The organism is Haloglycomyces albus DSM 45210 (assembly GCF_000527155.1).
Classification (GTDB): domain Bacteria; phylum Actinomycetota; class Actinomycetes; order Mycobacteriales; family Micromonosporaceae; genus Haloglycomyces; species Haloglycomyces albus.
Window position 1 is genome coordinate 2,125,783 of the sequence record NZ_AZUQ01000001.1, and the last position, 57,671, is coordinate 2,183,453.

Genomic DNA, 57,671 nt, shown 5'->3' on the forward strand with positions numbered 1-57,671 from the left:
ATCGTCACCGTCGTGGGCGGCCTGTTGGGAACCTTCGCGGGCGGAATCGAATTCACCTCCCCGGTAGAAGCCGCCCTCCCCGCTTCCGTGGCGCAGGACGGATTCGTACAGTCCCTGGTACATCCGTCACTGTCGCAGACGATGAACATTCTCGGCTATGAGAGCCACCGACCCGCTGCTCCCTGGGGGTACACGAACACCTGGGGAAATATGTGTGCCATGACAGTGGCCTGGTTGACGGTCGTTGCCATGACCCGAGGAACCAAGTCTGGCGGCCCCACCCCGACGTGGAGCCGCCTGCGTCCGTGGGCATGGGTAGCGCTCGCGCTGGCGATGATTCCCATCGTGTACTCGCTCAACAGGGGCCTCTGGCTGGGGCTTGCGGTCATGGCGCTGGTCGTGGCCGTGAAGTTGCTCTGGGCCGGCCGGGTCGTCGCGATTCTCTCGATCATGGCGATCGGGGTTTTGGCCGGGGCCGTGGTGCTGTTGAGCCCGATGCGGACCGTGATCTCCGACCGTATCGACAATCCGCATTCCGACGAGGGGCGTTCGTTCGCTTCGGAAACCGCCGTGGACTTGACGGTCGAACATTCTCCGTTGATCGGATTTGGTTCCACACGCAAGACCTTGGGGTCCGGTGACTCGATCGCCATTGGCCCCACTGCGGACTGCCCACGCTGTGGGGCGCGGACACTTGGAGGCAACGGTCAACTCTGGCAATTGATCTTCGCGCACGGTTTCCTCGGCCTGGCGGCGTATCTCGGTTTCATTCTGGCCGTTCTGTGGCGATTTCGGCACGACCACAGTCCGGTGGGAATTGCGGGTGCGGCCGTCATGGTCTTTTCAGTGGTATCCATGCTGTTCTATAACGCACTCGTCATGCCGTTGTTCGCCCTGCTACTGAGCTATGTCGTTCTCGCCGCTCGGGAACGCCTCGTCGCGGAGACGCGAACACGGTCCGATGCCACGCCGCAGCAACGCCCGCCACCACGCCCCACCAGGACGTCACTCCAGCACCATCGGCCCGAATTTCGCGATATTGGAGAGAAAAATGAGTGAGGCAATCAAAACGAGCGATGACATGGCCCGTCGAGCGAAGTACCTCGATGAGGTCCGTGACATGCTCTTCCCGCATCAGGGTGGGGCGACCCGGAGCTATATTGCCGTCCCCAACCTGCGCAAGCCGCGCGTATTGATTCCGGCGGAACGGTCGGCGGCCTCGGGAGCACTGCAACGCTATGCCTGGCCGGCAACCGCGTCGGCACGCCTCAAACGCAATGCGGCGTATTGGGCGGTCAACAGTCGCCTTGACCGTCTCCTCCTACGCCACCGCATCGACGTGCCTACCACCGACGGAATCGACGATTACCTGAGTTCGGCCATCGGACACCCGGTATTGAGCGCTATTCACATTGGGCCGGCGCGCGCCAATCGCAAGCCGGTTCTTCATTTGCTGGACCCGGAGGGAAACACCGTCGGTTTCGCCAAGATGGGCGTCAACGACCTGACTCGGGACTTGGTGCGAGCCGAACGCGACAATTTGGAAGTACTGCAGAAACGTTCGTGGCGGAATCAACTGGTGCTTCCCGAGGTAGCGCATTTCGGGCATTGGCGCGACTTCAATATACTGGTCACGACCCCCATACCCGCCTGGGAACCGCCTACCGACCACAACCATCGGCGTCGGATCGCGGCCATGGTCGAACTGACCAAGGCCTTCAGCGTCACCTCGGGGCCTCTGTGCCAGAGCGGTTACCGGCGTCGCCTGGACGAGCGCCTCGAACTATTGGCAACGTACCCCGAGGAAGACGCGCGGGTGCTGTATCAAACCGCTCAAACCACCCTGCCACGTTATGCGGAAGTGGAGCTGGAATACGGTTCCTGGCACGGTGACTGGACTCCGTGGAATTCCCGCCACAGCGGAGAGTTCATCTACCTGTGGGACTTGGAGCGTTACGAAAGCGACGTTCCTCTCGGCTTCGATGCCTTGCACTACCGACTGCAGGACGCGATAGTGACCGAACAACGAAACCCCAAGACGGCCTTGGAGGAGCTGCTACGTGCCGCCCCCGCCCTTCTGGAACCGTTCAACGTAACCGCGACTCAAGCCCGCGCCACGGCCGTGCTCTACATTATCGACCTGGCCGTGCGTTATGCGATCGACCGCGCCGCCGAAGCCGGTGCGGCGCTGGGAGCACTGGGCAGCTGGTTGCTACCCGCATTGATCGAATACACTCACGAAGGGCGACAGCATGACTAAGACTCTCCGCGATCGAATCCCCGCCCCAATCCGCACCGCCGTCTCCAACTCAGCCCGCACCTACGGGCGCTTGACCGTATCGGGACGACTCCTCCCCGGATTCCTTATCTGTGGCGGGCAGCGATGCGGTACCACCAGTCTCTATCGAGCTCTGCAACAACATCCCGCGATCCTGAAACCGAACCTGCACAAGGGAGTGCACTATTTCGACACCTCTTATCATAAGGGTCTCTCGTGGTATCGGGCTCATTTCGCCACGCGGGGAACCGCCCGCCGTATCCAGGATCAAACGGGGCTGGTTCCCATGGCCTACGAGTCCAGCCCCTACTATCTCTATCACCCCTTGGCTCGTGAGCGCTTCGCCCGCGATCTACCTGGAATCAAGGTCATCGTTCTCGTTCGCGACCCGGTAGAACGCGCGTGGTCCCAGCACGCCCACGAGGTGGCTCGCGGCTTTGAAGACATTACCGACTTCGAAGCGGCCTTGGCGGCCGAACCGGAACGACTGGCCGGGGAGGACGCTCGACTGGCCGCCGATCCCTCGTACTACAGTTTCAGCCATCAGCACCACGCGTATCGGGCCCGGGGACAGTACAGCCAGTACCTCACGAAGCTCGCCGAGCTGATCGGCGAGGAACGAATCCTCGTCCTCGACTCCGGTCAATTCTTCACTCGTCCAGAAGAATCCTTCGAGCGGGTCATGCGGTTTCTCAGCCTGCCCTGGATCGGTTGCGTCGACTTCAGAAAGCACAATGGGCGGGGGCGACCATCACCCATGTCACCGCAATTGCGACACCAGCTCACCGAATTCTACGAGCCGTTCGACGCCGAACTCGGCAAATGGTTGGGGCACACCCCGAGCTGGCGCATCTAGGCGGATTGATGTCCTGCCGCAGTCGTCATGCCGTGACTACGGCGCTCGCTCTCCCACACCGAGCGCCGTCACGTTACAGGGGCGTCGAGGTACCTCGATTCCCGACGTGGTCTCGCCGAACGGCGGTCGACGCCCCTGAACCGAAGCCAAGTTCGGCAAGCCCTTCCCCGGTGAGGCTCCCGCAAGGGCGGACGAACTCTCGATACCGGGCCTCTTCTTCCACTCGATAAACTCCCGGGCAAAAGAAATGGAAAAGCATTGGCCACCGTTACCGTAGATTCGGGAAAACACACCGTCCGACGTAGTGCGGGTTCCAGCCTGGTCAGCCTCCTGGGAGCCGCCGCTGCCGGCGGCGGAGGGATACTCGTCAGCTGGCTGGTGGCCCGGGCCTTGAGCCCGACCGCCGCCGGTGCGTTCTTCACTTCCACGTCCCTTTTTCTCCTCCTCGCTTCCATTGCCCGGCTGGGAACTCCCACGTCGGTGGTCTATTGGATCGCCTCGAAACGCAAGGCCGCACAACTGGGGGCATTGGGGGACATATACCGAAACGCCTTCCTCGCACCGTTGGTCGGGGCGGGGGCCTGTTCCCTCCTACTGTTGACGTTCGCGTCGTACCTGCCGAACCCAACGCTCGCCGCGATCTTGGCGGCCGTCTTGCCGTTGGCAGTGGTGAGCGAGATACTCCTGGCGGCCGGGCGCGGATTCAACCGAATGGGACCGACGGTGGCGATTGAAAAGATCGGACGCACTCTCAGCCAAGTCGTCCTGCTTGCCGTTGTCGCCGTGGCCTTCAGCGGAAATCTCACCGCCACCACCCTCGCCTGGTCGATGCCGTATCTACCGGCGGCGCTATTGGCGGCATGGACGGTGTGGCGGCTACCCCGAGCGCACGGCCAGAACGGATCGCTGCCCGCCCGTGATTTCTGGAGTTTCACCGGGCCGAGGGCGGCCGCTTCGGTCGTGCAACTGGCCCTACAGCGGCTCGACATCGTCCTGGTGGGGGCTCTGGCCGGGCTGGAGGCCGCCGCGGTGTACACCGTCGCGACCCGATTCATCGTGGTGGGGCAGATGGTTTCGGGTGCCATTGGACAGGCCCTGCAGCCACGCATTGCGGCCAACGTCGGCCAACCGGCGAAACTCAGTGAGCTCTACCAGACGTCGACCGCGTGGATCGTCGCGCTGACATGGCCCATCTATATATCGATAGCGATGTCGGCCGACATCTATTTGAGGCTGTTCGGCTCGGACTACATTCGCGGGGACGCGCGCACGGTGATCTGGATCCTCGCTCCCAGCATGATGGTGGCGGCGGCGTGCGGGATCGTGGACACCGTATTGGCGATGGCGGGGAAGACGTCGTGGCAGTTCTACAATGTGTCGATTGCGCTCGCCGTCAATATCGTTCTCAACGTCGTGCTGATACCCCGTATCGGCATCGTGGGGGCCGCCTTGGCCTGGGCGGTTTCCTTGATGTGTAAGAACCTGATTCCCCTGTATCAGGTGTATCGCGGATTCGGGTATAGGCCGTGGGGCACGCTCTGTCTGACCTGCATCGCTTGCAGCGGCCTGCATCTGATCCTCATCATCCTCTGCGCCCAGTTCGGTACGAGCGCGCAACTTATCGGCACTGGAATCGGATTGCTGGCCTGGGGCGTCATCGTGCTCGGATACGCACGCCGTCTTCTGTCCCTATGGGAGAAGTAATCAGCCGTTGAACGCGGGCCGATTTCACTGTCGAATTTACCGAATGTTTCCCCGTATGTTTCGTATTCTACGAGCGTAGGAAAAGCGCCCCCACGGAATGTCAAGTACACGAAGAAACGAAAGGACCCACGATACATGGTCGACAACTACAGCGACGTGTTCCAAGACCGATCTGCGGTCGACAAATACCAGGATCGTACTTACGCGCGGGGAACCTACTCGTCGATAGTATCGGCTCGTCAGGCGAGCTGGCTGCGAAGTTTCATTAGAGAGGCCTTTCCCGATCCGCCCGTACACTATGACTTCGCCTGCGGTACGGGACGCGCGGCCCGGATGGTGGACGGAACCGTCGCCGTCACCCACGGATACGACCCGTCGCACGCCATGCTCGCCAAGGCTCGCGATCTGGGCACTCCAGGGCATCTACATCATATCGATCCGGTGGGGCCCGTGCCGGAATTGGACATGGATCCACAGCGTCACAATCTGGTCACGGCGTTCCGTCTTCTTCTGAACGTGGAAGAGTCGGTGCGCGATCGATTCATGGAGTTCGCCTCCGCCGCATTGCCGAAGGCCGAATCGGGTCTTCTCGTGGTGGAAAACCACGGAAACGCCTCATCGATCCGGCGGTTGCGCCGAACGTTCGGGAGACTCGACACCAATAGTTGGTTCCAAGAGCTGTCACATCGTGAAGTGGAAGAACTGTTCGATCACCATGGCTTCGAGTTGGTGGGCATTCACGGTTTCACCCTCTTTACGCAGGGTTTCTATCGGCAGCCGTTGAAGTTTGTCGCGCGACCGACGGATGCCGTGCTCTGCTCCTTGATTGGGCGCTGGTGCACCAACGTGGTGTACGTGGGGCGTCGCAAATAACCACGAACAGGAGCCGCTGTCCCCGGTATAACCCCTTTCGGGGACAGCCTGCCTGAATCGGCGTGGCGTTAAATGCCTTTGCCGCGCTTGTGTAGAGAAGCCATCACCCCTGGAATGGTGACCACTCCGGTCGTGGCGGCCAGAGCTATCGCCGCACGCGGTTCCCTCGGGTAATAGCGAGTCGCCCGAGTCGCCCATTTGAGAGCGGTTTTACGGTCGCCGATGGCGGCGTGCCAACAGGCCAGCTGTCCGTAAACTCGAGCGGCTCCTTCGGGGCAGCCGTGAATTTCAGGGTGGCGATCCAGTATCCATTTCAACGACGAGATTTTGGTGTCCCATCGGGTTTCAAAGTGTGAACCCGCCCAGTTGACGAGAACATAGGCCGAGTCGACATGGCTGATCGTGCGGCGGCGAGCGGCGCGCAACAATATGTCCCAATCCTCGTTCTGACTTCCGGGAGCGTCTTCTGCGATCAGACCAAGGCCGTTGAGAAGGGACGAGCGGCGAAACAGGAATGTGGACGAATGCAGCATCATCATGCGTGAACGCAGCAGGTCGGCATGGCTGATCGCATTATGGCCCGCCAGCCGCACATTACGTTTTCCTTTATACGCCACTTCGATTGCGGTGGTACACATTTCCGCGCTGGTGCCCAAGGCCGCCACCTGTGCGGTCAACTTTCCGGGCAGCCATTCGTCATCGTCGTCGAGGAAGGCGACCACATCGGTATCGAGTGACATGATTCCGCTGTTGCGCGCTCCCGCCAGGCCGGGAGTCCGCTCGTTCTTGATGACCGTCACCGGTCGATCACCGTCACGGCCGAGGGAATGGTCCGGCTTGGCGCGGTCGTAGACCACGATCGTCTCCAACCGCCCGGGGTAGAACTGCTCCAGAACCGACTGCAGCGCTTCCCTAACCTGCTGAGGTCTATTGTGAGTGGGAATCACGACTCCCACCGATGGCCAGTTACTCCCCACTGGGGACCTCCTTCGTCGTCTGGGGTTCATTGGCATTGTCGTCAGGGCGCAGATAGCCGTAGCGGCCCAGCAAGGGTCGGGTCAGGGTGGACACGACTCGCTTGGTGCGGGGAGTCAGATCGGTAGCCCACATTTTGTCCGTCTGAATGGGGATGCGCCCCACCGTGAAACGCATCGGGTTTCCGGCGGCGGAATGACTTGGCCCCAGGTCGGCCCAGCCGTCGCCGATGAAATTAAGGTCGTCTTCGGATATGTCGAGCCCACAGAATCGAGCCAGCGAACGCATGACGTGCCGAGGGCGTTCGATGATGCGTTCGTAGCGCACCCGACGTACCGGGGTGCCACGACGCCGTAGAAGACTGAAGGCGGCGTTCTGCGCGTTCCACAACATGGCGGCCTTGGTGGGGGAGTAGGTGGTCATCGTCTCTCCCGAGGGAGATTCCGGACGGGTCACCCGTTTGGTCCACGAATAGGCCACCCCACGGGAATCGCGTACGACATGCAATACACGCAGATCGATGTTGGGGGACCAGCGCAGGCAATAGGCGAGGGAGGCGTGTTTCGACGAATCGACGATGACCTGAGAACCGGTGTCGGCCGCCGCCGCTTGATAGACGCGTTCGAAGTACGAGTTGTACTCCGACACCAAATCAAACTGGTCGGTCCCCAGTTTCTTTCCGGCCAACGCGGGAATGTGGCGGGTTCTATCGACAGTGGACTTCAGCGCCGTCAGCCGTTCGACGTCGACATTGTCCCAGCCCCCGAAGGCTTCGTGACCAATCCGTTGCCAGAACTCACAATGCGAAAACGTCGCCCCGCAAGCGCAGGTCTCGTCCGCGACGACGTCGCGCTCCCACAGGTGAGTGATTTCCCCCAGTGGCATGACGCCGGGAACTTGACCGAGCAGACGCTCGAGAAGAGTGGTCCCGCTTCGTCCCAGACCGCCGATGAATACGAGCTTGACCGCGTCCTCATTTGGCGAATTCGTTTCCGAGATCTTAACGCCCACTGCAGGAACCCTTCTGTCTGATATTCCACCGTCATAAAGCTGTCGGGTTTTGTCTGCCTGACTAACGAGTGAGTACCCCGGTTAGGACACGCCCTAGCGCAAAATTTCCCTGAAAACCACGATCGTGCCGATAGCGTGAACAGTTATGGCAAGAGCGTTGAGCACCACCGTATCCCTGGGTAGCCTCCAGATCGATCGAATCACCGTGGCACAAGCCGTCACGACGGTGGAAGAAAAACTACAGGCCGGTCAGGGCGGACATATCGCCACTCCCAACGTCGACATCGTCGCGCAATGCCGTCGCGACCCGGGCCTCGCCCGACTGATCAACGACTGTGAACTCGTCACCTGTGACGGCGCGCCCCTCCTGTGGGCGTCACGCCTCGCCGGTACCCCGCTCCCCGAACGCGTCGCCGGATCCGATCTGGTGTGGGAACTGGCCCAACGTGCCTCCGACCGCGGCTGGAAACTCGCACTTCTAGGCGGGACGCCCGATCCCACCGCGCTACCCACCCAACGCGCCGGTGACGTCCTCGAACGCCGCTACCCGGGCCTCAAAGTCGTGGGGCGATGGTGCCCGCCTCTCGGGTTCGACAAGGACCAGTCGCAATGGGAGGCACTCGTCCGCCGCTTGAGTGAAACACAGCCCGACGTCGTCTATGTCGGCTTGGGGTTTCCCAAACAGGAATCCGTGATTGCCAACCTCCGCGCCCACGCCCCGCGAACCTGGTTCCTGGGATGCGGAGCCAGTATCGACTTCATCGCCGGTTACCGGCAACGGGCTCCCCACTGGATGCGGCGGTACGGCCTGGAATGGTTGCACCGCATGATGTCGGAACCACGCCGACTGGCACGGCGCTACCTGATCAACGACGCACCGATCGCCTTGACCCTCATGGGACGTGCCGTGCGAACCCGGTGGACGAAATGACGCCGCGAGCAGAAACGGCGTTAAGCACGTGGCGGTTGTGTCACCGCGCTCGCGGATTGCGCCGATAGGAAGAGACGAAGGAGCTGCCGGTAATCCAGAATCGCCGCGGTACGTCGGCGGCGTGACGGACGCCGACCCGTGGCCCGCTGGAAATATCGGGGCGTGTGGCGTCCAGGTCGTGGAATACGCGTCCGATCATGTCGGTTCCGTCGTCACGTTTCGTCCAGCCCATGGTTTTCGCCAGGCGTGCCGGTCCTCGAGCCAGGTCGCGTTCGGTGGATTTGCCGCGTCGAGTGTGGGCGTGGGAGCTGCCGTGCAGCACTTCGGCGGCCCGCAGGAGCACCCCGGCGCCTTCGTTCACGTCATTGGTGACGAGGTTGCCGCAGTGGTGCATTCCGTAGGTGAAATAGACGTAGAGGTGGCCCGGAGGCCCGAACATGGTGGAGTTGGCGCGAGTCGGGCCGCGATGTGCGTGGGACGCCGGGTCGTTCCAGCGGTAGGCCTCTACCTCCACGATGCGGAGGGTGACGTCGTTGGCGACGACAACGCAGCCGAGGAGCTCGGGAGCCACTTCGACCGCGTCCCGTGCGAAAAAGTCGCGTCGTACCTCTACGCGGTGCATCCGGAGGGTGCTTCGTCGGCAGTCGGGACGTATTCGGCGATGGAGGGGGAGAGTTCGTTGAGTGCGTCGACGCCCTGCTCGTATTCCTCGGGGACGTCGACCGCGACGGTGATTTCTCGGTCGACGGAGATGAATTCGGTGCCGCCCTCGGCCTCTCGATCGATCCAGCACACGTCGTTGATCACGTACACCTCTTCGGTGTCGTCCACTTCGGGGTCGGCGTCGCCACACATCGCGGTAATGGCCGGGTCTCCGTAGGCGAGGGTGTACTCGTTGATGTTCTCACCGCCGGTGACCTGGCGTTTATCCAATTCAGCGAGGCTGTCGGGAACGCTGGCGGTCAATGCCAAACACAAGGTCAGGGTATCTTCGTCGAGGTCGCGCGGCTCCAGCTCGACCGGCTCCAGAGTCTGCTGCCCCGAATCGGAACCGCCGTCGTCCAGGGTGCTCTGCAAGAAGCTGTAGGCACCGAAACCGGCCAGAGCGGCCAGGGGCAAGGCCACTGCGGTAGCGATGATGCCGGGATTGTTGAACTTACCCATCTGTCCCCCAAAGAGCTAAACTGTGGCATAGACGTCATGCCTGGTCGATCGCGAAGGCCACCCTAGTATGGTCCCTCGTCGAACTGTACTGAAACCGATACTCGGGCGTTCCGGCGGTTGGTCGTCATTGACACTCAACTAACATGTCGGGCAGCTCGACCGGTGTACGGCACGATGGTGCGTGACGGGCACGGACGGGCCTACGACGGAATGGACGACATGACCGGGAATCGAGGACTGGCGAGTGGGCGATACAGCCGCAGAGTACGGAGAGTTTCGACTGATCGACAGGATTTCCCGGAGTCTGTCCACCAACAGGCGGGTCGTGCTCGGGCCCGGCGATGACGCGGCCGTGTTGGCCACCCGTGACCGTCAGGTGGTGGCCTGTACCGACATGTTGATCGAGGGGCGTCATTTCCGCTGTGACTGGTCATCGGGTGACGATGTCGGCCACCGCGCGGCGGCGGCGAACATGGCTGACATCGCCGCGATGGGAGGTCGTCCAACGGGTCTGTTGACCGCGGTGAGCGTACCTGCGGATACGGATGTGGATTGGCTGGTGGCCTTGGCAGAAGGATTGTCGTCCGAAGCCGAGGTGACCGGAGCGGCGGTCATCGGCGGAGATACGACTCGCGGCGAGCAGCTCACCATTGCGGTAACGGCGCTGGGAGACATGGAGGGATGTCGGCCGGTTCGGCGTTCCGGGGCACAGCCGGGTGACGTTCTCGCCTATGTTGGGCGTTTGGGTTGGGCTGCAGCGGGGTTGACGGTACTGGCCCGTGGATTTCGTTCTCCGGGAGCGCTGGTCGGGGCGTACCGACGTCCTCAGCCGCCGTATGCTTCCGGCCCCATTGCCGCGACCATGGGGGCAACGGCCATGATCGACGTATCGGACGGTCTGCTCGCCGATGTCGGACATATCGCAGAAGAGTCGGCGGTTGCCATCGATGTCGACGGTGATCGGCTGGACGTGCCCGAATCGATGTATCGAGCCGGTGAGGCCTTGGGAGTCGATCCACGGCAATGGGTCTTGAGTGGAGGCGACGATCATGCCTTGGTCGCCACGTTTCCACCCGATGTCATATTGCCGGCGGACTGGATTCCCTGTGGCCGAGTGGCGGAAGGACACGGGGTGACCGTCGATGGGCAGAGCCCGACCGGGGCGACCGGCTGGGATCACTTCGGGCCCAATTAGGGTCGTTGGCGTTCTCCCCGCGGAATCGGACATGAAAAAACCGGCAGTCGCGACTGCCGGTTTTTAAAGCTCGTGTTTTTACCTAGGTCCCTGTCACGGTAGCGCCAATCGGCCGCTGCAGAACGTCCCGGCCACGGCTCGGGCAATTCCCCTGACAGGCCCCGCATCGAGCGTTGCTCGATGCAAAACTAACGAGTGGCCTTGTTGGCCTTCAAGCATGAGGTGCAGACTTTGGCGCGCCGCTTGTTGTCACCGGAGCCGGTGGCGATACGCACTGTCTGCAGGTTCGGGTTCCAACGCCGCTTGGTCTTCTTGTGGGACCACGGGACGTTGTTGCCGAAGGCTGGGCTCTTGCCACAGACTTCACATACGCTCGACATAATCCAAACTCCTGCGTTGACTTGATCAATGTAATTCCACGGACGCGGCTGAAACGTTCCACGTTCACGAGGATGCCGACGCCTACGGTGAACGCAGGCAACCTGGCAATACTATCCGATGATACGGGCCGGGCCGAATCCCGGGGACGCCGTCTGTGTCACAAGCGACTAAGACCGCACCGCAAGTGGTGCGACCGTCGTGCCTCCGTTCGAGATTTCATACGTGACCGGCACGGCATTCAACCTGACTCCGCAAGTGTAGAACTTGCCTCGATACCGTATCCTAAGCACATATAGATTTTGTGCCGACTCCCATAATTTTGGTGAACGAACATGAGCAACCCCCAGCAGCCACCTGCTGACGGCTGGCAGCCGCCCAATGAAGTCAATCCCAGCCAGCCGGTGTACCGCCCTGAAGAGGAACCACCGGACTGGAACGGAGAGGGACAGAACGGCGCAGCCGACGCGGGTGCCACGATGAAGTATCAGCCGCAGAACCCGCACCAGCCACCGAACCCGGCCGACGGTGATGCCACGATGAAGTACCAGGTTCCGGGGCAGTTCGATCAGCAGGCTCCCGCCGCGCCCCCCGGCGTCCCCGTTTCACCGTTCGGCGCTAGCCCACAGCAAGCTCCTCAGCCCGGTATGCAGCAACAGCAGCCGTCTCCGCCTCCGCAGCAGCCTATGCCCGGGCAACAACAGATGCCCCCTGGTCAGGTGCCCCCTGGCCAGATGCCGCCGGATCAGAACGGTATGGGTCAGCAGGTTCCACAGCAACCGATGCCGGGGCAGACTCAACAGGGCATCGACCCGATGGGGCGTCCGGTATCCAGCGTTCCCGCTTCAGCTCCCCCTGGAATGATTCCGGTGTCGAGCGTGCCGACGTCGGCACCCGGAGGGCAGGCCAATCAACAATGGGCTCAGCAGCAGCAACAGCAGCAACAGCCCGGAAATCAACTGGCGCCGGTCTCATCGGCGCCCGGTAGCGGTGGAGGCGCCTGGGAAGCTCCTCAGATCGAACGGCGTGGGCGTAAGAAGAAGCCTAAGGTCAAGCCGCCTAAACAGAAGAACAAGCCGAGTTCTTCCAAAGAATCCAAGGCCTCGATGTGGATACTCCTCGTCGGTGTCGTCGTCGTAGTGGCCGGTTTGGCCGGGGGCGCCGTGCTCCTGTTCAATCCGGCTGCGACCGATGACACCGGGGGTGGAAGCATCGATGATTCTAAGAATAATGGCAGTGATGAAACCCCCGCCGAGCCGGCGCTGGAAGCGGTGTCGTCGGGTAGCACGGATCTGAAGTTCATCATCGATGCGAATCACGGGTGGCAAGAAACCGATGAGTTGCCGGAAGGCTTTGCCGACGGCACGGGAATTGAACATCCTGAATCCGAAGTTGGTGGATTCGTCGGCACTCTGGACGCCACTGGGGTCGATTACGACGATGACCTAAAAGATGTCGAGGGTGAATTCGCCGCCCTGGTTGCCGGTAGTCTGAGCGACGACTCCACCGGAGACGTGACCGGTGAAAGCTACCGTGTCGACGGCCGTTTGGCTCGCTTCTTGGAATACGAGGTCGGCGACATTGTCGTTTATGCGGCCCTTATAGAGACAAGCAGTGGTGACGTCGACGTGTTCGCCGCTTACGGTGACGAGGACAACGCTGACATTGCAGAGGCGATGCGGGGTTCCTTGCTGTACGGCGAGCTCTAACCCGATACCTCCCCGGCGGTCACGGCCGATACGGCCGCTTGGTTCGCCGGGGAGATTTCGCGGAGTATCCTGGGGAGTCGTGGTTGACTTCCCAGTGAATTCCGGCAGAAGTGACAGTAACGGCATCGTCATCGACGCCGCCGTACTGCATCGATGGGGTCAGACGGCCCTAGAACTCCTCATGCGCCATCAAAACGACATAGACGAGCTGAACGTGTTTCCGGTGGCGGATTCCGATACGGCCACCAACATGTACACCACTCTGAAGAGCGCGACCGAGGAATGCGACGAGGCGGACTCCGTTCCGCTCCTACTCGATCGCCTCGCCGCTCGGGCACTGGTTTCCGCGCGGGGAAATTCGGGTGTCATTCTCGCGCAAATGATCGCGGGCCTCGCCGACACTTGGATCGACGAGACCGTCAACGCCCATCAATTTGCTCTAGGCTTGCGCAACGCGGCCGACAGCGCCGTAGCCGCCGTCGCTCAGCCGACGGCGGGAACCATCCTCACCGTGGCCGAGACCGCTGCCACGGCAGCACGTAAAGCCGCGTCGCTGGGATTGATGTCAGCGGTGCGGGCCGCCGCCGAAACAGCCGCCGAGGCAGTGGAAGCGACGACCAATCAGCTCCCGGCTCTGGCGCGTGCCGGGGTAGTGGATTCGGGCGGCTTGGCCTTCACCTTCATCCTGGAGGCCCTGGTGGAAAGCCTGGGAGGTTCGAATCCCACCGGTGCGGGAGACCTCCTGCACGACCGGCGACGGGCCAAACCGACCCCGGTGGAACCCGTAGTGCGGGAGAGCGGTTCGGGCGGCTTCGAATACGAGATCCAATACCTTCTGGACGGGCGCCCAGAACGAATCGAGGACCTGAGAGCCCGCCTCGGGGAATTGGGCGACTCGGTCGTCATCATCGGTTCCCGAGCCTCCAGCGGAGACACCCGAACGCCGACATTCAACGTGCACGTGCACGCCAATGACGTGGGAGCGGCAATCGAAGCGGGAATCGAACGCGGTCACGTCCGTCGGATTTCCGTGACGCGATTCGACGACGCCCTGGTTCCGGCGGCACGGCGGGATCGGGCCACCATCACCATCACTTCAGAAACCGAGTTGACGGGATTCCTGGAGCGGCACGGCAGTTTGGTTTCGGACGGGGGTTCGGCCGAGGAGGTTCTGGCCACCATTCACAACAGCGGTGGCTCTGAGATCATTATGTTCGTCGACGACTCACGAAGTCATGAGGCGATACGTCAGGCCGTGGCGATCGCACGATCGGAAGGCTACCGCATCGCGGTCGTCCCGACCGGATCGGTGATGCAGTCGATCGCCGCGCTCGCCGTCGCCGACCCTGACAGCGGCTTCGACGACGACGTCATCGCCCGAACGGAGACCGCCACCGGCTGCACCGGCATCCGCCTCGCCTTGGAACAGGATGAATACGTTTTGACGGGGGACGATGGAACCGAAAGCTCGGGTTCTGACGCTTGTGCGATGGTGACCGATACCTTGGACCGCCTGGCGCGGTCGGGCGCCGAACTGTTCACCGTTATCTCCGCCGAGCGAGACACCAGGGCCGCCGAACTTGTCAGGGACGTCAGGCATCATATGGACAATCACTGGGCCGACCGGGAGATCCAGTGGCTGCAATCCGACCGACTGTCCGCCGTTCTCCTCGTAGGAGCGGATTGACCTCCTCCGCAGGTTGACACTACGGTCTCCTCCGCTGAAAGGACAAGACATGGACGTCACCTTCGACTCGCCATTGAGGGACATCCTGGGTGCACGAAGCGCAAACGCCCTGTACCAGGGGCTGGAGATGGAAACGGTTGGCGACCTGCTCGGACATTACCCGTTCCGATATTTTCAGCGTGGCGACCATACCGACCTGACCGGACTTGTCATCGGAGAACAGGTGACGGTGCTGGCTCAAGTCAAGGCGGTCATGCGGAAACAAATGCGCCCCAAAAACAGCGGCTCCGGGGCACGGTCAGGCCGCCGAGGCAGCATCTTGGAAGTCGTCGTATCCGACTCCCACGGCAATACCCTGACATTGACTTTTTTCAACCAACCGTGGCGGGCGAAGGAATTGGAAATCGGAAAATGGGGGCTCTTCGCCGGCGAAGTGAGCAGTTTCCGCGGCCGTCTCCAATTGGCGGCACCCGAGGCACACATGCTCAAGGACCCAGACGACACGACCGAGGTGGACGAATTCGCCGGTGCTCTCATTCCCGTGTATTCCACCACGGCGAAGGTGCCCACCTGGATCATCGGAAACAGTGTCCGCATCGCTTTGGACCGCACCACTTTCCCCGCCGATCCCTTGCCGACCGACGTACGATCGGAACGTCGCTTGGCCGACCTCCCCACCGCTATTCGCGGCATACATCGGCCCAGAAGTTTCGCCGACGTCGGATACGCCAAAAAACGATTGAAATGGCAAGAGGCCTTCATCCTGGAAACGGCCCTACTACAGCGGAAACACCAGGACGACTCGCAGACTCGAACGCGTCCCCCCGTCGAGCGTGGCCTACTGGAGAAGTTCGATTCGCAGTTGCCCTTCACCCTCACCGCCGGGCAGAGCGACATCGGCACAGCCGTCTCCCACGACCTCGGCTCCACTCGCCCCATGCACCGCCTTCTACAAGGCGACGTGGGATCGGGAAAAACACTTGTGGCCCTACGGGCGATGCTGCAGGTCGCCGACAGTGGCGGCCAGTCCGCTCTCTTGGCTCCCACCGAGGTACTGGCGGCGCAACACTACCGTTCACTACAAGAGATGCTGCGGGAACAGATCGAGTCAGGAGACATCACCATAACCTTGATCACCGGCTCCACCGGGGCGGCGGAACGCCGTGAGGCCGAAAACGCCGTCGCCGACGGTTCCGCTGCGATCGTCATCGGAACACACGCGTTGATATACGACGGTGTCGACTTCCACGATCTCGGACTGGTCGTCGTCGACGAACAGCACCGATTCGGAGTCGAACAGCGCGACGCGCTGCGTTCGAAATCCGATGACCCGCCACACACCCTGGTCATGACCGCTACCCCGATTCCGCGCACGGTCGCGATGACCGTGTACGGGGATCTCGACACATCGCGCTTGACGGAACTTCCGGCCGGGCGCTCGCCGATTTCCACTCATGTGGTTCCGGAATCCGACCCCAGGTGGGTCGGCCGCATGTGGGAGAGAATGGTTGAGGAGGTGCGTCAGGGTCGCCAGGGTTATGTCGTCTGCCCACGTGTCGGAGACCGGGCCGAGAGTGACCCCGAGGACGAGGACGATCCGAACGCCCCGAGTTCGGTGGTCGATACCTTTGAGGAATTGCGTCACGGGCCGTTGTCCTCTCTGCGGCTTGGTTTGCTGCACGGGCGTTTGGACCCCGTGGAGAAGAGCCGGGTCATGCGGACCTTTGAGGCCGGCGAGATCGATGTCCTGGTGGCGACGACGGTCATTGAGGTCGGGGTCAATGTTCCCAATGCCACGATGATGGTGATTCGGGACGCCGATCGATTCGGCATCAGCCAACTGCACCAATTGCGTGGCAGAGTAGGTCGAGGGAAGCACGCGGGACTGTGTCTTTTGGCGACCGGCAGCCCGGCCGATTCCGCCGCGCGCGATCGACTGAGTGCGGTGGCGTCGACGACGGACGGCTTTGAACTCGCGGAGTTGGATCTGCGGCAGAGGCACGAAGGAGACGTCCTGGGGCAGAGCCAGTCGGGCAAGAAATCACACGTCAAACTTTTGTCGTTGATGCGAGACACCGACATCATCGAACAGAGCCGGGCGGCGGCCGATAAGCTCGTCTCCGCCGATCCGCATCTGGACAGTGCCCCCACGTTGGCCGCCGCGGTCCGTCGTCTATCGGTACAGCGAGGAGAGTACCTCCAGAAAGGCTGACAGCGGCCACGGTTCCGTAGCACTCAACCGCACGCCGGGAATGGAAAGGAACGGTATGTCACGTATTATCGCCGGTTCGGCCAAGGGGAGGCGTGTGAAGACGCCACCCGGGGACAAGACGCGGCCGACGTCCGACAGGGTGCGTGAAGCCCTGTTCAATTCTCTGGCACCCGGAGGCGATCTCACCGGAATGCGCTTTCTGGATCTGTATGCGGGTTCGGGGGCGATCGGGTTGGAGGCTCTCTCCCGAGGCGCGGAACGGGCGGTTCTGGTGGAGTCGCACGTTCAGACCGTTAAGCTCATCGCGCAGAATGTATCCGATCTCGGTTTCACCGACCGAGCGCGGGTGGAAAAGGCGTCGGTTCCGGCCTACGTCTCCGGTCCCGCGAGTGACAAATTTGACATGGTTTTTGTGGATCCACCCTATGACGTTTCGGACCAGACCATCGCCGACATTCTATACAACCTGGATGAGGGAGGGTGGCTCGCTCCCCAGGCCGATATTGTTGTGGAACGCGCGTCCAAGCGAAGCCAGGTGACCTGGCCGGGTAATTTCATTGGCGGACGGCACCGGCGATACGGAAATACTTCGCTTTGGTACGGTGAATATTCGTGAAACCTCAAGCCCGACGTGCCGTATGCCCCGGTTCCTTCGACCCGGTTACCTACGGCCATCTCGATATCGTAGGACGCAGCGCCGAACTCTATGACGAGGTTTGGATCGCTGTATTCCACAATGCTTCCAAGAGTGGTCTTTTCAGTGTTGAAGAGCGTCTCGAATTGTTGGAGGCCACTACGGCCGACATGCCGAACGTCAAAGTCGCCTCCTTTTCCGGACTGGTCGTCGACTTCTGTCAACAACACGACATTGGAGTGATCGTGAAAGGTGTTCGCGCGGTCTCCGATTTCGACTATGAACTGCAAATGGCCCAGATGAATTACGGACTCGGCGGAATCGAGACGATGTTCATGCCGACTAATCCACTGTATTCCTTCCTGTCGTCTTCGCTGGTCAAAGATGCGGCCAAATGGGGCGGAAAAATCTCCTCGCATGTCCCCGAGCTGGTCGCGCGCAGACTGGAAGAACGTTTTTCCGACTCCTAGGCGCCAGGGGCGAATGGCACTCTCAACGGAGGCTCTTATGCGTTGTCGGCGCGACTTGCGGCGGCGCCAGGGGCGGGCCTCGTCCTGAGCGGAGGGTGGCCGTACGTCTTCCGAACGTCGCTGTAGGCTCGATATAGAAGCCGCGGCGGGATGGTGACGAAAACGCTTCATGTTGGCGGTCAACGGTCCGGGGCCCGGCTCCAGGATAAGCACCGAAGACCGCCATGGAAGATGAGGAACTGTCACATGTCTTGCTGGACTGCGACATTCTGAGTGAATGGACATTACGAGTATTCGCAATTATCGGTCAGAATCGATAAAGTAGGACAGAATATCCCCATGACTGAAAGCGACGGGAGCACACCGGTGGGTCCGCTTGACCGGATAGAAGAGATCATCGCCTATGTAGAGGCGGCTAAGGCTATCCCCATGTCGCGTGGTTGTCGCGTCGACAGGACGGAAATGATAGCCATGTTGGAAGACCTCCAAGCCGAATTGCCCGCTGACATTCGTCGATCCGAAGTCATGCTCAGTGAGCGCGACAAGATCATTAGCGCGGGTGAAAAAGAGGCTGAGCGTATCATCACCGAAGGTGAATCCGAGCACGCTCGTCTTGTTTCCGGGCACGAGATAACGGTTTCCGCCGAGCACGAGGCATCACGGATCATCAGTGAAGCGAGGGAGGAGGCTCAACGCCTCCGCGACGAAGTCGACGAATACGTCGACACCACCCTGGCGAATTTCGAGCAGTTTCTGCAACGCGCGCTGTCAGGTGTCGAACGTGGTCGAGACAAAATGCATGCCCTGCGGGAGATCGGGACTTTCTCACCGCCGGAGCAGGAAGAACAGGACGAGAACCCACTCCCGAACCTCTAGGGTGGTCGCCGTCGTCTTCCGCCTCACGGGTCCGCTGCGAGGGCCACGTACGTCGGTTTGACGTGATACGGCATTGCTGACGACGGTGGATGTGGGCTAAGATTGTTCGTCGGTCCCAAGCCCTTGGATCGAGACCGTGGAAAAGGATGGCTAAGACGTTATGGTCGCAATTTCTCTGGACCCGAGCCAGGGTCTGATCGTTGACACCTCCCCTCTGGAGCGTGCCACCGGTGCTGCTGCGCCGCTGGTCGGAGCCGTCACTCTTCCCGACGACATGGGGCTTGATCTGATCAAGGTCCCGGCGGGCTCGGAATTGAACCTCGACCTCCTGGTGACCGCGGTTACCGAGGGGGTTCTGGTAAGCGGCGAGGTCAGTGCCGATATCGTGGGTGAATGTGCGAGATGTCTCGCACCGATAGAGGACGGTCTGACCGTCCCGATCCAAGAGTTGTACGCTTATGAGGGTTCAACTACAGATCAAACCACAGACGCCGACGAGATTGCTCGTCTCAAAGGTGACCTGCTTGATCTGGAACCCACTGTTCGCGACGCGCTGGTCCTGGAAATGGCCAGTTCACCGGTTTGTCGTGACGATTGTCAGGGACTGTGCAGTGACTGCGGTCAGCCGTGGGCAGAGCTACCCGCCGATCATCACCATGAGAAACTTGATCCCAGGTGGGCGGCTCTTGAGCAACTACGTGGATTGACCCAGGATAAGTAAGTGGCTGTCACAGTCCATTGGCTTGCGGGCGGTGCTTTCACACTGTGCGGTGAGCCGGGCACCTTGTTGTGTGTCATGTAATTGTTATTAATAGATATTTTACGGAGATTATCGTGGCTGTTCCCAAGCGTCGTATGTCGCGCTCAAACACCCGGCACCGTCGTTCCCAGTGGAAAGCTGCGCCGGTTCGTCTGGTTGACTGCCCTCAGTGTCATGAACCTAAGCGCTCTCACCACGTGTGCAGCAACTGCGGCACGTACAAGGGCCGTGAAGTCCTAGCTTAATAGACTGAGTTTTTCAGCCTCCGCCTGAGAGTTCTGTACGGCGGAGGCTTCATTATGTGCCATGAACGGGGGTTCTGTCTTGCCGGCACGTCCTATCGAAGAAGCTGTGCGACATTTCGAGGCTGTATTCGGAGTGCGGGACCTGGATTCCGATCTATTGCAGTTGGCATTGACCCACCGCTCGTATGCGTACGAAAACGGCGGAATCCCCACGAACGAACGCCTGGAATTCCTTGGCGATACCGTGTTGGCGGTATCCATCAGTGCCCTGCTGTACCGGAATTATCCGCAACTGCCCGAGGGGCAACTGGCACCAATGCGTGCCTCGGTGGTCAGCATGAAGGGCCTGGCTGAGGTTGCCGCTCGGCTTGGCGACGGCGGAGTCGGACCGTTTGTTCTCCTAGGTAAGGGAGAAGAGCGCGACGGGGGGCGTGAGAAGGCCTCTATTCTGGCCGATGCCACGGAAGCCTTGCTCGGAGCGTTGTACCTTCAGTACGGCCCCTTGGAAGCCGATCGCGTGGTACGACAGTTCTTCGCTCCGATGATTCGTGAGGCGGCCGGGCAGGGTGCGGCTCTGGACTGGAAGACCTCGCTGCAGGAGTTCACCGCGGACAACGGCCTGGGCGTTCCCCGCTACTGGGTCACCGAAACCGGCCCGGACCACGCTAAGGAATTCACCGCATGGGCCGTGGTCGCGGGCGAGGAGTTCCCCGAAGGCATCGGATCGTCGAAGAAGGACGCCGAACATCAAGCGGCGCAGTTTGCCTGGGAAATCCTGGCGAAACGTCTCGGCGTGACCGACGGAAACGGCTAGCCTCACTCTGCGGTGCCGTCGACCGTGATTGGCAGCCGAACCCGAATGTCGATCACGCTCGACAATCAGATCCACTGTGGCTGGCGTTCCCATCGACGGTCGAGCCCGTAATTGAGGGCGAAGGCTACGGCCCCCAGTCGGGATGTGACCCCCAGTTTTCCCAATACGTTCTGAATGTGGGAACGGACCGTGGACACCGAAACGCCCATATCGGTCGCCATGTGTTGGGTGGCCTGCCCACGAACGATGCGGTGTAGTACGTCGCCTTCCCTCGGCGTGAGGTGTTCCGCGAGACTCCGGGCCGCAGTGGCTCCGAGTACGGTCGTGGGTCCAAGCGCCGCATGCAGAAGTTGAGGATCGTAGTAGTGTCGTCGATCGTGGAACACCCTGAGTGCGGTGTCGGTGATTTCAGAGGCGCGGTTCAAGGTGGATATCACACCTTGAGCGTGGCCTGAAAGCGCATCACGCAGTGCCGTTCCGTCTTCGCGATCGGTGATGAGGAAAACCGGCCGTGGACTGCTACGAAGAGCTTTGGGGCGGGCTACAGTGTCGAGCGCTACGATGCTTCCGTCTACATCGGTCGAACACACGATGTCCTTTGGGGATTTCGCGGAAATGACAGTGTGTTGGCGTTGTTTAAGCTGGGGTACGATGCTCGCCGAAAATATATGACTGGGGTCGTACAGCATGACTCGCACTGGTATTACCTCGTCCTTCCGGTACAGGGAGGCACGTTCGAAGGGCTCACGGCGCTAAGTATTGTAATCGGTCAATAATTGAGCGTCCGCTGATCGAAACCCTGCGAATGAACCTCGGAGTGCTTGGTTGCGGTTACAGCACATGCCTTTGCAGCCCGCTGTCTCAGCATGACCGGTCGTAAGGATGGAGTCTAGAGTAGAGTCAGATGGACGACAGACTCACGTTTTCTCGGGATCATCTATTGAATTATGGAAAAGTGCAAGGTATATTGTCGCGTCCGGTTCGGAGGATCTTAACCGAAGTTCTGTACCCAGTACGGGGTTCCCGAATCATTGACGAAGTGCCCGACTCCGATGACGGTCCAGTCGCAGTTGAGAATATTGGCACGGTGTCCGTCCGAGTTCATCCAGGCTCGCATGACCTCTTCGGCGGTCTGCTGCCCCGCCGCGATGTTCTCTCCGACTCCGCCTTGGTGTCCCGCTGCGGCGGCGCGGTCGGAGGGGCTGCGTCCGTCCTGAGAGGTATGGGAGAAGTAGTCGTTGACGCCCATGTCTTCGGCGTGGCCGTAAGCGGCGTGCTCCAAGGTGTCGATGGGCTCCACATCCGGGCAGTTCGCCTCCGTGCGCCGTTGATTGACCAACCGCACCACAAGTTCGGTATCGCTCAGCTGATCGGTTTCGGGCTCGCTTGAATCGTTCGGAGTGCTCTCGTCCTCGCTGTCGTCGTCGCTTGCCGAGGTGTCGTCGTCCTCTTCCGAGGCGGTTCCTTCGGTCGGATCATCGTCCTTCGACGGGGTGGTTTCCGGCGAGGCAGTACCCGTTTCGTCGGTTTGGGACGTGTCCGGGGTCGCCTCACCGGTATCGACAAGAAAAGTTATCCCGATCACCATGGCGATGGAGCAGATCAGTGCGAGCGTCAAGGTGAGATTGGTGCGAAACCGGTCCTTCGCTCGGTGGTGTCCTGGCAGGGAGGTTGACATGGTGGGTCTCCGCTGGAATCGGTTGCGATACGTCGGCATGGGCGTCGTTTGTTCCGCCCGCCTGGGGGCATGTGGTCACAATGTGACGTAGCGAACGGGATCCGACGAATGATCCCCATGCGGTTATTTGTCAGGTTTCGTTGACTTTACCAGTTCACGAAATTTACGGTGCGAATGACAGTATTGTAACGATATGAATTCATCCTATTTTCGGCACAAAACTTACTAGACGTCACATAAATTATCGGGACCCTTTGCTGGATTAACACCCACAAATGTGTAAAGCTTGACGAGGAGAGCCTTTTAGGCGGATGATAGGGGATAACGGTAAGTAATCATCACGGAACCGTTCCCGTTGCGAAGCGACTGGCTTCAATGAGAAATTGCCAATGAGAAAAGATATGCGACGCAAATGGTGCGCGATCCAGCGTGACCAGGCGACGTGATCGCAAGGAGAGATTATGGCGAAAGCCCTATACGGTCACCTCGAAAAGGCGCCCAATAAGCGCCTGGCAGACGAGGTGATTCAGCTACGTGCGCGAGTTCGCAGCCTGGAAACTGAATTGGCCGAACTTCGGTCCAAGGACGAGGTTTCCACCTCAGAGGAAGAAGAACTGGCTCGGGTTCCAGAGCCGGTACTTTCATAGACATACCTGGGGAAATAATATATAGCGACTCAGCGTACGGAGAAAGACAGCGCGCCGGATTCAGGTCCACCGGCGCGCATTGTTATCTCTTACGAAACTCAGCATTAGGACACGAATCCTCTCTCCGTCGACCGGTAGAATCGGGCAGTTCCCTCTTTCGGAACAGACGACCGTATGCCACGGTCGTAGCGACATCGTCCAGGCACCCGTCCCCGCAACGGAGAAACCACGTGCATCTCAAGAGCCTTACTCTCAAAGGTTTCAAGTCCTTTGCCTCCGCTACCACACTCCGCTTCGAACCGGGAATCACCTGTGTGGTGGGGCCCAACGGCTCGGGAAAATCAAACGTAGTGGACGCCATTGCCTGGGTTCTGGGAGAGCAGGGGGCCAAATCGCTGCGTGGCGGGAAGATGGAAGACGTCATCTTCGCCGGAACGACGGGGCGCTCACCACTGGGACGGGCCGAAGTCACTCTGACGATCGACAATAGTGACGGCGCGATCCCCATCGACTATTCCGAAGTCGCCATTACCAGGCGCATGTTCCGCTCCGGTGAAGCCGAATACGAAATCAACGGCGATCGGGCACGCCTGCTCGACATTCAAGATCTCCTCTCAGACGCCGGAATCGGTAAGGAAATGCACGTTCTGGTCGGGCAGGGGAAACTCGACTCCTATCTGCATGCTCGCCCGGAAGATCGTCGATCTTTCATCGAAGAGGCCGCCGGCGTCCTCAAACACCGGAAACGAAAAGAAAAAGCCCTGCGCAAGCTCAATGGAATGCAGGGAAATCTTGACCGACTCAACGATCTCACCGACGAACTCCGACGTCAGCTCAAACCCTTGGGCCGCCAAGCGCGATTGGCGCAGCGCGCGCAGACCATTCAAGCCGATTTGCGCGACGCGCGGTTGCGTCTCCTGGCCACCGACCTTGCTGAACTACGCAGCTCACTGCGGCACGATCAGGAAAGCGAAGAAGCCGCCGCTGAACGAAAAGCCGTCCTGGAAGGCGAGACCGACAATCTCCATCAGGAGATCACACGGCACGAACAACAGCACCGTGACGATAAGCCACGACTGGAGAAACTCCAGGAGACCTGGTACAACCTGCAATCCGTCGCCGAACGCCTGCGGTCTACCAAGCAGTTGGCCAAAGAACGTGCTCGTTATCTGTCCTCCGAAGAATTGCAACGCAGCGGTCCGGATCCACGGGAAATCGAGGCGGAGGCCGAATCGATCACGGAGACCGAAATCGAGTTGCGGGAAACCATCGCAGAGGACTCCGAGCGGCTGGACGTGGCACGAGAGGCCCGTTCTGAAATAGAAGCCAGGCTGGCGGAGACCGAACAAGCCATTGTAGAGGCGACGCGGGCCGCGACGCGGCACCGTGAAGCCCTGACCGCCCTACGAGGACAGGTCGAAAGCACACAGTCCACCGTGACGGCCGCCGACGACGAGTCCGAACGTGCCCTCACCGCCCTGCAAGAGGCTCAGGAACGTGCGGAGGAAACCAGGCAGGAGTTCGCTGAACTGGAAGGTTCGAGTGAACCGGAGGCTGACGCGGAAGGCGAGTCTGAGCTGGAAAGCCGACTTGAGGAGTTGAACGACCGACTTCAGGAGCTCGACGAGCAGAGAGAGGCGCAGACCGAGCGTTTGCATCAATACCAAAAGGAATCGTCGGCGGCCTCCGCCCGCGCTGAGGCGCTCTCACTCGGGCTACAGCGCAAGGACGGAAACAGTCGTCTTCTCGCCGATTTGGGCGAACGGGACGACGTTCTCGGGTCGTTGGCGGCGTTGACAACCGTTACCGCCGGGTATGAAACTGCCGTGGCCAGTGCCTTGGGACAGTGGGCCGATGCCGTCGCGATGACCGAACAAGAAGGGGCGATGGCGGCGATTCGTCATTTGCATGAGGTCGACGGTGGTCGTGCCCAGTTGGTTCTCGCGAACGTAGACGGTGACGTCGACCCGGCCACGCCGCCCGAACTCCTCCCCGCGGCGAGTCTCGTGGAGACTCCGCCCGAATACACCGCCATGGTGCGCCGGCTCCTCCGCGACTATGTGGTCGTCGACGGTCTGGACGAGGCCGCCGAAGTCGTCAACCGCCACCCCGGACTCACCGCCGTGACCGTGGACGGCGATGTTCTGTCCGGTTACACCCTTGGAGGAGGAAGCGACCGGCAAGAAAGCCTCATCGAAATTCAGAGCGAGGTCGACCAGGCCAATCGGCAACACCGATCAGCGCAGGAATCGATCACACGGCTGGAGAGCGAACTGGAAGCTGTGCAACGAGATATCGACGACTCCGCAGCCGTCAGATCACAACTCCAGAACGAATTGAAGCAGCGACAAGAAACGCGGCGCAAACTCGAAACCGAAGCGGCCCGCTTTCGGGCACAGGCCGAAACCGCCGCCAAAGCGGCTGACGCCGAAGTCGGACGCCTGCAACGCGCGGCCACCGCGGCCGCTCAGTCGCGGGACGACGCCCGAGAGAAGCTGACGCGATTCGAAGCCGAATTGGAACAGGCGGAGCAGCAAGAAGCTCCCGAAATCCCCGACACCTCCGAGCGCGATGAACTCAATCGGCAATTGGAAGCGGCTCGCCAGAACGAAATGGAAATCCGCCTCGCGGTACGCACCGCCGAAGAACGAGCGACCGCTCTGTCCGGAAGAGCCGATACCCTGAGGAGACAAGCAGCCGGAGAACGCGAAGAACGGGAACGTGCGCAGGCGAGAGCCGCACGTCGTGCCCACGCGGCAGCCGTCGCCACAGCCGTGGCCGATGCGACCGACACCGCCCTCGAACGGCTGCAAACCTCGTTGGAAGAAGCCGCCTCACAACGTGATCGACTCGCTGAGACGCAGACGCGTCGCGAAGCCGAACTCACCGAACTGCGTCAAAAGGCCACCACACTGCAGGCCGAGCTGGAACGGCTGACCGAAGCCACCCACCGAGAGCAATTGGCGCGGGCACAACAGAAAACCCGTATCGAGGCGCTGGAGACCAAAGCCGTGGAAGAGTTTGGGATCGACCTGGAAACCCTACTGACCGACTATGGACCGGACAACGACCTGCCACCCACGGCGGATGAAGTGACTAAAGCAGAACAAAAAGGACAATCGGAACCTGAATCGATCCCATTCGACCGAGCTGTCGTTGAAAAACGAGTAGCGAAAGGGGAAAGGGAATTGAAATCCCTTGGCAAAGTCAATCCCCTGGCGCTGGAAGAATTCGCGGCCCTCGAAGAACGCTACAAATTCCTCAATGAACAGTTGGAGGACGTGAAACGTACCCGTGGTGAATTGCTGGGAGTCGTCGACGAAGTCGACAAACGGATCGAAGACGTCTTCATCGAGGCGTACAACGATACGGCCCGAGAGTTCGCCCATGTATTCCAAACGGTCTTCCCGGGCGGGGACGGTCGATTGGTGCTCACCGATCCCGACAATCTACTCAATACCGGGGTGGAAGTGGAAGCACGTCCGCCCGGCAAAAAGGTCAAACGTCTGAGTCTTCTATCTGGTGGGGAACGTTCGCTGACGGCCCTGGCGCTCCTGTGCGCGATTTTCCGAGCCCGTCCGAGCCCCTTCTATCTTATGGACGAAGTCGAGGCGGCACTCGACGACGTCAACCTCGGGCGGCTTCTCGAACTGTTCAAACAGCTACGAGAGACCTCCCAACTGTTGATCATCACCCACCAAAAGCGAACCATGGAGATCGCCGACGCGCTCTATGGTGTGACCATGCGGTCGGGAGTCACCCAGATCATTTCGCAAAAGTTCGATCGCGAAGAGTAAACCACCCGTATCGCGAGAGGGAAGAGTCGGTGAGGTCAAAGGACTCTACAGGTCGCTCCAGCGTTCCACCAGTGCACGCGCCGCTCCACCATCGATCGCCGCTCGAGCTCGATCCAGACCCGCGGCAATGGCCGAATGTCGATAGGCGTCATCGGTAAGGCCGTCTTCGTGGGAATGAGCGGAGGCGGTGGCCAGCGCCGCTGCGCTGTTAATGAGAACAGCATCGCGTACCGGTCCCGTCTCACCTCGAAAAACCGAACGGGCTACCGCGGTGTTCACCTCGATGTTCCCTCCGGTCAAATCGGAACTCTGCGCTCGCGGCAGACCGAAATCGCGGGGATCGACAACCCGCCGGACGACGTCCCCTCTTCGGTTCGTGCACCATACGTCGCTAGGTGCTGTGGTGGAGATTTCGTCCAATCCGTCCTGACCACGGGCCACCATGACCGTGTGGCCACGCCGGGCGAATACTCCCGCCAGGAGAGGCGCCTTGGACAGGTCGGCACAGCCGATGAGACCGGCGTCTGGACTGGCGGGGTTGGTCAACGGGCCCAGCAGATTGAAGACCGTCGGAACACGGATCGTCTGGCGGACGGGTGCCGCATGCCGCATACCCGGGTGGAAACTCCGCGCAAAACAGAATCCGATCCCCACCTCGGTCAGTGATTTCGCCACGAATTCCGGATTCGCCTCCAGATTGACTCCCAGAGCTTCCAACAAGTCGGCAGAGCCGCATTGGGACGACGCGGCCCGATTACCGTGCTTGATGACCGGAGTGCCGGCAGCCGCCGCGACGACGGCCGCCATGGTAGAGATATTGACGCTTCCGGACCCGTCGCCACCGGTCCCCACGATGTCGATCGCCGTATCCGTCAGTGGTATCTGAAGGGGGACCGCCTCCTGCCGCATACGATCGGCGATGGCGTCCAACTCGGTGAGGCTCTCCCCCTTAGCACGAAGGAGAACCGCGAAGGAAGCGAGTTGCTCCGGTTCGGTTCGTCCGGACATGATCTGCCCCATGGCCCATGCCGCTGCGGCAGAGTCCAAGTCCTCTCCCGCGATGAGGTGGGAGAGGACTGCTTGCCAATTCTGATCCACGGCGTTCACGCGGTCCTCCTAAAGTCATTCCCCCGTATGAGTCGTTTCAAGGTTCTCCATGCCGTCGGACGGGCCCATGTTCCAAGGAAGAGCAGACGGGCGTATCCGATACCATGACCTGCTACGGCAACGGGTCGGTCGACGGTTCGCACCAACGACAGCACCGCGCGACGGGCACAACCCGGCCAATGCTGCGCGCTTTGCAGACGATCCTACGAGTCCGCAGCATCCGGCACCGGTAAGCACAGCGCGTGTTCACGTCGTGGGAGAAACAATCACTTTTTCGTAACGCTGACCGCTCAGCTTGCCCCAGGCACTCCATATTCACGCTGCGGGGGATTCTCACGACCTGAAGGTCGCGACGAATCCTCCTCGCGCAAATCTGAAGCACCTGGAACAACCTGAGCTCTTCTCCAGCTCTACCGCTTCTACGCTGCGCTCGAAGCTCGCCAGCTGGCTCGTCTGTGGGGATGGTTGAATGATTGAGCTCTTTTGGAATCACCGGCAGCTCTACCGCTTCTGCGCTTCGCTCGAAGCTCGCTAGCTGGCTCGTCTGTGGGGATCGAGTGACGGCAGCTCTTTAGGGAACACAGCCAGCTCCACCGCTTCTGCGCTTCGCTCGAAGCTCGCCGGTTGGTTTATCCGTGGGGATGGTGGGGTGATTGAGCTCTTCGGGAAATGCAGGCAGCTCCACCGCTGTGCGTGTTTGGGGGATGGTCTTGACACCGTGCCCGCACCGGTCTCAGGGGTGCGGGCACGGGCGAGTGTTCATGAAAGAGTTGAGGGCTGGACTAGGTTGGTGCGTCGATTATTGCTCCAGCAGTTCCACGACCCGTTTGCCCGTTTGGATCGGGTCGAGGGGATGGGTGATAACAGCGTCGGCGCCCGACCATGCCCCCAACCATTGATCGGCGGAGCGGGCTACGATGACCAAGCTCTTGGGAATGGTTTCGGCTTCGTCGCGCAACTGCCGAACCGCCCCCAGGCCCCCCATTGGTTGTGCTTCGCCGTCGAAGATCACCAGATCAAGCGAATACTTGTCCACTGCCGCCAAGACGTCGTCGTAATCGGTGGCGCTGAGGTATTCGATGGTCGCCGTTTCACTGGGGCGAGGGCCGATGGCGTTCTGTATCTTCTCAATGACTTCCGGTTGATGGCTGTAGATCAATACCGAATATTCTTTGGCTGAGGTACTCACAGTTTGCATATTAATCCCGCCACATTTCCGAGTTGTCGCGGGCTTGGTGTTCTGGCCCAATCGGGCGCCTCAAGTCTCCTCAGTCAGATGTTCGCCTCGTGACCAGCGACGTGATTAGAAATCGACTATTATAAATTGTATTGCGACACGCGCATTGATCGACCCCTTGCACAGTTGTTCAGGGGCGAACCGTAATAATGTGTCTGTGACTTCCGCTGAAGCAACAATCGACCCCGGCCGCATACACTCACTGACGAGGCCCAACGTTGTCAGTGTGGGCACCATCGTGTGGCTAAGCAGTGAACTGATGTTCTTCGCTGGCCTGTTCGCCATGTTCTTCTCCATCCGTGCCGCCGCCCCTGAGATGTGGCTAAGCGGAGTGGAGCACTTGGACGTGGTGTACGCGTTGCCCTTCACCGTCATCCTGATTCTGTCCTCGGTTACCTGTCAGATGGGTGTGTTCGCTGCTGAGCGCGGTGATGTGTACAAACTCCGTGCCTGGTACTCCATAACATTCGTCATGGGCTTGATCTTTGTTTTGGGGCAGGTCAACGAGTATCGCAACTTGGTAAGTGAAGGACTCACCATTGCCACGGACGGCTATTGGTCGATGTTCTATTTGACCACCGGCTTCCACGGCCTACACGTCGTCGGCGGTTTGGTGGCATTCATTTACTTCCTAATTCGCTCTACTATGGGGCGCTTTACACCTGCACAAGCGACCGCCTCCATTGTGGTGTCGTACTACTGGCACTTTGTGGACTTCGTGTGGATCGCTTTGTTCTATATGATCTACTTCCTGGATTTCTGGACCGTATAGAACGGTGCGTGCGTGAACGCCCAAACCAGACCATCGCGACCACGGTCGTGATAGACAAGGACAAACGATTGTTCCCCTCGCCTGCGGCGGTGCCGTTTATGGTTCCGTTGAAAGCGTAGTGAACAATGAACCCGGACAGCTGCTGACACCCGGCGGCAGCGTGACGAGAACCCGCTCGTCGGATACACAGATAAAGGTGAGGCAAACACGTGGCTGCAACAGCGAAGCGGCGGCCGAGCTGGAGAAAGCGTCTGAGCGCGCTCTCCCGCTTCGTCGGCGCGTTGGTCATAGTGGGCGTGGTTTACTCGGTCGGTGCGCCGAGCCTGTATGCCCAACCCAGCGAGGACGCATCGGACGTAACAGTGCTTCCTGCCGACGTCCAAGAAGGCAAGGAGCTCTACGATTCCAGTTGCATTACCTGTCACGGTGCGAATGGCGACGGAATCGAAGGGCGTGGACCGAGTTTGATCGGTACCGGTTCCGCTTCAGTGGAATTCCAAGTGAACACGGGACGCATGCCCATGGCCTCTCAAGGTGCCCAGGCTCCTCGAAAAGATCCGGAGTTCACTCCAGAAGAAGCTGGAAAGATCGCCGCGTACATCGAATACCTGGGCGGCGGAGCCGAGACGGACGCGAATCTGGACGAACTCGTCGAGAACGCCGACATCGCCGCCGGTAATGAGCTCTACCGTGTGAACTGTTCGTCCTGCCATGGCTACGCCGGAGGCGGCGGAGCGCTTTCATCCGGCGCTCACGCTCCCGGGCTGTCCGACTCCACGACAGAGGACATCTACAACGCCATGTTGACCGGACCTCAGAATATGCCCGTATTCGCCGACAACGAGCTGACTCCGGAACAGAAGGCCGAGATCATCGCCTACGTCGAGTACACCGTACAGGACGATAAGGATCCCGGCGGTATATTCAACCTCGGTCGTTTCGGCCCCTCGACGGAAGGTGTCGCCATCTTCTTGGTGGGCATCACTTCGCTCATGTTGGCTACGCTCTGGATTGCAGGTAAATCGTGACCGCCCAAGAACCTCAGAATCAAGGTGACGGGGTCGATGTGAATGACCCCAAGCTGACGCGCTTCGACGTGTTCCGTGAAGGACTGCGTCGCGACGGTATTGAAATTCTCCATTACGAGCCGCGTTATCCCAAGCCGGGTACCAAACCCGAAAAACGCATGGAGCGCATCGTCGGGTTCCTGTTCATCCTGGCGGGCGTATTTTCGCTGCTCTTCTTGGCCGCTTACATTTGGTGGCCCTGGGAGTACGGTGACGGTGCCGGAGATTGGTCGGACCCCGCTCGGTCCTACACCTCGGTCATCGGTATCTGTCTTGGTTTGTCCCTGCTGTTCTTCGCCATCGGTATTTTGACTTGGGCCAAGAAACTGCTCCCCGTCGAAGAGCTGGTTCAGGATCGCCACGACGGGCCCTCCAGCAAGGAGGACCGCAAGATCACCGAGGCGACGGTCGACACCGTCGTCGGCGACATCGGCTTGAAGCGGCGTCCGTTCCTTAAGAAGGCCGCGCTGGTCGGTGCGGCTCCCTTGGGCTTGGCGGCGATCGCACCTCTGGGAGGTCTGATCAAAGACCCCGAGGACATGTTGACCAAGACCGGCTGGGACCCCGAGTACGCTGAGACGAAAGCGAAGGGCGAACAGGCCGGAGTCTTCCAGGGCGGAAAGTTCGTTCGTCTGATGATGCGTGACGGCACGATGGTGCGACCTGACATGGTCAGCGTCGGAGGTCAGATCACCGTCTACCCCGCCTATGAACACGGTGCCTCCAACAAAGAGGCATTGGCCCCGACGTTGTTGATTCATCTGCGGGAACAGGATGCCGAGGAACTTCGGGAGAACCTGTACCCGATGTACGAAGAAGTGAGTGTTTCCACCCCTGAAGGTGAACACGAGTCAACGGCCATGTTCGGTAACTTCGTGGCCTACTCCAAGATTTGTACACACGTCGGTTGCCCCGCGAGTCTTTATGAACAGCAATCACAGCGGCTGCTGTGCCCCTGTCACCAGTCGCAGTTCAACGTGGTGGACAATGCGGCTCCGATCTTCGGTCCCGCCACGCGCCACCTCCCCATGCTGCCGCTAGAGGTCGACGACGACGGGTATTTGATTGCGACCAGTGATTATCTGGTACCGCCAGGACCGGCGTTCTGGAACCGCCCGTCTCTGCCCGAAGGATGGGAAGATAAACAGTGAAGACGAAAAAGCCTCAACCTGAAGCTCTGACCACGAAAGTGGGTGGAGAGCTCGACGATCGGTTTCAACTGGCGAAACCGTCGCGTAAGCTCCTGAACAAGGTATTCCCCGACCACTGGTCGTTCCTGCTCGGGGAAATCGCCCTGTTCTCGTTCATCATGTTGCTGTTGACCGGGACGTTCCTGGCTCTGTTCTTCGAACCCTCGATGGCACACGTGGTTTACGACGGTTCCTACGTGCCCTTGCAGGGCATTGAGATGTCGCAGGCCTATGCCACGGCGCTGGATCTGTCCTTCGACGTCCGTGGCGGACTGTTCATTCGGCAAATGCACCACTGGGCGGCCTTGCTGTTTATGGCCTCCATCGTGGTCCACATGATGCGTATCTTCTTCACGGGCGCGTTCCGCAAGCCCCGTGAAACCAACTGGATGATCGGTGTTCTGCTGTTCTGGTTGGGATTCATCGAAGGTTTTGCCGGCTACTCCCTGCCCGACGACGGATTGTCCGGTACCGGGTTGAGGATTGCCGAAGGCATGATGGAATCGGTACCGTTCCTCGGACCGTGGGTATCCGCCGCATTGTTCGGTGGGCCCTTCCCCGGTGAACTCATCATCACCCGTTTCTACATTGCCCACGTGTTCATTCTGCCGTTGATCATGCTCGGTCTGATCACCGTTCACCTGGCTCTGATCTTTGCGCAGAAACACACTCAATGGCCTGGACCGAACCGGACCGAGCACAACGTGGTCGGCTACCGGATGTTCCCGAACTACGTGATGAAACAGATCGGGTTCAGCCTGATGGTATTCGGGGTCATCGCACTGTTCGGGGGTCTTTTCCAGATCAACCCGATTTGGCTCTTCGGCCCGTATGAGGCCTCTGTGGTGTCGTCGGGTAGCCAGCCGGACTTCTACGTCATGTTCATGGACGGGTTGATCCGAATCTTCCCGGCCTGGGAACTGCGGTTCAGCATTGGGGAGTTCGTCTTCATCTTGCCCGCCGTATTCTGGCCGGGTGTTGCGGCGATGGGTATCTTCATCCTGCTGCCTCTGCTGTATCCGGCGATCGAACGGCGTCTGACCAAGGATCGTGGACACCACAACCTGCTGCAACGTCCTCGTGACATGCCCATCCGTACCGGATTGGGTGTCATGGCCGTCAGCTTCTGGGTGATCGGAACGGTGACCGGTGGAAACGACGTCTTCGCCGAGAAGTTCGACATTTCGCTGAACGCCATGACCTGGATCGGTCGCATTGGCATCGTCCTGATACCGGTGCTGCTTTACTACGTGACGTACCGTATCTGCCTGGGACTGCAGCAACACGACCGCGAGATCCTGTCCCACGGTGTCGAAACCGGGGTCATGATGCGTGATCCGAACGGGCGCTTCTACGAAGTGCACCAACCACTCGCGGAGCCGGACGAGCACGGTCATACGGACCTGGAGTACAACGGTTGGACCGTACCGAAGAAGATGAACCGTCTCGGTGCGCTCAAACCGGCCCGAAAGGGCTTCTTCCGCCCGATCGACGACGCTGAGGAACCCTCGCAGGACGGGTCGACCGCAGTGGAATCGGACGACGATCGCGACGAGATCGAGTCCGGCTCAAGTGACAGGTAAGCACGATTTAAAGGCCGTTCGGACGATGTTTTCGTTGATTTCGTCCGAACGGCCTTTTTGTATGCGTCAGCGGAATCTAGAGCATGCCGGTTCGATCCACTGAGTTGATGAGCCGTTCGGCCACCACGTCAGGCTGGATTTCCTCGCGTGCCATCGCGACGTATAGGGAGTTCAAATCCGGCAGGTCGAAGGTGGACACAATGTTCAGTAGGGGTTTCTCATTGGCCAGGCCACGATCTTTCTTTCGCAGGGAGTAGAGGAGTCGCTCCTTACCGTTGACGATCTCCTGTTGAATATGCTGGCGCGGTATCTTGGCGACGGACTGGTCCTCGTTGAGACGCTGTTGAAACCACCCGCGGATGTATACCTTGGCCTCCGCGGTCTTGGTGCAGCGGAGCCATTCCTCTGACGGCCCATAGGGATCGTCCTCGGCGGTGAACACCAGATCGACCGTGTCGCCTTCTTTGAGCGGCTGGGTCAGTGGAGCGATGCGACTGTTGATGTAGACGGCGATGAGCTTATGGGCCTCCGGGCCGTTTCGGGTGTAGGCCAGATCGATGGCGTTCGCACCCTTCATCACCGTGGCCGTCCCTTCGTTGGGGATGAGTACGTTGATGTCCTGTTCGGCCAAGTCGCAACGTAGCGAGTCGAGAAAGAAGTCGGAGTCGGCGACCTCGGATTGCCATTGGTTCAATCGCTGTAGCCAGGGAAGCTGCTGTTGCGTGCGCAGTCGGCGGTTGGCGTGACCGGTCAGCTCGGCGATGATTCCCAATTCCGCCACACGATGCATTTCCTTGGTGCGAATCAGAAACTCTACGATTTCGCCGTCGTCGGCGTACACGCCGGTGTGCAGAGACTGGTAGAGATTGAACTTCTTTGCGGCGATGAGGTCGCGGAACTTGGACATATGCGGTTGCCATTGCTGGTGTACGGCTCCCAACGCCGCATAGCAGTCGGTGGTGTCGCCGTCTACTTCAATGACGATTCGCGGTGGGTCCGAAGGGGAAGTGCCCGGCTTCTTTTCCATTTCCCGATGGACCGAATACGGGTGCCGCGGGCGGTCGTGCAGTTTGGCGTGGACCTTGAAACGCTTCAAAGCCTTCTTGACCTGTGGAAGAATTCTGTCCATCTGGCGTTGACGCGAGCTGTCGTCGGCGAGTGCCTCGGTAATGCGTTGGTAGCGTTCCGGCTCCAGGGTTTGCAGAACCAAATCCTCGAGTTCGCGTTTGATCAGATAGAGTCCAAGACGATCGGCCAGGGGGATGAGGACGTCTTTGGTCGCGTTGGCGATGCGGATCTGGGAGGGCCGTTTCTTGAACTGAACGGTACGCATATTGTGGAGACGGTCGGCCAGTTTGATGACGGCGACTCGGATGTCTTGATGCGCGGAAATGAGTAGTTTGCGAAATGTTTCGGCCTCGGCGGAGTCTCCGAGGTGGATTTTATCGAGCTTGGTAACCCCATCCACCATGACGGCTATTTCGTCCCCGAAATCCGTTGCCAACGCCTCGAGTGAATAGCTGGTGTCTTCCACCGTGTCGTGGAGCAGTCCTGCCGCAACCGTCGGAGTATCGACTCCGAGAGAGGCCAGAATGGTGGCCACTTCAATCGGGTGAGTGATATAGGGCTCCCCGGATTTTCGATTCTGCCCCCGATGCATTTCCTCGGCAATGCGGTAGGCCCGTTGCACCTGCAACAGGTCCGCCTTGTGATATCTGCTGCGGTGTACCTGCAGCAGCCGTGACATGCGTTCAGCCAGCTTCCAGGGGTCGTCGTTCTTGCTGCGTGAACGCCAAACTCGGAACATAGTTTCCTCCCCTGGGTTTATGTCCACTCGTCCGCTTGTGGACCATCGACGGTCGGAACACCGGTTCTTTTCATTGTATTTTTACGCGAGGGTTGCGCGTAGATCGACACACGTCCGTGTCAAATTCCTTTGAACCGGTGTGAACTGCACTTCGAGTTGTTATTGATCTTCCTGCGTGGCAAGCGGATTTACCAGGTGCAGGATTGTTATGGAAAGTGTGCCGAAAAATAATCTTCAAATATCTGTTCGAACGGAATTTGAGGAAACCGAGGACACCGGCTGATTCGGTCGATACAACAGAGGAATGTACGACAATCAGTCTCCGGACCAACCAGGCGCTCCCATGGCCACGGCGGGAATCGTCCTCGGCTGGATTTCCACCATTGGTTTCCTCCTACTGGTGATTCTGTACTGCACCATCGGTGTGGCGCTGTTCAGCGGTTTGAGCGACGAATGGGATACCGACATGCAAAACCAAATCCAGTGGGCCTAACGATGTAACGCACTGACATTCGATCAGGAGACGAAGGTCGAATGTCAGTTCGATGTGCTTGTCTGGTGTCATGGATCAGTCGGATTTCGGGCGGCTTCGCCTCCATTCCCAGCAGCTTGTTGCGCCGAGGTACACCTCCGTTCACGACGCGGTGACACACCTGGGCGCGGTGCAGGCCCAAGACCTCAAGGCGGCCGTCACGGCGATAGCAGTGCGGATGGACGCGGGGCACTGGCGGCAGGTGGTGGAGGGGCTCAATACGGGGACGATCGTTCGCTCCTGGACGATGCGCGGCACCTACCACATCGTGCCCGGCGAAGACTTGCCGTGGATGCTGGAGCTCCTCACTCCACGAGTCGAACGTCAGGCCGCGCGTCGCCGAATACAGCTGGGCGTTTCCGACGAAATGTTGGAACGTGCCGCCGAGGTGGCGATATCAGCATTGCGGGGCGGGCGGAGCCTCAGTCGCCCGCGATTGTTCGAGCGGTGGGAAGAAGCGCGGATCCCAACGAAGGCGGGATGTGGGTATCATATTCTGCAATATCTCTCCCATTCCGGCCTCCTCTGTTTTGGACCGTTGAACGGCAATAGTCACGATATCGTCCTCCTAGAGGAATGGGTACCGGTCCGCCGTCGCTTGGGGATCGAGATCAGCCGCGACGAAGCGTTGGCCGTTTTCGCGGAACGGTACTTTAGAATCCACGGCCCGGCCGACCTGGACGACTTCGCCCGTTGGGGCGGATTGACCAAACGCGATGCTCGCAGTGGCCTGTCTGATGCGGCCGACCGTCTGGATCGGACCGAACTCGACGGCCGAACCTATTATCTTGCGTCTGACACCTCGGCACGGGTTCACCGCCCGGAGTCCGATTCCAGTCGCACCCGTTTGCTTCCCGCCTTCGACGAACTGGTTCTGGGGTATAAGGACCGTACGCCGACCGTCTCTAGGACCGAGGAGAGCTTTATAATGCCGGGTAAAAACGGCGTATTTCGCCCCATGGTCGTCCATGACTCACGAGCGGTGGGGACGTGGCGCGTACGTACCAAAGGCAAGACGCGGTGGATCGAGGCGGAACCGTTCACGGCCTTCGACCCCGAAGTGGAGACGGCACTGGAACCCCATCGGACACAGGACTTTCTGGAGCGCATGGTGATGTAAAGAGGAGTGACAGCGTGTGCGGTCATTCGTCCTCAAACCACCGTCGGCTGCCGTATGCGAGGACTTCAACACCGCTCACCCGCGCCGTGAATATTATTTGTGACGCCCGGGTAGGACCTGATTGGCATTACTAGTTCTCTCAGTTGCCCGCAGGAGCCCATTCACAAGCCCATTCGCCCGTCGTCGAGACGATGCGCGTGCCGTCGTTGAGAAGCCAATTCAACAGGAGTTTAGCCTGGCCGGCGTGCGCGGCGTCGTGGACGTCGTGGACGGTCTCAATCGGGTTCGCATAGGCAACACACGCGTCGATCTCGGGCATGGGATTGATTCCTGGGGAAGTGGTTGTGGCGCCGGCAAGAAAACCGTGCCGGATCACCGCCACTTCCCAACCGCCCGCGACAGCGGGTGCGGCGACCACAATCTGACCGGCCCGTACGAATTCGCGCAGCCGCTGAGTTTCGACGGAGAGACGTTGGAAGGCATAGAGCTCCTCACGTCGTTCGGTCGCCGCCTCGAATCGCTCCTGTCTCGCCAAGTGCTCCATTTTATTCGCCAGTGCCCGGTCGACGTCACGAGACCCCACGGACATGGCGGTACCGGTCGCGTGAACAATGCTGCGGTATTCCTCCGGCGCTATCGATCCGTCGCAAGGCTGTGGACATTGCCCGATTTCTCCTAGAAAGCAGGGCTGTATCGGCTTGGACGGTGACAGACGATGTTTACATTCACGGATCGCCAAGCTCTGTTCCAAGGCATGAACCGCCAACTGTGCCTGAGTACCGGTCGTAGGCCCCAGTCGAGGCTCATCGACGTCGGGTGGTTTGCGTGAAACGGTGAGTCGTGGATACGTTTCCTTGGTCAGGCGGACCCAACTACGGTGTTCGGGATATTTCGACGCCCGATTGAAAGGCGGTTTGCCCTGTGCGATCATGGTGAACTCCGTGACCGCCGCCTCTAGACGGTGCGCGCAGACGATCGCCTCGACGCGCTCGGCCAAAGCCAACATGTCGCGCATTCGCCGACGCTGCTCACCTCGAGTGAAGTAACTGCGCACCCGCTTGGCGATATTTCCCGAAACGCCGATGTAGAGTGCGCGGTCATCGCTGTCGCGGAAAATATAAACGCCAGGTCGATGCGGCAAATCCTCGGCAAGGTATTTCTTGCGTCGCTGCAAGTGCGAGGGCACGGCCCGACAGAACTCGATCAGATCGATATCGGTATGAACTCCCTGACCGGAGGCTCTCTCAATTAGACCGTGCAATACGGCGACCGTCGCTCGGGCATCGTCCAGAGCGCGGTGATTGGGCGTAGTCGGTGAACCGAACAGACGAGCCAGGGACTTCAGACGACGATTTGGAGTCTCCTGCTTGTCGGTCAGCTTGCGGGCCAAATGCACGGTGTCCACAACCGGGGGACGTGGCCAGGGGAGTTCCAAGCGCTCGCACGCGTGTCGGAGAAAGCCGATGTCGAACCCCGCATTGTGAGCCACCAAGGTCGCTCCTCCCGCGAACTCCAAGAACGCCGGAAGCGCCGAATCCAGCTTCGGGGCGTCAGCGACCATGTCGTCGTTGATTCCGGTCAGACGCACGACCCGAGGATCGATGGGTTCACCGGGGTTGACCAGGGTCGAGAACTCTCCGATCACCTCGCCTCCACGCACCTTGACCGCTCCGATCTCGGTGATTCCGGCGGCGTCGGCGGCGAGACCCGTCGTCTCCAAGTCCACGACGCAGAAGGTGACCGTCTGGAGTGGGACGCCCATCTCCTCCAGGGTCGGTTGCCGCAGACCGGGCTCCCCTCGGCTCATCACCGCAACACCCACGCTTCCCAGAACTGACACGTTTCACGAGGCCGCGGGCGCCGCCGATATCAAACGGTCACCCACAGTCCCAACCGACGCAACCAGCCTACGCCGCCGAACCGACATGTACCGGCCCGCCGGTGTCGTCCCGGGCTTCGGCCACAGTCGTTTTAGTCGGAAAAAACGTCGTCGGCGCGATGAAGCGGTTTCGCACACGCCTGCGCCGACTCGCCTGGGCGTTCATAGCACGGCGAATAGCGGTGACGATACCGGCGAGATCGGTCTCTTCGAACGTTCCTTCCGGTGCGTAGCGCTGTTGTTCGACGGCGATACACAGCCTTTCGAACGCTTCGGCGGCCACCGGGTAGTCGAGGCTCCACTGCCGGGCCACAGTGCGAGGACTGTCCCCCGACGCCACGTGACCACCGAGGTCGCGGTGGGTATCGACGACTTCCGCCCAGGCCGTTTCCGCCGAGATGTGCCGCCACCTCAGCCGTCGGCGTCGTCGCCACGGGCGGACGGCGGAGACGGCGATCAGTAGTAGAGCCAATAGCGCCGTGCCCACCAGCCACGGCCACGGCAGATTGGCCCGCTGATCCAGACCCGTTTGACGATCGGCTCCCGTGACGGCATCGCTCGCCTCCTCCTGGTCGGGGACGGCCGTTTCGCTCTCGTTCTCAGGTTCGCTCGCATCGCGTTCGGTATCGTCGTCTTCCACGGGGTCCGACTCCGAACCCCCGACGCGATCCGAATCGGAAATGGAATTCTCCCAGGCGAAATTCTGGTCTCCCTCCACGCCGACCGACGGCGTCGGGTCGAAGGTCAACCAACCGTGCTCCGGGAAGTACAGCTCGACCCAGGCATGATAGTTATTACTGGTAACGACCCACTCATCGTCCTCTTTTTCACCCGGAGTCAACCCGATGACGACCCGAGAGGCGACTCCGGCCTCCCGCGCGAGCCACGCCATGGCGCTCGCGTACTGCTGGCAGTAGCCCTGTTTGTTGTCCAGAAAGTCGAGGATCGCCGATTCGTTGCCCTCCGGGGCGGTTTCCAAGGCGTAACTGAATCCGTTACTGGCGGACAGATGCCGCTGGATCGCACGCACCCGGTCGTAGGCGGTGGATTCCTCCGCGGTGATCTCGTCGACCCGGTTTGCCAGTTCCGGAACGTCCGGGTGTGTCAGATAGCGCTGGACGTCGTCGTCATAATCCAGGCTGGAGCCCAACGCACGCAGGTTGTCGGCATTGGGGTTCGGCATCCCGTATTGAAACGTGTATTCGTCGACCGACGACATGTCGTTGTCCGCGCTACGTACCGTCTCACTGTCCGATTCGTATCCCCATTCGGTATTCAAGCCGTCAAGGTTGCGAAATGTTCGAGGCAGGGGGATGGCCTCGTCGTACATCCCCACGTTCGTTACCGAAGCCACCCATGCCTTATCTACGTCGGCGTTGTCGAAGGTGGCCGAATTCAAGGGTTTCTGAGGGTCACGAGTATCGGCGGTGAAGCCGTTGTCTGAGATCTCGTCCGCCACGTGCATCCGAAGGTACGGCGGTGACGGATCGTCGGTCTTGAGCCGAAGCAGCTCCTGTTCCTCGTCCCGATTGAGGGTGCCGGACAGCCTGGCCCAGGACTTGACCCGACCGGCTCCGCCGCCTGAATCCGAGACATACCGGTCGGCGTGGCTGAGTAGTCCGGTCGTGGGAATATCCATGAGCGTCACCGCCAGTATCGACACCATAAGCACGGGAATCGTCCACAGGCGACCACTGTTTCCCATCGGAGTGGCCGAAAACTCCTGCCCTGGTCCTCCCTGGGTGCGAAACCGAATACCGAAATCGTGAATTCGCGTGAGGTGATCGGAACTCAACACCCACATGTAGGCCAAGGCGGAGGTGATAAACCACAGCACCAGGACCGGCTCCTCCGATACGGACATCAGCAGTCCAAAGGGGGCGAACAACGGGGCGACGCTCAACACCGGGAGGCGTAGGACCCCCACGATGAGTTCGTGTAGGGCCATCAAGACGATCACGGCCAATATCGCCAGGGTCATGACCGCGCCGGAGTACTCGACGGGCCATTGTAGGTAGAGGATTTCGGTCAATGCGAGTGAGATCTCGCTCTGCCAGTGGGAAAACGTCGCGGGAAGCGGTACGACGATCAGGCTGACGTGCGCGGCCGTCATCAGGGTGGCCGCGCTCAAAGCGCTCATGAGGACCGCTATGGCCTGTAGCCAGATGCTCCAACCGCGCCAACGCACGAGCGCGCCGGTCCCGTGTATGAAGAGCATGGCCACAATGGTGGTGAAGATCCAGCCGAAACCCTTGAACACTGTCAACAATGGAAGGAGCGACAGCCAGAACGAGATCGCGATGGTAGTGGTCAGACGCATGTTCACACCCCGTTCGATCCCACAGAACCCAATTCCTGCCACAGCCGCGGAAGATCACTGTCCGCCGTCACACACCGGACGGACCAACCCGCTTCCCGCAGTCGCGCCCAACCCCGGTTGGTGCCCTGGGCGCAGAATGCGATCCGGTCACCGCCGCCTGTTGCCGTGGCGGCGACCAATTGAGCTTCTTCGTCGGTGATGTCGCCCAGGAAGGCCACGAGTGACACTCCTTCTCGCATTGCTTCGGTCAATTCGAAAACCGCGTTCCACGAAGCCGTGCCGTGGTGATCATTATCCTCGACGGTGGCCAAGTGTCGCAAGATGGCCGGAGAGGTGCCGCCCGGTACGACAGCGCCGTTGGCGAGGAGATCTGGTACTTTTCCGTTGCCGGCCAAGCAGGCCGCTACCGAGGCGCAGGCACTCACCATCCATTCGAAGACGGGACCGTTGGAGTCCGTTCCGAACGCCTCGGCCCGAGTGTCCAGCCACAGGACCGCGCTCTTCTCCCAGGTCTGCTCCTCACGTCGCACCATGAGTTCGCCCCGACGGGCGCTGGACTTCCAATGCACGCGACGGAGATCATCACCTCTGCGGTATTCGCGAACCGCGATATCGTCGTCGCCGCTGACGGCGATGTGACTCGAGCTGGTACCCGTGTTGAATCCGCTTCCACCGACGAGCGAGCGACCGCGCAGAGCCTGCAAACGAGGGGTAACGACCAGATCGTCCATGACCGGCGTTACCGAGGTGTGCTTCACCATTCCAAAGGGATCGCTCACGCGGGTTCGGATGGGGCCGAGTGGAAAGATTCCGCGTCGTTGAGCCTGGAGTGAATAGTTCATGCGAGTCGCCGACCTGGCGGGCAAGCGCTCGACGATCAGGCGTGGCGACTCGTGTAGCCGGGGTGGCAGGCGGTCTTCCAACAATACGGTGGTGGAGGCGGTACGTCCGTCGTTGTGGATGTCAATGCCGATTGTGGTGGATTCATCGATTGATACCTGGGTCGGATGGAGAGAGCGTTCAAATCGCAGGTGGGGCCGGCGAAAGACCATTACCGCCCATACGAACAGAGGCAGAGTACAGAGGAACGCTCCGATCAGTGCCAGGTCCCGCTCTCCGATCACGAAGGCGGCGGAGATGAGAAGTATCCCCATCCCGAGTAGCGCGAGTCCCCTTCGGGTGATCCACACGGTCCCTCCCGGTTCTCGGATCTGAGTGGAAACGCCGCAATTCCAGCGTTCGGTCGGTTCAGCTACGTTGCAGAGGAATACGGTTCACGATTTCGCGGCAGATCGTGTCCGCCTTGAGGCCCGCCACCGACGCTTCCGTCGTCAGGACGAGGCGGTGAGCGATGACCGGACCCATGAGGTACTGAATGTCGTCGGGTATGACGTAGTGCCGTCCCTGCAACGCCGCCCATACACGGGCACACCGCAAAAGCTGCAGACTGGCGCGTGGGCTCGCGCCGAGGCGGATCTCTTTGGCACGTCGGGTGGCGTTGACGAGGCTGACGGTATATTGTTTCAGTTCGTCGACGACGTGGACGTGGCGTGCGGCTTCGGTCATACGCACCACGGTCACGGCGTCGCACACAGGTCGAAGGGACCGAAGGGGATTGTCCACGCCGTGTTTATCGAGGATACCCACCTCGGTTGCCGTATCCGGGTATCCCAGTGACAGGCGAGCCGTAAAGCGGTCGCGCTGCGCTTCCGGCAGCGGATACGTTCCCTCCATGTCGATGGGGTTCTGCGTGGCAATGACCATGAACGGTGATGTCAAGGGGTGCGTTGTGCCGTCGACGGTCACCTGACGCTCTTCCATGCATTCCAGAAGGGCGGATTGAGTCTTGGGGCTGGCGCGGTTGATCTCGTCGCCGATGACCAAATGGGAGAAGACGGCTCCCTCTTTGAACACGAATTCACGCTTGTCCTGATCGTAAACGCTCACTCCGGTGACGTCGCTGGGGAGTAGATCCGGGGTGAATTGGATGCGGTTGACATCGCATTCGATTGATGCCGCCAGAGCTTTGGCCAGCTGGGTCTTGCCGACTCCCGGAACGTCCTCGAGGAGCAGGTGGCCCTCGGCGAGAAGAACGGTGAAAGCGAGACTTATCGAGCTGCGTTTTCCGCTGATGACACTTTCAATATTGTCGATGACACGGTCGGCCATCGATCGGAAGGCAGTGAAGTCGACGGACGCGGTGGACGGTGACACCAAGAGGCCTCCGGGGGGTATGGGGACGGTCTGATCGTGGTTCACGTTATCACGGCGATCGTCTCAGGTGAGGCTCGCTTGAGCACGGTATCCCCCAGGTCGGCGAGTCCCGGAAATCGGCGCGCCGTCGTATCGGATTTCCAATCGCGGGGAGTATGGGCTATACTGGCGACATGCGTATTCGGAGATTCAACCTCCTCCTTACCTAGCCGTGTTGCACTGAACTGTTCGCAACACGGCTGCCCCGGTCTGCGGGGCTTTTTTTGTGCCTAAAATCAGTCGCCGTTTCAGGCCATGAACGATGAACGGATATCAGAATCATGAGTGAACCTAAACACCGTTATGACGCCGGGTTGGCCGGCGAGATCGAGCCGCGCTGGCAGGATTATTGGGAGAACGAAGCCACCTTCGACACCCCGAACCCGGCGGGGTCGTTGGCCGATTCACAACATCCTCGTGCCGATGCCCCAAAGAAGTTTGTTATGGACATGTTCCCGTTCCCTTCGGGGGCGGGTTTGCACGTCGGTCATCCCCTGGGGTACATAGCCACCGACGTGTACTCGCGTTACCTGCGCATGGCGGGTTACAACGTTCTGCACCCGATGGGGTACGACTCCTTTGGACTGCCGACGGAACAGTATGCGGTGACCTCCGGGCGTCAGCCGGCCGAAATCACCGCCGAAAACATCGATCGTTACCGGGCGCAGTTGCGACGGATCGGGATGGGCTATGACAATCGTCGCGAGTTCGCCACTTCGGATCCGTCGTTCTATAAATGGACCCAGTGGGTCTTTCTGCAGATCTTCAATTCCTATTACGACGAACGGGCCGATGCGGCTCGCCCGATCGAAGAGTTGATCGAGCAGTTCGAACAGGGGCGTCGGTCGGTTCCCGGGGAACGCGAATGGGACGATCTGAGTGCGGTGGAGCGCCGCCGGATCATCGATGAGCACCGGTTGGCCTATGTCACCGAAGCGCCGGTGAACTGGTGCCCCGGTCTGGGGACGGTGCTGTCCAATGAAGAGGTCACCGCTGACGGGCGCAGTGAGCGCGGTAATTTCCCCGTCTTCACCCGCAAACTGAAGCAGTGGATGATGCGGATTACGGCCTATTCGGAGCGTCTGCTGCGCGACCTGGAGATTCTGGAGTGGCCGGAGTCGATCAAGATTATGCAGCGCAATTGGATCGGAAAATCCGAAGGCGCCTTCATCGACTTCTCGACCTATGCCGGCGACATCAGGGTCTTCACCACCCGCCCCGACACCTTGTGGGGCTCCACCTATATGGTGTTGGCTCCCGAGCATGAACTGGTCGATTCGCTGACCGCCGAATCGTGGCCGGCGGGCATTCCGTCGGAATGGACCGGAGGCTATGAGACGCCGGGCGCCGCGATAGCGGCGTACCGGGCGGAAGCGGCGCGGAAGACGGATGTGGAGCGTCAGGCCGACGCCAAGGACAAGACCGGTGTGTTCATCGGTGGGTATGCGACCAATCCGGTGAACGGTGAACAGATCCCCGTCTTCATCGCCGATTACGTTCTGGCCGGTTATGGGACGGGCGCGATCATGGCCGTTCCGGCACACGATGATCGTGACTTCGCGTTCGCGCGGGCGTTTGACATTCCCATTCGACAGGTCGTGTCGGACGGTACGGATTGGGACGGGTCCGCCGCGCTGACCGATACCGAGTCCGGAGTGGTGGTCAACTCCGACATTCTGGACGGATTGAACGTCGAAGCGGCGAAGCGTCGGATCATCGATTGGTTGAGCGAGCACGGTCGGGGCGAAGGTACGACGACCTACCGACTGCGGGATTGGCTGTTCAGTCGGCAACGGTACTGGGGCGAGCCGTTCCCCATCGTCTACGACGAGTCCGGATTGCCGGTGGCGGTTCCGGAGGAGCAATTGCCGGTAACGCTGCCGGAGATGGACGATTTCAGCCCGGCCACCTTTGCCGCCGACGATGTGACCTCCGCTCCGGAACCACCGTTGGGTCGAGCCAAGGACTGGGTCACGGTGGAGATGGACCTGGGTGACGGAACCAAAACCTACACGCGCGAATTGAACACCATGCCCAACTGGGCGGGGTCCTCCTGGTACGAACTGCGTTACACCGATCCGAGCAATCCCGATCAGGTTGCCGATTCGGAGAATGAATCGTATTGGATGGGGCCGCAGGAGAACGTTCCGAGCGGCGGAGTCGACCTGTACGTCGGCGGAGCCGAACATGCGGTACTGCATTTGTTGTACGCGCGTTTTTGGCACAAGGTTCTGTACGACCTGGGGCATGTGTCGAGCCCGGAACCGTTCGCGCGTCTGTTCAACCAGGGCTACATTCAGGCCTACGCCTATACCGACGCCCGCGGGGTGTACGTTCCCGCTCATGAGGTGGAGGAACGCGATGGTCGTTACTTCCATCAAGGCGAAGAGGTCAAGCGGGAATACGGCAAGATGGGCAAGTCGTTGAAGAACGTGGTGACTCCGGACGAGATCTGTCGTGACTACGGTGCCGACACGTTCCGGGTCTATGAGATGTCCATGGGCCCCTTGGAAGTGTCGAAGCCTTGGGAGACGCGCGCGATCGTGGGCTCGTATCGATTCCTGCAGCGTCTGTGGCGGAACATCGTCGATGAGGAGACCGGCGACATCAAGGTGGTTGACGCGGAGGCGGACGAAGAGACGCTGAAGGCGATGCACCAGGCCGTCAAGGGAGTTCGCGACGACTACTTCAACCTGCGGATGAACACCGCGGTGGCCAAGTTGATCACCTTCAACAATCATTTGGTCGGCCTGACGCGACTGCCTCGTGCCGTGGCGGAGACGATGGTGCAGTTGACCGCCCCAATGGCTCCGCATATCTGTGAGGAACTGTGGCGGCGTCTGGGACACACGGGCACGATCGCGTATGTGGACTTCCCGGTCGCCGATGAGAATTACTTGGTGGAAGATACGGTGACCTACCCCGTTCAGGTGAACGGCAAGGTCCGGAGCCGCATCGAAGTGGCCACCGACGCCGAACGCGATGCGATCGAGGCCGCGGCACTGGCCGACGAAAAAATCCAGTCCTCGGTGAACGGTAAGGAGGTCAAGAAGGTGATCGTGGTTCCCAACCGCATGGTTTCGGTTGTGGTGGCGGGATAGTCATGTCACCGTCGCTATGAGCTTTACCGATGGTCCAGGGGTTTCGATGGGTGGAATCCCTGGACCATCGGTGTTTGAGAACGTCCTGCTTGCCGGGTAGTGGGGACCGTTTCAACCTGAAGGCATGACGGACAAGCGGGCCCGGTGTGATCGAATGACGGAGGGGTTCGGCACCGTGCCGGAATCGGATTCTGTCGTTTTTAACGACGCAATTGTGCCAGTATGACCGCATGTTGCGTGAATCGACGAAGCGATGGAAAATACCCGGACTCGCATTGCCGGCGGGTCGTTCGTGGTTCAGTGCCTTTCGCACATTGAAGCTGTGGTTGGCCGCCGCCGCAGTCGTATTGGTGGCGTTGACCGTGGCGGCCGCGTTGTATTCGCCTCTATTCGCGATTAAGAACATTCGGGTGGAGGGCGCGCACTTTGTCGATGTGGACGAAATTCGGCGCATCGCCGGACCCCATAAGGACGAGAATCTTTTTCGTTTTGACGCTTCGGGTTTGGCCGAGGAATTGGTGCGTCTCCCGGAGGTGAAATCGGTCGAAATAGTTCGGAGCGTTCCCGATTCCGTAGCGATCGAGGTCATGGAACGTCGGCCCTACTTTGCCGTGCGAGACGACGACGGTTATATCATGGCTGATGATCAAGGTGTTGCCTTTGCGACCGTTGACAACACGGCAGAAGTACAGTGGATGGTTGAAATTGACGACCTTTCAATTCTGGAGAAAGTAGCGGTGCCCCTTCGGGAAATTTTGACCGAACTCCCCACATCGATTGCTTCGCAGGTAGAAACTGTTCATGTGACCTCCCTTGAGGCAACCACATTGAAATTGACCGACAGGCGCGTTATACGCTGGGGAGATGACAGTGAGAATGAGATGAAGTCTCGAGTTTCTCTGGCGTTGTTGCAACAAGGGCATCATGAGATTGATGTCAGCGCTCCGCGTGCGCCGACGATAAGTTAGCGTTAAAGAGCGTAGGCTATGAAATTCTAGAACAGATACGTCCAGCGAGAGGGAAGGGCTCAACGCGATGACAGCACCGCATAACTACCTCGCAGTCATCAAAGTCGTCGGTATTGGAGGTGGCGGCGTCAACGCGGTCAACCGCATGATCGAAGCTGGACTCAAAGGAGTTGAGTTTATCGCGATCAACACCGACGCACAGGCATTGCTTATGAGCGATGCCGATGTGAAGCTCGATGTGGGTCGTGAATTGACTCGAGGCCTTGGGGCCGGAGCCAATCCCGAAGTCGGGGCAAAGGCGTGCGAGGACCACCGCGATGAAATCGAAGAAGTCCTCAAGGGTGCCGACATGGTATTCGTAACCTGCGGTGAAGGTGGTGGAACCGGAACCGGTGGGGCACCGGTCATCGCCAACATCGCCCGCAAGGCCGGGGCGTTGACGATAGGCGTCGTGACACGTCCGTTCGCATTCGAGGGCAAACGCCGGCAGACCCAGGCGGTCACCGGAATAGAGGATCTACGGTCCGAATGCGACACACTGATCGTCATTCCCAATGATCGTCTTCTGCACCTGGGTGATCGTGGAATATCCATGATGGATGCATTCCGTCTTGCCGACCAGGTTCTACTCTCAGGTGTTCAGGGAATAACAGATCTGATTACCACCCCAGGCCTGATCAACCTGGACTTCGCCGACGTCAAGAGCGTCATGAGTGGGGCGGGATCGGCCCTCATGGGCATAGGCTCGGCGAGAGGGGAGAATCGCGCTGTCGAAGCGGCGAGGGCGGCCATCGAGTCGCCCCTGCTGGAACAGAGCATGGAAGGCGCACAAGGCGTACTGCTGTCGATCGCCGGAGGTTCGGATCTAGGTCTCTTCGAGATCAACGATGCCGCCGAACTGGTCAGCGACTGCGCGCACGCCGACGCCAACATCATCTTCGGAGCCGTCATCGATGACGCTCTCGGGGAGGAAACCCGGGTCACGGTCATCGCCGCCGGATTCGACAGCGAGGACGATCAATTCGAGATCGCGGAGCCCAAGCGGCTCTCCATTTCCGACTCCTCGGAATCCGGATCGGATTCCTCAGGTGGCGAAAGCGACTCCCGTTCCGACTCCAATCCGTCGAACACGCCCGAACCGCGTAAGGTTCTCTTTGATGACGTCGATGTACCCGACTTTCTCAAAAACGGATCCTAAACGAACCGAAGCACTACGATCCAGCCTGGCCGAAGCGCAACGTGACGTTCACGCCGCCTGCCGCCAGGCGGATCGTGCGCCCGATGAAGTCCGGATCATCGCGGTCACGAAAACGCACCCCCCGGAAGACGCCGCCACCCTAGTAGACATCGGTCAGATCGACCTGGGAGAGAACAAGGCCCAGGAAGGCACTCCCAAAGCCGAACAATTGCGAACCTGGGACCGTACGCCACGCTGGCACTTTCTGGGCCAGCTGCAACGCAACAAAGTGCGCAGCGTGGTGTCGTGGGCCGATTGGATTCACTCGGTCGATCGAACTCGCCTCGTCGATGCCGTCGACCGGGCCGCCGTCGACCGGGAAATTTCGATCTGCCTCCAGGTCAACCTGAACTCCGAATCCGGCCGAGGCGGAGTCCTCCCCGGTGATTTGGAAGCGCTCGCGGAACATGCCGCCGCGTGTTCGAACCTGCGAGTACGCGGAGTCATGGCGGTGGCCCCCCTGGAATGGGAATCAGAACGTGCCTTCGAACGCTTGGCGGATATGTCCCGCGTCGTTCGCCGGGTGGTACCTGACGCAAGTGAGATCTCAGCGGGAATGACCGACGATTTCACCACAGCGATCGAATACGGGTCGACGATGGTTCGCCTGGGAAGTAAGATCCTGGGCCGTCGCCACGGTCGATGAGCTTACCCCCGTGTGGAGACGGTACAGGGGAGGACTTCTGTCACCTACGATCCTGATGGGGTACGTAAGTTCCGCTCATCTATTGTGTTGGTGTGACGCAATATTGCGTAACGGTGCCACCATGTGCTGAACAATCGACACAAAAGCGTCTTTTCCGAGCTGGGCCGAGTTAGGATTGATCTGGGCATGACCAAGCGATATACCCTGTTCGGAACTCGCCCAGCGGGGTAGATCGTCTCGCAGGCCGGCTCTGGGTGGACGCTGCGGTGTATTAAGTGGGAGGAGCTCAACTATGGGGGCAATGCGGAAAGCCGGCGTATGGCTCGGGCTTATCGAAGAAGAGGAACAGGCACGGCGCAGGACGATGTCAGAGGATGTCGACGAATTCGCCGAGGAAGAGCCTGAACCACAGCCGGTGCGTCGCGCTCCACGGCGAATTGAGCGTACCGAGCCCCGACCGGCCGTTCGCCAAGTCAATCGAAGTGGAGTCACTCCGTTGCGTGAGGACGTCGCGACCACGCCGAAGGAAGCCCCCGCCCCGGCGCCGAGTGAACCGCAGAACAATTACCGCATTACTACGTTGCATCCAACGACTTACAACGAGGCGCGGACGATCGGCGAGCGTTATCGTGAGGGAACTCCCGTCATTATGAATCTCTCGGAAATGGATGAGGCCGATGCCAAACGCCTCGTCGACTTCGCGGCGGGTCTGGTGTTCGGACTGCGGGGTTCGTTTGAGCGGGTGACCAATCGAGTATTCCTACTGTCGCCTGCTAATGTGCGGGTGACGGCTGAAGATAAGGCCAAGATCGCTGAGGGCGGTTTTTTCAACCAGTGACGATTGCGGGATACTAGTCATCGTGAACCTTGTTATCCAGTGTATTTACCTAGCCCTGTTCCTTTTCTTCGTGGCATTGCTGGCCAGGGTCGTGACCTCGATCGTCGTGCAGTTTTCCCGCCACTGGGGACCGGGGCCGCGAGCCGCTGCGTTCTTTGAAGTAGTATTTACCATTACCGATCCTCCTCTACGGGGGTTGAGAAAACTGATCCCACCCCTCAGAATTGGCAATGTGTCGCTCGACCTGGCTTTCTTGATCGTAATATTCGCGACGGTCATTCTCATGAACGTGGTGGGCGCCAACATCCGATGACGACCGCTCGGTTGTTGACCGACGGCACCACAGCGGAGTGGTAGGAGACACTCGAACGGGTAAATCGGAAGCACCCAGATCACTAATGGCTGAGCTATTGATCTAGCGAGTGGACGGATGTCGTTATGGTGTCGAATGGACGTGCCAAACGACGATCCGATGCTGATCGGACCACGACTGGTCAGCGACGAAAATTAACGCTTCCGGGTGTTTAGGCACTCGGAAACGCACCAGGGGAGTTGGCGGAGCATACTACATGCGAGACCTTGCTATATTCGCGACGTAAACAATGTGGCGCGTGCGAAGTTCACTTTGTCTTGGTTGGTTTGCGAAGTAAACTCCAATAGCCACTCGGATTTGCCCCCTAGTGCCGATCCTGACCAGAAACAACTGAGAAGGAGTTTCGATGCCGCTGACCCCGGCTGACGTTCACAACGTCGCATTTAAGAAACCCATGCTTGGCAAGCGAGGCTACGACGAAGACGAAGTCGACGGCTTTCTCGACGAGGTGGAACGGGAACTCGTTCGCCTCAACGAGGAGAACTCCGACCTGCGGTCGCAGATCGAGAGTCTGCGCGCCGGCGCCCCTCCCGGGGCGGCCGACAACGCGGAACTGGCCGCGGCGCTCGAGCGTGTACAGCGTGAAAAGAGCATGCTGGAACAAGAGCTTGCCGACTTGGAGATGCAGCTGAAGGAGAATTCTCAGCAGCTGCAGGCTCTCCAGCAACAGCAGCAGCAACCGAGCGCTCAAGTCGCCGCCGCTGCCGCCGCTCAGGGAGATGGAAGTAACCCCGGTGGCGAGCAGGAAGCTCTCCATTTGCTCATGATGGCTCAGCGTACGGCCGACGAGCACGTGGAGGAGGCCGAACGCAAGGTGGAAAGCCTGCTCGGTGACGCTCGTTCCGAGGCTGAGGACCTTGTGGCACAAGCGAAGGATCGCGCCGCACACCTCGAAGCCGACGCTCAGCAGCGTCACGAGGACGCCATGTCGTCTCTGGAGACGAAGCGCTCGTCCTTGCTGAAACACATCGAAGAGCTGAAGACCTTCGAGCGCGACTACCGCACCAGATTGAAGATGTATCTGGAGAGTCAGCTGCGCGATCTGAACGGCCAAGCGGAAACCGATGTGGAAGAGATCGAAGCGGAGGCGAAGGAAAAGGAGACCACTCGCAGCCGCAAGGCGAATTACAACTCGCTTCCCCTCTAAAACATGACGACTCCAAAAACGTGAGTGAACACCCACGAAAGCTGACTGAACAGGTGGGATGTATGACGGCGTAGTGGTCTAAGTATGGGCGGACGATTCGCAGGGGAGAATCAGACGAATCAATACTTAGACCTGACTACCTGTGCCAACCGGACTGTGTTCTGGTTAGGCGCACGTATTGAGATCCACTGCGCTGAGGCGACGACTGTCGCACACGGCAGCGGACGCGATGATCAATGACCATCACTCTCCGATGATATAGCGAATACATGCGGTAATAAGGTGACGATGGGTCCGATCAATTTTCTTGTCTTGAACCATAACCTGAACCGGTATCGTCTCGTTAATTCAGTTATGCAGGGATCGAAACGAGAATCGAACCGGTGCTTTTAAGGCACAGTTGGACGGCACGGAAACGGCCAGCGATGTCTCCATGATCCCTATACCACCCACATCACATTATTGAAGCTTGGGAAGGCATAGCGATGATCATCGGTAGTCTGGGCGTGCTAGTAGCCTCCGCGATACTCCTCATAACCGGCGTCGTCATCGGAAACGACCAACTCTTGACCGCCTCGATCGTGGCCTCGATCGTTTCGGCGCTCTTTCTCTACGTCGGTGCCGCCTCAATACAGCGCGAACAGCCTTATCGGCGTCCGTACTATTCACAGGATCCCGATGAGACCGCGGAGTTCTCCCGCATCATTCCCGATACTCCCACCAATGAGATTCCCGCCGTTCGGCAAGAACGCTTCGAGTCCACGGAATACCGTATCGACCGTGGCGATCCGAATATACCTGCCCAGGCCTCTCAGCAGGACGAACCGTCGGATTCAATAAAAGAGGAACTCGACGGTGAGCCCAGCGAACAGAAACTCAGCCATGTGGAGAAAGCACAGCTCATGCGCCTTACCGCTGAGGTAGTGGTTATTGACGGGCGACCGCGTTTCCACCATTCCGGCTGCGTCCATTTGGTAGGCCGTGAAACCGAATCCCTGCCGGTGGCCGAAGCGATGACTCTAGGATTCGGCCCATGTGCGCTATGCGAACCCACTTCTTGGTTGGTGCGTGACCGCTCAACCTTTGTTGGTAGTGGGTGACCGCTCAGCTTGCCCCAGGCACTCCATATTTACGCTGTGGGGGATTCTCACGACCTGAAGGTCGCGACGAATCCTCCTCGCGCAAATCTGAAGCACCTGGAACAACCTGAGCTCTTCTCCAGCTCTACCGCCGCTGCACTTGCGCCTGTGGCGCTTCGTTCGCGGCTCGCCAGTTGGTTTATCCGTGGGAACTGTGCGGTGGTTGAGCTCTTTGGAAAGCACAGGCAGCTCTACCGCTTCTATGCTTCGCTCGAAGCTAGCCAGTTACGTAGTGGGGTGGGCAGTTGTCGTAGATGAATAAGCTCTTTTATCGCTGCACGGCCCTGTGCATGTGCGGCTCGCGAGAATACGGTTCGTGGTGGGCGGCGATGATCTGGGTTGCACGAAAGTGCGGTTGAACTTCGAGTTCGTCGCCGAGGTGAGGCTGCCGATAGAACACTGTTGCGGCATCAAATGGCGTCTGTTTCTCGGCGCTTTGTCCGTTCTGTCCACCAATGGCGATACAGGTCGAATTAAGCGATGATTCTCGTCGACTTGTAGTTGGATAATACAAGTGTGCTATTGATTACGGCCTCGGATAAAAACCCTCATTATCAGGTGAAACCTCCAGGCGACTTACATATCTGCGATTCGGTGCTTTCTGGAATATATTGACCATCCAGTATCAGTTGCGTATCCTGTGTCATTAACTGAAATTCCGCGTTTCACCGTGTTCACCTGCGGTGAAGGGAGGCCGGGTGTGCGATGAGCGTTTACGTCCGTGTGCGCTGTGAACCGATGACCGACGAATGTCGTAGTTGTCGGGATAATAGGCACGTTATTGCGGCACAGTAATCGAATACGGCGTTACTTCCGGTGTCCAATGACGACGCGGACGACCGGTTGGATCAGTGCAGCCGTGGCGTTACTGATAGTGGCGCCTAACTGGGAATGGATCGAATAAAGGACTGCTCAAAGAGAGCCACCGGTTCCTTGGAGAAATCCTGTGATTGGACTCTGGAACCCCAGTGCAAAACTAAATATCCGTACAAATGCGGAACAACTTCAGTCGAGCCGCCAGCGCCGAAGGCGTGGTGCGGCGTTTGAGCTGGAGAGGAGCTCAGACGCTGCATAGTGCGTCGAATAGTGGGATTCTCAGGTTCCCTGCGTACTTCAGTACGCGGGGTTCTGAGAAGGCCGCTAGGCGACGTGCTGTGCAGTGGTTGAGCGGTCACGCACCAACCAAAAAGCCCTCGTGAGGTCCGATGACTGACGAAAAGAAGTCGGCTAAGAAGTCGGCGAAGAAAACCGCGAAGCGGGCGGCTAAGAAGACCGCCGCTAAGAAGGCTACGACCGTGGCCAAGAAGACCGCTGTGAAGAAAGGCACGTCAAAGAAGGCGGTGAAGAAGGCGACACGTAAGTCGACGCCATCCGCTTCTGAGGCCGCCTCTGTGGCGGAGGCGCCGAAGACAGCGGAGCCGACCGGTCCGCGTCGCAGTGAGAGTGAGACGCGGGAACTGCGTGAAGCGCTCACTGAACGCCTGGAGGAACTGGAGGCGGAACGAGAGACGCACATTGCCGACATGGCCGCTGCGCAGCGTGAACGCCTGGCTGATTCCGCTGGAGACGATCAGGTGGACGCGGGTTCGAAGACGGTGGAGCACGAACAGGAATTGACGGTGGTGCGTTCCATCACCGACCGCATCAATCAGATGCACCGGGCGTTGGAACGACTGGAAGTGGGCGATTACGGTATCTGTGAGAAATGCGGGAAACCGATACCGGCGGCTAGACTTGCAGTGTTCCCGTCCGCGACCTTGTGCGTCGACTGCAAGCAATTGGAGGAAAGCCGCTGAGTACCGCATCGTCTTCCGGTAGCACCCCTACCGAATCGAACCTGGACGCCTCAACTCGTTCAGGGCGACTTTATGTCTGGTTCATCGTGGTTGGCGCGGTAGCGATCGCCGCCGACGTGGTGACCAAATGGCTGGCGGCCGAGTTTCTCCAAGGAGGCGAGTCGGTTCGCCTTCCCACCGGGGCGGTGTACCTGAGTTACACGACGAATCCCGGGGCCGCGTTCAATCTGGCCAGTGATTACACCTGGTTGCTGGCCTTGATCGCTCTGGCCGTCATTGTTTTTCTCCTGGTCATCGCGCGTAAGATCCGGACTAAGACGTGGGCTGTCACCCTCGGTCTACTGTTGGGCGGCGCGACGGGGAATTTCATCGATCGAGTTTTTCGCGAGCCGGGTTTTCTGCACGGCGAAGTGGTCGATTTCATCAGCCTTTTCGCTCCGAACGGCCAGGTCTGGCCGATATTCAACCTGGCAGACAGCTCACTTGTCGTAGGCGTTACTCTGGTGGTTCTACTAGAATTCACCGGTAGATCATTTTCCCCCCTTCCCGACGAAGAGGATTCCCGGTCGGATGGGAAAACGACCTCGAACAGTGTCGACAAGCAATCCAAGGAGGCCGAGTAGTGTCACGCCAGTCGCGTTCGTTGCCGATTCCCGAAGGTTGTGAAGGGCAGCGGATCGACCAGGTGGTGAGCAAAATGCTCGGTCTTTCCCGCGCTGCCGTCGCCGAGCTCGTCTCCAACGGCGAGGTGAGCCTTGACGGGGCGGCAGTGCCGTCCAAATCCACCCGAGTCGTCTCCGGTACGTGGCTTGAGGTGCTGCTACCTCCGCCGCCGGAGGACATTACCCGAGCCAAGGCCGAACCGGTGGAGAACATGGATGTCATCTTCTCCGACGATGACATCGTTGTGGTCAACAAACCGGTGGGAGTGGCCGCCCATCCGTCGGTCGGTTGGAGTGGTCCCACCGTCACCGGTGGTTTGAAGGCCGCCGGGCATCGGCTGAGCGTGTACGGACCCGATGAGCGAGAAGGTATCGTGCATCGCCTCGACGTCGGCACCTCGGGAGCCATGGTGGTGGCCAAAAGCGAGCGGGCCTACTCCGCCTTGAAGCGGGCGTTTAAGAACCGCGAGGTCAGCAAGCGCTATCACGCCATCGCTCAGGGGCATCTGGACCCGTTCAGTGGAACGATAGACGCGCCCATCGGTCGGCATCCGCGGCACGATTGGCGGTTCGCGGTCATGCAGGACGGAAAACGGTCGGTGACCCATTACGACACCCTTGAGGTGTTTCCGGGAGCGACATTGCTGGACGTGGGTCTGGAAACCGGTCGTACCCACCAGATTCGGGTGCATTTTTCCGCTCTGGGGCATCCTTTGCTGGGTGACCCTCTATACGGTTCCGACCCGGTCATGGCCGAGAAGTACGGTCTCATCCGTCAGTGGCTGCACGCCTATGAACTGTCGTTCGTTCACCCGGGCCGTAACAAAGAGGTCACTTTCACCAGCGATTATCCGGAGGATCTAGAAAAGGCGCTTCTCCAGCTACGTGGCTACTGATTGGAGATTCCAGCGGCGCAGACCTCCGGATTTGTCCGTGGGGTTAGCCGCTCACAATGGTGCGCGGTTGAATACGTGAGCCCGATGCAAGCCGCCCGTGCAATATCAGTAAACTGTATCCGGGCAACTGCGATAGCCAAGCAACCGCCTACGCCGCAGGGCTTGCGGTGTCAGCCTGTGGAGACCTCGCCGCCGGGCGGTCGACGAATCAGGAACCAGTGGCCCCCGTGAGGGGACCATGCCAACCGTCGGGTTGGAATCCCCCGGATTTATCCGTGGGGAGGAGGTCAATTGCGGTCGCCTCGAGGACGCGGGGAGTCGTCACCGGCTTCGGCGGCACCGTTGCCGAAGCCAAGGTGCGCTGCCAGATCCCCACGTCCCACCATCGTCCGTTCTTGAATCCGTTATCGGCCAGCTTGCCGATCAAGGTGAAGCCGGTTTTGCGGTGGAGGGCCTCGCTGCCGGGATTGGGGCTTGTGATCTTGGCGATGGCGGTGGTAAAGCCTTGGTAGGTGAGTTCGTCCAGCAGTGTTTGATACAGGCGGGTTCCCACGCCTTGTCCGGCGGCTTCGGCGGCGAGATAGATCGTTGTCTCGGTCGACCAGGCGTAGGCCTCTCTCGCGTTCCAGGAAGCCGCGTAGGCGTATCCGAGTATTCGCGGGCCCTGTTGGGCGATCAACCAGGGATACTGTGCGGACCCTTGAGCGAGAAGCTTGGACCATTCCTCGGGCTCGTACAGCTGGAGGCGGAGATTGGCTCCGGAATTGAGGACGTAGTGATTGGCAATGCGGGTGATCGCATCCACGTCGTCCTCATGCGCTGATCGAATGACGGTTTTCTCGGACTGGCTCATTGGGGAGATGGTAGCGCTCGGCGATTTCAGTCGTATTACAAATCGTTTACCGCATAATGCCAAACGAAGGGCCCGTGAGACGGTCGTAGTGACTCTCACGGGCCTATCGCGTCCTAGTGCAGTTCACCGACCTTGGCGGCGATGTCGTCTATAAAACGGCGATCGGAGAGACGCTCGGCCACGGCTTCGATGATCGGAGCGGTGAACAGGTCGTCTCCCGGTTGCCCGGCGATCTCTTCAATGATGTCGATCGC

The 57,671-nt window shown here is 59.8% G+C and carries 51 protein-coding genes (2 of these 51 only partly in view); 35 read left to right on the forward strand and 16 right to left on the reverse strand.

Annotated elements, in window-relative coordinates; translation table 11 throughout:
- The 5 genes from HALAL_RS0109980 to HALAL_RS0110000 all read left to right on the forward strand — a co-directional run.
- Positions 1-1,059, forward strand: partial view of an O-antigen ligase family protein gene (locus HALAL_RS0109980; RefSeq protein WP_025273875.1) — the 3' portion only. Its footprint begins 399 nt before the window's first position; the window shows 1,059 of its 1,458 coding nt (coding positions 400-1,458); the start codon falls outside the window, past its left edge; it ends in the stop codon at positions 1,057-1,059.
- Positions 1,052-2,260 (forward strand): hypothetical protein, encoded by a 1,209-nt coding sequence (locus tag HALAL_RS0109985; RefSeq protein WP_025273876.1) that lies wholly within the window; start codon positions 1,052-1,054, stop codon positions 2,258-2,260. The genes HALAL_RS0109980 and HALAL_RS0109985 overlap by 8 nt, the downstream gene beginning before the upstream one ends.
- Positions 2,253-3,134 (forward strand): sulfotransferase domain-containing protein, encoded by an 882-nt coding sequence (locus HALAL_RS0109990; RefSeq protein WP_025273877.1) that lies wholly within the window; start codon positions 2,253-2,255, stop codon positions 3,132-3,134. Before HALAL_RS0109985 ends, HALAL_RS0109990 begins: the two co-directional genes overlap by 8 nt.
- Positions 3,135-3,392: 258 nt before the next feature.
- Positions 3,393-4,838: an oligosaccharide flippase family protein gene (locus tag HALAL_RS0109995; RefSeq protein WP_025273878.1), complete on the forward strand. Its 1,446-nt coding sequence runs from the start codon at positions 3,393-3,395 to the stop codon at positions 4,836-4,838.
- Positions 4,839-4,973: 135 nt separating this feature from the next.
- Positions 4,974-5,711, forward strand: coding sequence for a methyltransferase domain-containing protein (locus HALAL_RS0110000; protein WP_025273879.1), 738 nt, complete (start codon positions 4,974-4,976; stop codon positions 5,709-5,711).
- A gap of 68 nt (positions 5,712-5,779) precedes the next feature.
- Here HALAL_RS0110000 and HALAL_RS0110005 read toward each other — a convergent pair whose 3' ends face one another.
- Both HALAL_RS0110005 and HALAL_RS0110010 read right to left on the reverse strand, forming a co-directional pair.
- Positions 5,780-6,688 carry a glycosyltransferase family 2 protein gene (locus HALAL_RS0110005; RefSeq protein ID WP_029767708.1) on the reverse strand — a complete coding sequence of 303 codons (909 nt, stop codon included), beginning with the start codon at positions 6,686-6,688 and terminating at the stop codon, positions 5,780-5,782.
- On the reverse strand, positions 6,678-7,697 hold the full coding sequence (locus HALAL_RS0110010; protein WP_025273881.1) for a sulfotransferase family protein: 1,020 nt from the start codon (positions 7,695-7,697) through the stop codon (positions 6,678-6,680). Before HALAL_RS0110010 ends, HALAL_RS0110005 begins: the two co-directional genes overlap by 11 nt.
- 145 nt (positions 7,698-7,842) lie before the next feature.
- On the opposite strand from HALAL_RS0110010, the gene HALAL_RS0110015 reads away from it, so the two are divergent.
- The gene (locus HALAL_RS0110015) at positions 7,843-8,628 is read left to right on the forward strand and encodes a WecB/TagA/CpsF family glycosyltransferase (RefSeq protein WP_025273882.1); all 786 of its coding nucleotides are present in this window, start codon (positions 7,843-7,845) and stop codon (positions 8,626-8,628) included.
- 40 nt (positions 8,629-8,668) lie between these two features.
- Here the strand turns inward: HALAL_RS0110015 and HALAL_RS0110020 are convergent, their stop codons facing one another.
- Together HALAL_RS0110020 and HALAL_RS0110025 are read right to left on the reverse strand one after the other, a co-directional pair.
- Entirely contained in the window at positions 8,669-9,250 is a 582-nt protein-coding gene (locus tag HALAL_RS0110020) for a DNA-3-methyladenine glycosylase (protein ID WP_025273883.1), read from the reverse strand.
- A complete protein-coding gene (locus HALAL_RS0110025) occupies positions 9,238-9,792 on the reverse strand; it encodes a DUF3515 family protein (protein WP_025273884.1) in 555 nt (184 codons plus the stop codon). The genes HALAL_RS0110020 and HALAL_RS0110025 overlap by 13 nt, the downstream gene beginning before the upstream one ends.
- 244 nt (positions 9,793-10,036) lie before the next feature.
- On the opposite strand from HALAL_RS0110025, the gene HALAL_RS0110030 reads away from it, so the two are divergent.
- Positions 10,037-10,987: a thiamine-phosphate kinase gene (locus HALAL_RS0110030; protein ID WP_025273885.1), complete on the forward strand. Its 951-nt coding sequence runs from the start codon at positions 10,037-10,039 to the stop codon at positions 10,985-10,987.
- Between the two features lie 188 nt (positions 10,988-11,175).
- Here the strand turns inward: HALAL_RS0110030 and rpmB are convergent, their stop codons facing one another.
- On the reverse strand, positions 11,176-11,367 hold the full coding sequence (rpmB, locus tag HALAL_RS0110035) for a 50S ribosomal protein L28 (protein ID WP_025273886.1): 192 nt from the start codon (positions 11,365-11,367) through the stop codon (positions 11,176-11,178).
- Positions 11,368-11,700: 333 nt separating this feature from the next.
- Here rpmB and HALAL_RS0110040 point away from each other — a divergent pair, with 333 nt between their 5' ends.
- The 9 genes from HALAL_RS0110040 (at position 11,701) to rnc (ending at position 20,772) form a co-directional block, all read left to right on the forward strand.
- Positions 11,701-13,074, forward strand: a complete 1,374-nt coding sequence (locus HALAL_RS0110040) for a hypothetical protein (RefSeq protein ID WP_025273887.1) — start codon at positions 11,701-11,703, stop codon at positions 13,072-13,074.
- 79 nt (positions 13,075-13,153) lie between these two features.
- Positions 13,154-14,761, forward strand: coding sequence for a DAK2 domain-containing protein (locus HALAL_RS0110045; RefSeq protein WP_156937693.1), 1,608 nt, complete (start codon positions 13,154-13,156; stop codon positions 14,759-14,761).
- Between the two features lie 49 nt (positions 14,762-14,810).
- Positions 14,811-16,973: an ATP-dependent DNA helicase RecG gene (locus tag HALAL_RS0110050; RefSeq protein ID WP_025273889.1), complete on the forward strand. Its 2,163-nt coding sequence runs from the start codon at positions 14,811-14,813 to the stop codon at positions 16,971-16,973.
- Between the two features lie 55 nt (positions 16,974-17,028).
- A complete protein-coding gene (rsmD, locus tag HALAL_RS0110055; RefSeq protein WP_025273890.1) occupies positions 17,029-17,589 on the forward strand; it encodes a 16S rRNA (guanine(966)-N(2))-methyltransferase RsmD in 561 nt (186 codons plus the stop codon).
- Positions 17,586-18,077: a pantetheine-phosphate adenylyltransferase gene (coaD, locus tag HALAL_RS0110060; RefSeq protein WP_025273891.1), complete on the forward strand. Its 492-nt coding sequence runs from the start codon at positions 17,586-17,588 to the stop codon at positions 18,075-18,077. Before rsmD ends, coaD begins: the two co-directional genes overlap by 4 nt.
- Positions 18,078-18,443: 366 nt before the next feature.
- Positions 18,444-18,953, forward strand: a complete 510-nt coding sequence (locus HALAL_RS0110065) for an SPFH domain-containing protein (protein ID WP_025273892.1) — start codon at positions 18,444-18,446, stop codon at positions 18,951-18,953.
- Positions 18,954-19,113: 160 nt separating this feature from the next.
- Positions 19,114-19,674, forward strand: coding sequence for a YceD family protein (locus tag HALAL_RS0110070; protein WP_025273893.1), 561 nt, complete (start codon positions 19,114-19,116; stop codon positions 19,672-19,674).
- Positions 19,675-19,787: 113 nt separating this feature from the next.
- Positions 19,788-19,958, forward strand: a complete 171-nt coding sequence (gene rpmF / locus HALAL_RS18150; RefSeq protein WP_084471945.1) for a 50S ribosomal protein L32 — start codon at positions 19,788-19,790, stop codon at positions 19,956-19,958.
- Positions 19,959-20,019: 61 nt separating this feature from the next.
- Positions 20,020-20,772 (forward strand): ribonuclease III, encoded by a 753-nt coding sequence (gene rnc, locus HALAL_RS0110075; protein ID WP_051462892.1) that lies wholly within the window; start codon positions 20,020-20,022, stop codon positions 20,770-20,772.
- 65 nt (positions 20,773-20,837) lie between these two features.
- Here rnc and HALAL_RS17645 read toward each other — a convergent pair whose 3' ends face one another.
- A complete protein-coding gene (locus HALAL_RS17645; RefSeq protein ID WP_169732435.1) occupies positions 20,838-21,362 on the reverse strand; it encodes a helix-turn-helix transcriptional regulator in 525 nt (174 codons plus the stop codon).
- A gap of 401 nt (positions 21,363-21,763) precedes the next feature.
- Positions 21,764-22,450 carry a CAP domain-containing protein gene (locus tag HALAL_RS0110085; protein ID WP_025273896.1) on the reverse strand — a complete coding sequence of 229 codons (687 nt, stop codon included), beginning with the start codon at positions 22,448-22,450 and terminating at the stop codon, positions 21,764-21,766.
- A gap of 461 nt (positions 22,451-22,911) precedes the next feature.
- Here HALAL_RS0110085 and HALAL_RS0110090 point away from each other — a divergent pair, with 461 nt between their 5' ends.
- Together HALAL_RS0110090 and smc are read left to right on the forward strand one after the other, a co-directional pair.
- Positions 22,912-23,097 (forward strand): hypothetical protein, encoded by a 186-nt coding sequence (locus HALAL_RS0110090; protein ID WP_025273897.1) that lies wholly within the window; start codon positions 22,912-22,914, stop codon positions 23,095-23,097.
- A gap of 230 nt (positions 23,098-23,327) precedes the next feature.
- Positions 23,328-26,894, forward strand: coding sequence for a chromosome segregation protein SMC (gene smc / locus HALAL_RS0110095; protein WP_025273898.1), 3,567 nt, complete (start codon positions 23,328-23,330; stop codon positions 26,892-26,894).
- A gap of 45 nt (positions 26,895-26,939) precedes the next feature.
- On the opposite strand, the gene trpD is transcribed toward smc, so the two are convergent.
- A complete protein-coding gene (trpD, locus tag HALAL_RS0110100) occupies positions 26,940-27,992 on the reverse strand; it encodes an anthranilate phosphoribosyltransferase (RefSeq protein WP_029767715.1) in 1,053 nt (350 codons plus the stop codon).
- Positions 27,993-28,800: 808 nt separating this feature from the next.
- On the reverse strand, positions 28,801-29,190 hold the full coding sequence (locus tag HALAL_RS0110105) for a response regulator (RefSeq protein WP_245598077.1): 390 nt from the start codon (positions 29,188-29,190) through the stop codon (positions 28,801-28,803).
- 199 nt (positions 29,191-29,389) lie between these two features.
- Between HALAL_RS0110105 and ctaE the strand changes: the two genes are divergently transcribed.
- The 4 genes from ctaE (at position 29,390) to qcrB (ending at position 33,850) form a co-directional block, all read left to right on the forward strand.
- Positions 29,390-30,010, forward strand: a complete 621-nt coding sequence (ctaE, locus tag HALAL_RS0110110) for an aa3-type cytochrome oxidase subunit III (protein ID WP_425402649.1) — start codon at positions 29,390-29,392, stop codon at positions 30,008-30,010.
- A 209-nt stretch (positions 30,011-30,219) separates the two neighbouring features.
- The gene (gene qcrC, locus HALAL_RS0110115) at positions 30,220-31,038 is read left to right on the forward strand and encodes a cytochrome bc1 complex diheme cytochrome c subunit (protein ID WP_025273901.1); all 819 of its coding nucleotides are present in this window, start codon (positions 30,220-30,222) and stop codon (positions 31,036-31,038) included.
- Positions 31,039-31,076: 38 nt separating this feature from the next.
- Positions 31,077-32,228 (forward strand): cytochrome bc1 complex Rieske iron-sulfur subunit, encoded by a 1,152-nt coding sequence (qcrA, locus tag HALAL_RS0110120; protein WP_245598080.1) that lies wholly within the window; start codon positions 31,077-31,079, stop codon positions 32,226-32,228.
- Positions 32,225-33,850: a cytochrome bc1 complex cytochrome b subunit gene (gene qcrB, locus HALAL_RS0110125; RefSeq protein WP_025273903.1), complete on the forward strand. Its 1,626-nt coding sequence runs from the start codon at positions 32,225-32,227 to the stop codon at positions 33,848-33,850. The genes qcrA and qcrB overlap by 4 nt, the downstream gene beginning before the upstream one ends.
- Positions 33,851-33,926: 76 nt before the next feature.
- Here qcrB and HALAL_RS0110130 read toward each other — a convergent pair whose 3' ends face one another.
- Positions 33,927-35,657, reverse strand: a complete 1,731-nt coding sequence (locus tag HALAL_RS0110130; RefSeq protein WP_025273904.1) for a RelA/SpoT family protein — start codon at positions 35,655-35,657, stop codon at positions 33,927-33,929.
- Positions 35,658-35,961: 304 nt separating this feature from the next.
- On the opposite strand from HALAL_RS0110130, the gene HALAL_RS0110135 reads away from it, so the two are divergent.
- Positions 35,962-36,150 carry a DUF4190 domain-containing protein gene (locus HALAL_RS0110135; RefSeq protein ID WP_025273905.1) on the forward strand — a complete coding sequence of 63 codons (189 nt, stop codon included), beginning with the start codon at positions 35,962-35,964 and terminating at the stop codon, positions 36,148-36,150.
- Positions 36,151-36,220: 70 nt separating this feature from the next.
- Positions 36,221-37,309, forward strand: a complete 1,089-nt coding sequence (locus HALAL_RS0110140) for a winged helix DNA-binding domain-containing protein (RefSeq protein WP_025273906.1) — start codon at positions 36,221-36,223, stop codon at positions 37,307-37,309.
- Between the two features lie 139 nt (positions 37,310-37,448).
- On the opposite strand, the gene HALAL_RS0110145 is transcribed toward HALAL_RS0110140, so the two are convergent.
- The 4 genes from HALAL_RS0110145 to HALAL_RS0110160 all read right to left on the reverse strand — a co-directional run bounded on the left by HALAL_RS0110145 (position 37,449) and on the right by HALAL_RS0110160 (position 43,677).
- On the reverse strand, positions 37,449-39,116 hold the full coding sequence (locus HALAL_RS0110145) for a DEDD exonuclease domain-containing protein (protein WP_025273907.1): 1,668 nt from the start codon (positions 39,114-39,116) through the stop codon (positions 37,449-37,451).
- Between the two features lie 100 nt (positions 39,117-39,216).
- Positions 39,217-41,508, reverse strand: a complete 2,292-nt coding sequence (locus HALAL_RS0110150; RefSeq protein ID WP_156937696.1) for a transglutaminase TgpA family protein — start codon at positions 41,506-41,508, stop codon at positions 39,217-39,219.
- A 2-nt stretch (positions 41,509-41,510) separates the two neighbouring features.
- The gene (locus HALAL_RS0110155) at positions 41,511-42,698 is read right to left on the reverse strand and encodes a DUF58 domain-containing protein (protein WP_156937697.1); all 1,188 of its coding nucleotides are present in this window, start codon (positions 42,696-42,698) and stop codon (positions 41,511-41,513) included.
- Between the two features lie 58 nt (positions 42,699-42,756).
- The gene (locus HALAL_RS0110160; RefSeq protein WP_084472090.1) at positions 42,757-43,677 is read right to left on the reverse strand and encodes an AAA family ATPase; all 921 of its coding nucleotides are present in this window, start codon (positions 43,675-43,677) and stop codon (positions 42,757-42,759) included.
- A gap of 365 nt (positions 43,678-44,042) precedes the next feature.
- On the opposite strand from HALAL_RS0110160, the gene leuS reads away from it, so the two are divergent.
- The 11 genes from leuS to HALAL_RS0110225 all read left to right on the forward strand — a co-directional run bounded on the left by leuS (position 44,043) and on the right by HALAL_RS0110225 (position 56,564).
- The gene (gene leuS / locus HALAL_RS0110165) at positions 44,043-46,862 is read left to right on the forward strand and encodes a leucine--tRNA ligase (protein ID WP_025273911.1); all 2,820 of its coding nucleotides are present in this window, start codon (positions 44,043-44,045) and stop codon (positions 46,860-46,862) included.
- A gap of 326 nt (positions 46,863-47,188) precedes the next feature.
- Positions 47,189-47,830 (forward strand): cell division protein FtsQ/DivIB, encoded by a 642-nt coding sequence (locus tag HALAL_RS0110170; RefSeq protein ID WP_169732436.1) that lies wholly within the window; start codon positions 47,189-47,191, stop codon positions 47,828-47,830.
- A gap of 67 nt (positions 47,831-47,897) precedes the next feature.
- A complete protein-coding gene (gene ftsZ, locus HALAL_RS0110175; protein WP_025273913.1) occupies positions 47,898-49,028 on the forward strand; it encodes a cell division protein FtsZ in 1,131 nt (376 codons plus the stop codon).
- Positions 48,988-49,713 (forward strand): YggS family pyridoxal phosphate-dependent enzyme, encoded by a 726-nt coding sequence (locus HALAL_RS0110180; RefSeq protein ID WP_029767720.1) that lies wholly within the window; start codon positions 48,988-48,990, stop codon positions 49,711-49,713. The genes ftsZ and HALAL_RS0110180 overlap by 41 nt, the downstream gene beginning before the upstream one ends.
- A gap of 292 nt (positions 49,714-50,005) precedes the next feature.
- Complete coding sequence (locus HALAL_RS19195; RefSeq protein WP_025273915.1) at positions 50,006-50,551, forward strand: cell division protein SepF; 546 nt, start codon at positions 50,006-50,008, stop codon at positions 50,549-50,551.
- 22 nt (positions 50,552-50,573) lie between these two features.
- Complete coding sequence (locus HALAL_RS0110190) at positions 50,574-50,864, forward strand: YggT family protein (protein WP_245598081.1); 291 nt, start codon at positions 50,574-50,576, stop codon at positions 50,862-50,864.
- A 406-nt stretch (positions 50,865-51,270) separates the two neighbouring features.
- Complete coding sequence (locus HALAL_RS19200; RefSeq protein WP_025273917.1) at positions 51,271-52,071, forward strand: DivIVA domain-containing protein; 801 nt, start codon at positions 51,271-51,273, stop codon at positions 52,069-52,071.
- 485 nt (positions 52,072-52,556) lie between these two features.
- Positions 52,557-53,171 carry a hypothetical protein gene (locus HALAL_RS0110200; protein ID WP_025273918.1) on the forward strand — a complete coding sequence of 205 codons (615 nt, stop codon included), beginning with the start codon at positions 52,557-52,559 and terminating at the stop codon, positions 53,169-53,171.
- Positions 53,172-54,601: 1,430 nt separating this feature from the next.
- Positions 54,602-55,006, forward strand: coding sequence for a TraR/DksA C4-type zinc finger protein (locus HALAL_RS0110215; protein ID WP_029768201.1), 405 nt, complete (start codon positions 54,602-54,604; stop codon positions 55,004-55,006).
- The gene (gene lspA, locus HALAL_RS0110220) at positions 54,970-55,629 is read left to right on the forward strand and encodes a signal peptidase II (protein ID WP_281171612.1); all 660 of its coding nucleotides are present in this window, start codon (positions 54,970-54,972) and stop codon (positions 55,627-55,629) included. Before HALAL_RS0110215 ends, lspA begins: the two co-directional genes overlap by 37 nt.
- Entirely contained in the window at positions 55,629-56,564 is a 936-nt protein-coding gene (locus HALAL_RS0110225) for an RluA family pseudouridine synthase (RefSeq protein WP_025273920.1), read from the forward strand. Before lspA ends, HALAL_RS0110225 begins: the two co-directional genes overlap by 1 nt.
- 208 nt (positions 56,565-56,772) lie before the next feature.
- On the opposite strand, the gene HALAL_RS0110230 is transcribed toward HALAL_RS0110225, so the two are convergent.
- Positions 56,773-57,417: a GNAT family N-acetyltransferase gene (locus HALAL_RS0110230; RefSeq protein ID WP_025273921.1), complete on the reverse strand. Its 645-nt coding sequence runs from the start codon at positions 57,415-57,417 to the stop codon at positions 56,773-56,775.
- A 113-nt stretch (positions 57,418-57,530) separates the two neighbouring features.
- On the reverse strand, positions 57,531-57,671 hold the 3' portion of the coding sequence (hutH, locus tag HALAL_RS0110235; protein WP_025273922.1) for a histidine ammonia-lyase. It continues 1,392 nt past the right edge of the window; 141 of the gene's 1,533 nt are visible here — the last part of the coding sequence; its start codon lies off the right edge, out of view; it ends in the stop codon at positions 57,531-57,533.

Bases quoted from the DNA above. Each gene is read 5' to 3' on its own strand.
- HALAL_RS0109985 (WP_025273876.1), top strand. From the start codon at position 1,052: ATGAGTGAGGCAATCAAAACGAGCGATGACATGGCCCGTCGAGCGAAG.
- HALAL_RS0109990 (WP_025273877.1), top strand. From the start codon at position 2,253: ATGACTAAGACTCTCCGCGATCGAATCCCCGCCCCAATCCGCACCGCC.
- HALAL_RS0110000 (WP_025273879.1), top strand. From the start codon at position 4,974: ATGGTCGACAACTACAGCGACGTGTTCCAAGACCGATCTGCGGTCGAC.
- HALAL_RS0110015 (WP_025273882.1), top strand. From the start codon at position 7,843: ATGGCAAGAGCGTTGAGCACCACCGTATCCCTGGGTAGCCTCCAGATC.
- HALAL_RS0110020 (WP_025273883.1), bottom strand. From the start codon at position 9,250: ATGCACCGCGTAGAGGTACGACGCGACTTTTTCGCACGGGACGCGGTC.
- HALAL_RS0110025 (WP_025273884.1), bottom strand. From the start codon at position 9,792: ATGGGTAAGTTCAACAATCCCGGCATCATCGCTACCGCAGTGGCCTTG.
- rpmB (WP_025273886.1), bottom strand. From the start codon at position 11,367: ATGTCGAGCGTATGTGAAGTCTGTGGCAAGAGCCCAGCCTTCGGCAAC.
- HALAL_RS0110040 (WP_025273887.1), top strand. From the start codon at position 11,701: ATGAGCAACCCCCAGCAGCCACCTGCTGACGGCTGGCAGCCGCCCAAT.
- HALAL_RS0110050 (WP_025273889.1), top strand. From the start codon at position 14,811: ATGGACGTCACCTTCGACTCGCCATTGAGGGACATCCTGGGTGCACGA.
- rsmD (WP_025273890.1), top strand. From the start codon at position 17,029: ATGTCACGTATTATCGCCGGTTCGGCCAAGGGGAGGCGTGTGAAGACG.
- HALAL_RS0110070 (WP_025273893.1), top strand. From the start codon at position 19,114: ATGGTCGCAATTTCTCTGGACCCGAGCCAGGGTCTGATCGTTGACACC.
- rnc (WP_051462892.1), top strand. From the start codon at position 20,020: ATGAACGGGGGTTCTGTCTTGCCGGCACGTCCTATCGAAGAAGCTGTG.
- HALAL_RS0110085 (WP_025273896.1), bottom strand. From the start codon at position 22,450: ATGTCAACCTCCCTGCCAGGACACCACCGAGCGAAGGACCGGTTTCGC.
- HALAL_RS0110090 (WP_025273897.1), top strand. From the start codon at position 22,912: ATGGCGAAAGCCCTATACGGTCACCTCGAAAAGGCGCCCAATAAGCGC.
- HALAL_RS0110130 (WP_025273904.1), bottom strand. From the start codon at position 35,657: ATGTTCCGAGTTTGGCGTTCACGCAGCAAGAACGACGACCCCTGGAAG.
- HALAL_RS0110135 (WP_025273905.1), top strand. From the start codon at position 35,962: ATGTACGACAATCAGTCTCCGGACCAACCAGGCGCTCCCATGGCCACG.
- HALAL_RS0110140 (WP_025273906.1), top strand. From the start codon at position 36,221: ATGGATCAGTCGGATTTCGGGCGGCTTCGCCTCCATTCCCAGCAGCTT.
- HALAL_RS0110145 (WP_025273907.1), bottom strand. From the start codon at position 39,116: ATGAGCCGAGGGGAGCCCGGTCTGCGGCAACCGACCCTGGAGGAGATG.
- HALAL_RS0110150 (WP_156937696.1), bottom strand. From the start codon at position 41,508: ATGCGTCTGACCACTACCATCGCGATCTCGTTCTGGCTGTCGCTCCTT.
- HALAL_RS0110160 (WP_084472090.1), bottom strand. From the start codon at position 43,677: ATGGCCGACCGTGTCATCGACAATATTGAAAGTGTCATCAGCGGAAAA.
- leuS (WP_025273911.1), top strand. From the start codon at position 44,043: ATGAGTGAACCTAAACACCGTTATGACGCCGGGTTGGCCGGCGAGATC.
- ftsZ (WP_025273913.1), top strand. From the start codon at position 47,898: ATGACAGCACCGCATAACTACCTCGCAGTCATCAAAGTCGTCGGTATT.
- HALAL_RS0110180 (WP_029767720.1), top strand. From the start codon at position 48,988: ATGACGTCGATGTACCCGACTTTCTCAAAAACGGATCCTAAACGAACC.
- HALAL_RS19195 (WP_025273915.1), top strand. From the start codon at position 50,006: ATGGGGGCAATGCGGAAAGCCGGCGTATGGCTCGGGCTTATCGAAGAA.
- HALAL_RS19200 (WP_025273917.1), top strand. From the start codon at position 51,271: ATGCCGCTGACCCCGGCTGACGTTCACAACGTCGCATTTAAGAAACCC.
- HALAL_RS0110200 (WP_025273918.1), top strand. From the start codon at position 52,557: ATGATCATCGGTAGTCTGGGCGTGCTAGTAGCCTCCGCGATACTCCTC.
- HALAL_RS0110230 (WP_025273921.1), bottom strand. From the start codon at position 57,417: ATGAGCCAGTCCGAGAAAACCGTCATTCGATCAGCGCATGAGGACGAC.